The following is a 54,001-nucleotide window of genomic DNA, read 5'->3' on the forward strand; positions in this document are numbered from 1 at the left end:
GTGTTTGTGTGTGCGGAGCTCTGATACAACGAGTTTGGACACTTCCGAAAAGAGCTCACACGGTGCGGACTGGTACTACGAGTCGACAATTTCGCGTGACGCTACTTGACTCGACCAGCCCATCGGCCCCGGGCAGCGGGTTGTCCTCGGGGGTATCGTCGTGCCAGAAGCCCAGCGCCCGGGCCTGCTCGACCGGCACGCGCTGCACCTCGGCCACCTTCTCGATGGCGCGCGCGAGCTGCTCCGGGTCCTGCACATCCAGGTCGATGCGCTCCCAGCGCTCGGGGGCGCTGCGCCACTCCAGCAGCGACTGCGGCTGCAGCCGCGTCTCGATGGGCAACAGGCGCAGGCAAGGCGGCAGTTCGGGGTCGTAGCCCAGCTCGGTGGGGCACATCGTCGTGCGCCCGGCGCTCGCGGGCATGATGCGGCGCCCGTAGCCGGCAAAAAACACGGCATTGATGAGCTCCGACTTGCCGCGCGAAAACTCCGCGACGAAGGCCACCATCACCTTGTCCGTCTGGAGCTGGCACTGCAGGCGCTGCAGCCGCTCGTGCAGCCCGGCATCGAGCAGTTCGCGCGCCGCCAGCGCATCGGCCAGGGTGCGCAAGCGCTGCGCCTGCTCGCGGCGCCAGGCGCTGTGGGCGTCGAAATCGTGGGCAAACGACATGAGCGGTGGCGGCGGATCCGTCGGTCGGGTCACTATACACCCCACCGGCCGCGCCGAGCGTCCCTGGTGCAGGCCCGCCGCTCAACGGGGGCGCTCAACGCGCCTGGCAGCGCGGGCAGTAGTAGGTGGAGCGCTGGCCCTGGCGAACCATGCGGATCGGCGTGCCGCAAACCCGGCACGGCTGGCCGGCGCGGTCATACACCCACATCTCGAGCTGAAAGTAACCGCCCTGCCCATCGACGCGAAAGTCCCGCAGGGTGCTGCCCCCGACGGCCAGCGCGCGCTGCAGCACCTGGCGGATGGCGGCATGCAACCGGGCCACACGCGGCCGGCTCAGGCGCGTGGCGGGCGTGGTGGGCCGAATGCCCGCCAGAAAGAGCGCCTCGCTGGCGTAAATGTTGCCGACCCCGACCACGACGTCGCCCGCCAGCAGCACGGTTTTGATCGGAGCGCGCCGGCCGCGCAGCGCGGCGTGGAAGCGAATCGGGTCAAATGCGGGCTCCAACGGCTCCACCCCCAGACCGCCCAGCAGTCGCTGCGCCACCGCATCGTCCTCGCCGCGCGCATGGACCACGGCGCCAAAGCGGCGCGGATCGTGCAGCCGCAACGTGCCGCGATCGGTGTGCAGGTCCACATGGTCGTGACGCCCCGGTGGCGGCAGCGCGTCGCCCATCGTCAGGCTGCCCGACATGCCCAAGTGCAACAGCAGCAAGCCCTCGTCCAGATCGACCAGCAAATACTTGCCCCGCCGCCGCACCGCCCGCACCTGGCGCCCCACCAGCGCCTGCGGCGCCACCCCCAGCGGCCAGCGCAACGGCTGCCCGAGCCGCACGGCAGCGATGCGCGCGCCGACCAGCCGGTCGGCGATGCGCAGCCGGGTGACTTCGACTTCGGGCAACTCGGGCATAGGGATCGACGCGCCAGGGCATGAACGAACGCGCTGGATTATGATCAATCGGGCATTGCCCGTAACGGAACCTCCATGCCGCGCCTGCGCCCCCTGCTCGTCACCCCCTGGCTGCTCGGTTGCCTTTGGCACACCCCTGCAGCCCTGGGGCAGACGGTTCCCATTCCGTCCAACACGCCCGCGGCGCAGACCCCGCAGCCCTCGGCACTGGACGCCGAGCTGTTTTATCAGCTTCTGCTGGGCGAGCTGCAGCGCCGCACCGACCCCGGCGCGGCGTATTCCCTCATCCTCGATGCGGCCAAGCGCACGCGCCGGCCGGATCTGTTCCAGCGCGCCATCGAAATCGCTCTGCAAGGCCGCGCCCCCCAGGCCGCGCTGGCCGCCGCGCGGGACTGGTCGGCGGCGCTGCCTGGCGACGACGACGCGCGCCGCACCGAGCTGCAACTGCTGATCGGCATGCAGCGGGTGCGCGACATGGGGCCGGCGCTGCGCGATTGGATCCGAGCCGTCCCCGCTGCGCGCCGCCCCGGGCTGATTGCGCTCGTCCCCACGGCGCTCGCCCGTGCCACGGACAAAGCCGAGGCCGTGGCTGCCGCCCGCGTGGCGCTAGAACCCTCCCTGCGCACGCCGGAGACCGCTGCTGCGGCCTGGGCCGCGCTTGGGCGCGTGCAGCGGCAGGCCGGACAAGACGCCGACGCCTTGCAATCCGCGCGCCAGGCCATGCGCGCCGACCCCCGCTCCGCACCCGCGGCACTGCTGGCGCTGGAACTGCTGGACGCCTGGCCGGCCGATGCCGAATCCCTGCTCCAGCGCCATCTGCTCGCCACGCGGGACGCTGCCGCCGACGCCGACCCCGCCCTGCGCATCGCCTACGCCCGAGCACTGGCGGAGCGTGGCCGGCTGCCCGAAGGCCGCGCCCTGCTGCAGGCGGCACCGTCCCTGGATGCCGAAGGCCAGCGCCGCCTGCGCGTGGCCGAAGCCCGCCTGCTGCGCGATCACGACCACGCTCAGGAGGCCTACGACCTGCTGAGCCAAGCGCTGCAGACCGCACCAGCCGACACCGATCTGATGTACGAACAGGCCATGGTCGCGGAACGGCTGGGGCGGCTGGCCGAGATGGAGCGCCTGCTGCGCGAGCTGATTCAGCGCCAGCCGGACGACCCCCACGCCTACAACGCTCTGGGCTACGCGCTGGCCGACCGGGGCGAGCGCCTGCCCGAGGCCAAAGCCCTGATCCAGGAAGCCCTGCGCCGCGCCCCGGACGACGCCTACATCATCGACAGCTTGGGCTGGGTCGAGTTTCGCCTGGGCAACCTCACCGAAGCGCGCCAATTGCTCGCCGACGCGCTGCAACGCCGCCCGGATGCCGAGATCGCAGCCCACCTGGGCGAGGTGCTCTGGGTGCTGGGCGAGTCCGATCTGGCCCGCGCGGTCTGGCGCCAGGGACTCGAGCTCGACCGCCGCAACCGAACGCTCACCGAGACGCTGCGGCGCCTCGGCGTGGAGCCGTGAGGTCACACCGCGGGGCGCGACGGCGGGCGGTGGCGCTCGCGCTGGTCGCCGGGGCCCTGCTCGCCGGATGCGCCACACCGCCCTCGCCGACGCCCGCGGCGTGGAGCGGGCGGCTCGCCCTCGCCCTGGCGACGGAGCCCCCCCAGCGCTGGACCGCCAGCTTCGAACTGGACGGCACGCCTGCCCACGGCGCGCTGCGCCTGTACACCCCTCTGGGGCAAACCGTGGCCACCATCCGCTGGGACGGCGCGGGCGCCTGGCTGGATCGCGGCCATGAGCCCCCTCGCCGTTACGACAGCCTAGAGGTCCTGACCGCCGACCTGACCGGCGCGCCGCTGCCGGTTGCGGCACTGTTTGCCTGGCTCGGCGGCCAGGCCCAGGATGCCCCTGGCTGGGAGGTGGACCTGACGGAGCAGCCGCAAGGCCGCCTGCGCGCGCGCCGCGCCACCCCACCGCCCGCCGCCGATCTGCGGCTGCTCTGGCAACCCTGATCCCATGCAACGACTGCTCGACGTTCCCGCCCCCGCCAAGATCAACTTGTTCCTGCACGTCACGGGCCGCCGCGCCGACGGCTACCACGAGCTGCAATCCGTCTTTCGATTGGTGGATTGGGCCGACACGCTACACCTCGAGACGCGGCGCGATGGCCGTCTGTCGCGCGAAGACCTGCGCCCCGCCGACGACGCCTCGCCCCCCCTGCCCGAAGACGACCTGTGCCTGCGCGCCGCGCGCGCGCTGCAGGCGGCCAGCGGTTGCCCGCTGGGCGCGCACATCGTGCTGGACAAGCGCATCCCCCAGCAGGCCGGCCTGGGCGGTGGCTCCAGCGATGCGGCCAGCACCCTGATGGCCCTCAACCGCCTGTGGGGGCTGGACTGGCCGCGCGCTGCGCTGATCCGCCTTGGCGCCCGACTGGGGGCCGACGTGCCGTTTTTTCTGGGGGGACGCAACGCCTGGGTCGAGGGCATCGGCGACCGACTCACCCCCGTGGACCTGCCGGCGGCCCGCTATGTGATCGTCAAGCCCGCCGCCGGCACCGCGACAGCCGCGATCTACCAGGCCGCCGATCTGGAGCGGGCCACGCCGTTGGCTATAATGCAGGACTTCGTTGCGAGCGTCACCGCCGATCCCGTTCGACTGTGGGGCCGCAACGACCTGCAACCCGTGGCCATGCGCCTGTGCCCCGACGTCGTCACAGCCCTCGAGCGGCTGACCCGTTTGGGATTGCAGCCCCGCATGACCGGCTCGGGCAGCGCCGTGTTTGCGGTCCTGCCGGGCCAAGCCGAGGTCGCTGCCGTGCAAACGGCGGACTGGCCCAGCGGCTGGCAGATTCGGGTCTGCTGCGGTTTGCCGGAACATCCGCTGGTTGGGTGGCAAAAAGACGCTATAATGTGAGTCTTGTTGCTGCAGATGCCAGCAACGCTGCATACGGTGCACCGCGTCAGCGGTGAACCGGTGTAGGGGAGTCGCCAAGTTGGTTAAGGCATCGGATTTTGATTCCGACATGCGAGGGTTCGAATCCTTCCTCCCCTGCCAAATTTCTTTCCCAGTGCCGGTAACACCATGGAACGCTCGACGCCAGCGCACGCCCCGGATTTCATGCTCTTCACCGGCAATGCCAACCCGGCACTGGCCGCGGAAATCGCCCGCCATCTGGGCACCAGCCTGGGGGCGGCCCACGTCGGCCGCTTCTCCGATGGCGAAGTCACGGTCGAAATCGGACAAAACGTCCGCGCCCGCGACATCTTTGTCATCCAGCCCACCTGCGCGCCGACCAACGAGAACCTGATGGAACTCGTCATCATGGTCGACGCGCTCAAGCGCGCATCGGCCGCGCGCATCTCGGCGGTCATCCCGTACTTCGGCTACGCGCGCCAGGACCGCCGCCCGCGCTCCAGCCGCGTGCCCATCAGCGCCAAGGTCGTGGCCAACATGCTGCAGGTGGTCGGCGTCGAGCGCGTGCTGACCATGGACCTGCACGCCGACCAGATCCAGGGCTTTTTCGACATCCCGGTCGACAACATCTACGCCTCGCCGGTGCTGCTGGGCGATCTGCGGCAGAAGAACTACCCCAACCTGCTCGTCGTCTCGCCGGACGTCGGCGGTGTGGTGCGCGCACGCGCGCTGGCCAAACAGCTCGATTGCGACATGGCCATCATCGACAAGCGCCGCCCCAAGCCGAATGTGTCCGAGGTCATGCACGTCATCGGCGACATCGAGGGGCGCCACTGCGTGATCATGGACGACATGGTGGACACCGCGGGCACACTGGTCAAGGCGGCCGAGGTGCTCAAGGAGCGTGGGGCCGAAAAAGTATTTGCCTACGTGACGCACCCCATCCTGTCCGGCCCGGCCGTGGAGCGCGTCGCCAAGGGCGATGCGCTGGACGAACTCGTGGTCACCAACACCATCCCGTTGAGCGAGGCGGCCCGCGCCTGCGGCAAGATCCGCCAGCTCACCGTGGCCCCACTGTTCGCCGAGACCATCGCCCGCATCGCCAATGGCGAGTCGGTGATGAGTCTGTTCGCCGAATCGGAAAACCAGGGCTGAGCAGGGATCGCCCGCGCCAGCCCACAGGGCATGCCGGCGCTCCCACCCGACGGGTGATCGGGGCACCGGATTTCGCGCCACCCGCCCGGGTGGCATTGTCGTGAGAATGGGGCGTGCTGGTCGCGGCCGCCCCCACAATGGAGTGAGAGCATGAAATTCACCGCTTTCGAGCGCCAGACGCAGGGCACGGGTGCGAGCCGCCGCCTGCGCAACACCGGCAAGACGCCCGGTATCGTTTACGGCGGCAATGCTGCGCCGCAAGCCATCGAGCTGGATCACAACGCCCTGTGGCAGGCCATCCAGAAAGAGGCCTTCCACTCCTCCGTGCTGGAGATGGAACTCGGCGGCCAGGTCACCAAGGTCGTGCTGCGCGACGTGCAGTACCACCCGTACAAGCCCCAGGTGCTGCATGTGGACTTCCAGCGCGTCGATGAAACCACTCGCCTGCGCAAGAAGGTGCCGCTGCACTTCGTCAACGCCGACAACAGCCCGGCGGTCAAGGCCGACAAGTGTCTGATCAACCACGTCGTCACCGAGCTGGAGATCGAGTGCCTGGCCACCCAACTGCCCGACTTCATCGAGGTCGACCTGGGCCAGTTGCACAAGGGCCAAAGCCTGCACGCCAATGACCTGAAGCTGGCGGCGGGCGTCAAGATCGTCACTCATGGCAAGCCCAATCCGACCATTGCCACCGTCGTCGAACCGGTGGAAGAAGTCGTGACCGCGCCCACCGCCGCCGCGGCCGACGACAAGAAGGGCAAGAAGGGCAAGAAGTGAGACCCTGGGGCCGCGCTCCGGCCCCACACTCGCCCCCAGCGGCTGCCCAACGCGGCCGCCGTCCTACCGAGGCCCGCATTGCGCGGGCCTTCGGTTTTGGTGCCATGATCGCCACCCCGCACACGAGGGCCCGCAACGATGTTCAAGCTGCTGGTGGGTCTGGGCAACCCCGGACCGGAGTACGAGGACACGCGCCACAACGCCGGCTGGTGGTGGATCGACCGTGTCGCGCAGGACCTGCGGGTGTCCCTGCACCCAGAGCGCACCTATTTCGGCTTGGCCGGCCGTACCACCGTCGACGGCCGCCCGCTGTGGCTGCTCAAGCCCACCACCTACATGAACCGCTCAGGCCAGTCCGTCGCCGGGCTGGCACGCTTTTTCAAAATCGCTCCGGGCGAGATCCTGGTCGCACACGACGAACTGGACCTGCCACCGGGGGACGCCCGGCTCAAACAGGGCGGTGGCCACGCCGGCCACAACGGTCTGCGCGACATCCATGCGCAATTGGGCAGCGCCGACTACTGGCGGCTGCGCCTGGGCATCGGTCACCCGGGCGTGAAAGCCGAAGTCGCCCACTGGGTGCTGCGCAAGCCGACAGCGGATCAGCGCCTGGCCATCGATCAGGCGCTGGAGCGTGCCGCGCGCGCCCTGCCGCTGCTGCTGGCCGGCGAGACCGCAAAGGCGACTGCCGCCATCCACACCAGCCAGCCGCCGCGGCCCAAGCCGCCGCGACCCGATACCGTTTAGGCCGCAGACACCGGGCGGGAGCCCGGCACCGACTTGGCTGCCTGCAGCCGCCGGTATTTTTGCCACAGCGTCTCGCGGTTCTCGGTGTGATCCGGGTTGACCGGGATGCAACTGACCGGGCAGACCTGTACACACTGGGGCTCGTCGAAGTGGCCGACGCACTCCGTGCAGCGCCCGGGATCGATGAGGTAGTGGTCCTCCCCCATCGAGATGGCTTGGTTGGGGCATTCGGGCTCGCAGACGTCGCAGTTGATGCACTCGTCGGTGATCATCAAGGCCATGGTCGGTTCCCCTGGTCAGCCTGTCGGAGTGGGCGGGGTCAGCGCTGGGGCGCGGGCAGCGCGGCAGCCAGCCGCTGCGCCACGCCCGGGTTGACCATCTGCGCCACATCCCCGCCCAGCTTGGCGATTTCGCGCACGAGGGTACTGGAAATGCACTGCACGTGGGGCTGCGGCAACAAAAACACCGTCTGCACCGCGGGCAAAAGCTTGGCATTCATGGCGGCCATCTGCGCCTCGTAATCGAAGTCGGTCACGTTGCGGATGCCGCGCACCACGGCCACCGCCCCGTACTCCCGGCAAAAATCCATGATCAGCCCCTCGAACGGCAGCACCTGCACGCCGGGGCAATCGGCCAGGGCATCGGCCACCATCGCCAGCCGATCCGACAGCGGAAACAAGGTTTTTTTGTGGTGGGCGACCGCCACCGCGACGATCAGCCGGTCGAACAGGCCGGCCGCGCGGCGGATCACATCCTCATGCCCCAGAGTGATGGGGTCAAAGGTGCCGCTGTAGACGGCGGTGCGCAGCACAGGGGTCGGGGCGTTCATGGGGCCGGATTATCCGCCGCCTGCAACAGATGGGCATGCACGGCCCCGGCCCGCAGGTGGCGGTGCAAGCGCCAGCCCAACGCCGCCACCTCATCCGGCGCCCAGGCGCGCGGGGCTTCCAGATACACCAGCCCCCCCGGGCGCAGCAGCCGCGCGGCCGCCTGCAGCGCCGCGGCATACACGCGCTCGCCGCCATGGCGGGCGTCGTCGAAGGGCGGGTCCAAAAACACCACGTCCCAGCCGCCGGCGGGCAAGGCGGCCAGCGCGGCCAGCGCATCACCGCCCACGATGCGCACCCCGTGCGCCCCGAGCCGCGCCGCGTTCGTCCGCAGCGCCTCCAGCAAGGCGGGTGCGCGCTCGATCAGCACCACCTCGGCCGCCCCGCGCGAGGCGGCCTCGAACCCCAGCGCACCGCTGCCGGCAAACGCATCGACACAGCGGCAGCCCGTCAGGTCCTGCCCCAGCCAGTTGAACAGCGTCTCGCGCACGCGGTCGGGGGTGGGTCGCAGCCCCGGCGCCTGTGCGACCGGCAGGCGCGAGCGCCGCCAGCGTCCCCCGATGATGCGCACCTCGCCGCTGGGCGCCAACCCGCGGGAGCGCGCCGTCACGGCTGGCCCCCGACCACGACGGTCACCAGCCGATCGGGCTCGATCACGCGGCGCCATGCGCGCATCAGGGTGTCCCGATCGATCGCAGCCAGCCGCGCGGTCCAAGTGTCCAGTTCGTCCAGCGGCAAGTCCGACCAGGCCAGCGCCGCCACCTGTTCGAGCACCTTGCGGTTGCTGTCGAGCCGCAGGGCAAAGCCCTGGATCAGCGATGTTTTGGCCGCAGCGATTTCGTCGTCCGTCGGCCCCTCGGCGGTGAAGCGGCGCAGCGATTCGCGCACCAGGGAGACGGCCAGATCGGCCTGGTCCGGGCGCGTCTGCAGCGTCACGGTGAAAGCTCCGGCATGCCGGCCCGCCAGAAAGTGGCTGTAGACGCCGTAGGTCAGGCCGCGCTGCTCGCGGATCTCGCGCATCAGGCGGGAGGTGAAGCCGCCCCCGCCAAAGATGTGATTGGCCAGCAGCAGCGGCAGGTAGTCGGGGTCCCGGCGGGCAATCCCCGGACGCCCGATCAGGATCTGAGCCTGCGCCGCCCCGGGAAACGGCAGGCGCAGGTCCTGCGCACGGTCCAGCGGCACGACCTCGGGCACGGCGGGCAGCGGCGCACAGCCATGCGCGGCCCAGCCGGCCAACAGGCGGTTGGCGATCGATTCGGCCTGCTCGCGGCCGATCGGCCCGACCAACGTGACGCGCGCATCGCAGGCGCGGGTGTGGCGACGATAAAAGTCCTGCAGCGCCGCCCGGTCGATGGCGGCCCAGGTGTCGGGGTTGGCTTCCGCCCCGTACGGGTGCCCCCGGTAGACCGCCTCGGCATAGCGCCGGCGCGCCAGGGTATCGGGTTGGGCCTGCGCCTCGCGCCAAGCGGCGATCAGCCGATCGCGCTCCCGCGCCCAGACCGCGGCATCGAAGGTCGGGGCGGCCAGTTGGCGGGCCGCCAGCGCCACGGCCCGCTCCAGCAGATCCGGCCGCGTGAGCGTGCGCAGCGACACGCTGAAGCGGTCGAGCGTCGCCACGGCGCTCCACTGCGCCCCCAGGTCGGCCCAAGCCTCGGTCAGGGCGTTCTCGTCCAGCGCCGGCTGACCGTCGCCGGCTTCGATGCCCCGCCCCAGCATCAGGGCCGTCGCCGCGGCCAAACCGGCTTGGCGGGCCGGATCGCGGCGGCTGCCCCCATCGGCCTCCAGGCGCACATCCAGCATGGGCAGCGCGTCGCTGCGCACCCAGTAGACCCGTGCCCCATTGGGCAGGGTCCAATGCTCGATGGGCAGCGCCGCCAGCGCCGGCAGCGACAGGCACACCGCCGCGCCCACGATCAGCCCCCGCAGGGCGGTCGACACGCGCCTCACGATCCACCCTCCGGCCGCAGCACGCCGACGGTGAGCTGCTCGTCCTGAAAATAGCGTCGGGCCACGCGCTGCACGTCGTCGGCGCTGACGGCCTGCAGCCGCTCCAGCAGCCGGGCGCCCGCGTCCAGCGGCCAGCCCAGCAACCAGTGCATGCCCAGTTCGCGCGCCTGGGCGAAGGTGGAGTCCAGCTTGTACACCTCGCTGGCCATCCACTGATTCTTGATGCGCTGCAGCTCCGCGGGGGTGACGCCCTCGCGGGCGATGCGCCCGATCTCGGCTTTGAGGGCGGCCTCTACCGCCTCCACGGCCACCCCCGCCCGGGGTGTGGCGCTGAGCAGAAACAGCTCCGGCCCGCGCCCGGCCAGCCCGTAGGACGCGCCAACCGAATCGGCCAACCGCTCGCCCCCCTGCCCTTGCACCAGGGCTCGCTCCAACCGCGCGGCGCTGTGTCCGTCCAACGCCCCGGCGAGCAGCACCAAGGCCAGCGCATCGCGCGCTTCGGCATCGTCGGCGTCCGGGTGGATCAGGCGCGGCACTCGCCAGCCCATCAGCACCGTGGGCTGCTGGGTGCGACCGCGCCACTCCAGCCGGCGCGGGCCGCGCTGGGCGGGTTCGGCATCGATCTGCCGCGGCGGCACCGCGCGCGCGGGCAGGCGCCCAAAGGTGTCCTGCGCCCACCGTCGAACCTGCTCGGGGTCCACATCGCCCACGACCACGAGGGCGGCGTTGCCGGGCACATACCAGCGCCGGTAAAAGTCGCGCACCGTCTCGGGCTCCAGGGTCTGCAAGCGGCCCATCCAGCCAATGACGGGGCGGCGGTAGGGGTGAACGGTCCAGGCCATGGCCATGAACTGTTCGTACAGTTGGGACTGCGGCTCGTCTTCGATGCGCTGGCGGCGCTCTTCCTGGACCACTGCCCGCTCGCGCACAAAAGCCTCGTCGCTCCAGGTGTTGTGGGCAAACCGGTCGGCCTCCAGGCGCATCGCCTCGGGCAGCCGCTCCGCGGGCAGCTGCACATGATAGGCCGTCATGTCGCGCGAGGTGAAGGCGTTTTCTTGCCCGCCCAGCGCCGCGATGCGGCGTGAATACTCGCCCTCCGGGACGGACGGCGTCCCCTTGAACATCATGTGCTCGAGCACATGGGCCACGCCCGATTCGCGGTCCGTCTCATCCACGGCCCCAACCCGCAGCCACAGCATCTGCACCGCCGTCGGTGAGCGCCGGTCAGGCTGCACGATGACGGTCATGCCATTGGCCAGTTGAAAGGTCTGCGCACGCGGCGGCGCCGTCGCCGCCGGGGCGGCGGCCTGCACCGCCGACGCCAGCGCGCCCGCCACCCACAGCGTGGCGCAGACAGCCCCCAGCCGCCGCCAGCCATCGCGCACGCAGCGCACGGTGCGCCCCAGACGGGCGCGGTCGAACGAAAGATACGCTTTCATAGAATATCGTCGATTCTAGGCAGCGTCTCTATGTTCAGCTTTCTCAAGAAAAAGTTCTTCGGCAGCCGCGAGGAGGAGCCCGCACCCTCTGCCGCGCCGGAGCCCGCTCCCTCGGCATCGTCCGCAGCGGCAGCCGAACCAGCGGCCGAACCGGCGAGCGTAACGCCCTCCCCCGCCCCTGCGCTCCCGGGCAATTCGGCCCCCAGCCCCACGCGCCAGGGCTGGCTGGGCCGGCTGTCCGCCGGGCTGCGCAAAACGGGCAGCAGCCTCACCGCCGTCTTTGCCGGCGCCCGCATCGACGACGACCTGTACGAAGAGCTGGAAGCCGCGCTGCTGATGGCCGACACCGGCGCCCAGGCCACCGCGCACCTGCTCGACGATCTGCGCCGCCGCGTCAAGGCGGAGCGCGCCACCGACCCGCAGCAGGTGCGTGCGCTGCTCGCGGACGCCATCACCGACTGGTTGCGCCCGCTGCAAAAGCCGCTGGCCGTCGGCGCCCAAGCCGACGGCCCGACCGTGTGGATGGTGGCCGGCGTCAACGGCGCGGGCAAGACCACCACCATCGGCAAGCTGACTTGGCATCTGGCCCACCGCGGCGCGACCGTCCTGCTGGCGGCGGCAGACACCTTTCGTGCCGCGGCGCGCGAGCAGCTGGGCGTGTGGGCCCAGCGCAATGGGGTGGACATCGTCAGCCAGGACGGCGGCGACCCGGCTGCCGTGGCCTTCGACGCCGTCACCGCGGGCCGCGCGCGCGGCAAGGACGTCGTGATCGTCGATACGGCGGGTCGGCTGCCCACCCAGTTGCATCTGATGGAGGAGCTGCGCAAGATCAAGCGGGTGGTGCAAAAGGCCGAGGCCACCGCCCCGCACGAGGTGCTGCTGGTCATCGACGGCAATACCGGTCAAAACGCCTTGGCGCAGGTCAAGGCCTTCGACGCGGCGCTGCAACTCACCGGCCTGATCGTCACCAAACTCGACGGCACCGCCAAGGGCGGCGTGCTGGCCGCCATCGCCATGTGGGCGCGCGAGCAGGGGCGCGAGTTGCCGGTCTACTTCATCGGCATCGGCGAAAAGCTAGAAGATCTGCAACCTTTCGACGCACGCGAGTTCGCCACCGCGCTGCTGGGCTGACCCGGTGCGGTGGCGTTCGGGTTGACCCGGTTTACGCGCCCGGGGGACGCGGTAAGCTTCGCGTTGGGTCCATCCCTAGAATTTCTTCGGATTGCTTATATCAGCACGTCGTGATACACAACGGTTTTGTTACGGCGCAATTGCCGCATCACCTCCAGAGGAGAAGCACAACCATGAAGGCGTATAGACACATCCTGGCAGCCGGGCTGCTGGGCGTAACCACGTTGGCGCAGGCGCAGGTGGATCAGGTCAAGGTCTGGGCAGCGGCATGCGCCAACTGCCACGGCACCAACGGCCACGCCCAGCCCGGCATGGAAGCCTTGGCCGGCAAGGACAAGGACGAGCTGGCGCAGAAGCTGCTGGACTTCAAGGCCGGCCGCAAGCCGGCCACCATCATGCACCAGCTTGCCAAGGGCTACACCGACGACGAGCTGCGCGCCATCGCCGCCTACTTCGCCGCCCAGAAAAAGCAATGAGCCGAGAGGAGGAACGCACCATGCAACGTCGTCAATTCGTCCACAGCGTCGCGGCTGGGTCCGCGCTCGGCTCGCTCGGCCTTCTTAGCGGTTGCGCCACCCCTGGGGGCGGCAGCGGCCCGCACGTCGTCGTCATCGGCGGCGGCTACGGCGGCGCCACCGCGGCCAAGTACATCCGCCTGTTCTCCGAGGGCAAGGTGCAGGTCACGCTGGTCGAGCCCAACGAGGCCTTCGTCTCGTGCCCGATCTCCAACCTGGTGATCGGCGGGATCAAGCAGATGAGCGACATCACGATCCCGTACGACAACCTGGCCAAGCGCCACGGCATCAAGGTGGTGCGCGACCGCGCCACCGCGATCGACCCCGACAAGCGCACCGTCAAGCTGGCCGGGGGGGCCGAGCTGCAGTACGACCGCCTGATCGTCTCGCCTGGCATCGACTTCATGTGGGAGACGCTGCCCGGCATGGCCAAGCCCGGCGCGCAGGACAAGGTGCTGCACGCCTGGAAGGCCGGCCCGCAAACGGTGGCGCTGCGCAAGCAGCTGGAAGCGATGCCCGACGGCGGCGTCTACGCGCTGTCGATCCCGCTGGCGCCGTACCGCTGCCCGCCCGGCCCGTACGAGCGCGCCTGCATGGTGGCGCATTACTTCAAGAAGGCCAAGCCGAAGAGCAAAGTCATCGTCTTCGATGCCAACGACGACGTCATCTCCAAGCCGGCGCTGTTCAAGAAGGCCTGGGCCGAACATTACCAAGGCATCCTGGAATACCGCCCGAAGCACCGCGTGGTCGATGTCGACGCCGCCACCAACACGCTGAAGTTCGAGTTCAACGACGACTTCAAGGCCACCGTGCTCAACGTCGTGCCCAACATGCGCGCCGGTGACATCGCGGTGCGGACGGGGCTGGCCACGGCCAACAAGCGCTGGTGCGAGGTCGACTTCCTGACCTTCGAGTCCAAGGCGGTCAAGAACGTGCACGTGTTGGGCGACGCGATCCAGATCGCGCCGCTCATGCCCAAGTCCGGCCACATGGCCAACCAGCATGGCAAGACCTGCGCCGCCGCGGTGGTCAACCTGCTGATGGGCAAGGAGCCGCCGAAGCAGCCGCTCTACGCCAACACCTGCTACAGCTTCGTCACCGACGAGGACGTGGTGCACGTCGCGAGCGTTCACCGCTACGACCCGGAGAAGAAGACCATGCTGACGGTGCCCGGCTCGGGCGGCGTCTCGGCGCGCGCCAGCGAGCTGGAAGGCCGCTATGCGCTCGCCTGGGCGCGCAACATCTGGGCGGACACGCTGGCCTGATGGCGGATCGGTCGCGCGTGCCGGGGCATGCGTACCCCGGCGCGCGCGGTCGGCTCCGCGGCCACCAGTCGGTCACGTCACGCTCCCCCGCTGCATCCGCATCCACTGGATCGAATCCCCCCCTGCGCCATGACACGTTTCTCCCGCTCGATCGCTCCGATGCGCGCTCTGGCCCTGGCGGCCGGCCTGCTCACCGTCACCACGGGTGCACTCGCCCAGGCCGACGAGGCCCGCGCACGCAAGATTGCCAACGGCGTGTGCGCGATGTGCCACGGCGACCAGGGCGAATCCACCAGCGAAATCTTCCCGCGCCTGGCCGGGCAGCACACCGAATACATCGTCAAGCAGCTCAAGGCTTTCAAAAGCGGTGAGCGCAAGAGCACGGCCATGGCCGAGATGGTGGCCAAGCTGACCGACGACGAGATGGCGGCCCTGGGTCGCTACTACGAAAAGCTGCCCGCCCAGCGCGAAAACGTCAAGGACACGGGCCTGGCGGCGGTGGGGGCTTATCTGTACCAAAACGGCAACAAGTTCAGTGGCGTGCCCGCCTGCGCGAGCTGCCACGGCCCCGATGCCCACGGTGCAACCAACCTGCCGCGGCTGGCGGGCCAGTTCTCCGGCTACCTGTTCACCCAGCTCAAGCAGTTCAACAAACGCCAGCGCACCAACGACAATGTCGTGATGCACACCGTCGCCGAGAAGATGACCGAGCTGGAGATGGCCGCGGTCGCGGAGTACCTCAGTACCAAGTGAGGCCGTCCCAGAAGCGGCCAGCGGGCACGCGCACGGCCACTCGGCGCAGCGCCGCGATCAGTCCGCGCCGTGCAGCCGGGCGTGGATGCGGCGCGTCATGCGCCACACCCCCCACAGCACCACGGGCATGAGCACACCGGCGGTCAGTTCCGGGTGCAGGGGCACGCCCGCCGATTTGAGGGCCTTGGCCCCGTACAGCACCAGACTGATCACGTAGTACGAGATCGCCGCGATGGACAACCCCTCCACCGTGGACTGGAGCTGCAGTTGCAGCGCCTGCCCGCGGGTCAGCTTCTCGAGCAATTGGCGGTTTTGCTCCTCGCGGGCAATGTCGACCTGGGTGCGCAACAAGGCGCTGGTGCGGGCGATGCGCTCGGAGAGCGCGACCAGCCGCTGTTCGGTCGAGGCGACGGTGGCAATCGCCGGCGCCAGCCGGCGCTGCATGAATTCGCTGATGGTCTGAGTGCCCGGGATGGCTCGCTCGCGCAGCTCCGCGATGCGCTGCGACACGATCCGGTCATACGCTCGGGTGGCGGCGAAGCGGTAGCCGTTTTCGGCGATGGCGCGCTCGATGCCCGCAGCCAGCCCCACCAGATCGTCCAGCAGCGCCTGATCGGAACTCGCTTTGGCCTCCATGTCCGCGGTCAAGCGCGCCAGGCGCCGCTCGGCGTCGGCCAGCGGCCCGCCCAGCGCCTTGGCCACGGGCAAGCCCAGCAGCGCCATCATGCGGTAGGTCTCGAACTCCAGCAGCCGGGCCGAGACACGGCCCGCGCGCGTCTCGCTGATGCCGGGCGGGGCCACGACCAGCATGCGCTCGAATCCGGACGGGCGCAAGCGAAAATCCGTCACCACCATCGAATGCCCCTGCTGGCCCAGGAGCGACGCCACCACCGGCTGATCGCCAAACCAGTGGCGCGCGCGCGCAAGCAACGCCGCCGGCTCCGCCAGGTCGGCAGTGACCATCGCCAGCTTGATCGCGCAAATGGTGCGCCCAGGGATCCCCGCCAGCCATTCGGGTGACACCATCAGGTGGGGCAGCAATTCCGGTTCGGAGGCATCCAGCCCCACCTCTGGCGGCAGCGGCTGTACCAGCGAGTACCGGGTGAACTCGGTGTGCCGCTCCCATTTGACGGTGAAACCCGGGGGACAGCGCAGACGCCGAAAATTGCCTTGCAGGTCGGCTTCGCTCAGGCCGTCCTGGCCCGGCAGGCGGCGCAAATGGGCCAGCTCCTGCGCCCGATCCACCCCGTCGTGCACGACAGCGACATAGACCACGAGCGCGGGCAGCCGGATACGTGCGGGCGGCCGGGCGTGTACCTCGTCGTGCAACACGCGGCGGCGCGGATCTTCGGCAGGCAGTGAGACGGGGATACCCCCCGCTGCATCGGCATCCATCATAGGCGTGAACATAGCACAGCGCGATGCCGGTCAAGGTGTGGGTTTTGTGCCAAATGGCGCGCGACGACGCCCGAACGGTATCGCCACACACGGCGATCTGGTGGATACTGCCGCGATCGTCACCCCGTGGTCTGCCCCACGCCGGTTCGCTTTAGGGAATATGCGCTTGCGATCCACGGCTTTGCCGCAGCATGGCTGCGCCGTCGTCGCCCCAGGGAGAGGGCGCCAACCGACGCCGGAACGCTCGACCGCGTTCGGCTGGCGCAGCGCCGCGCTGGCGCTGGTGAGCGTGGTGCTTGCGTGGCTGGGGCAGGTGTGGCCGGTGTCGGCGCAAACCTTGCCGAGCCTGCTGCAACAGCACACCGTGCCCATGTGGCTGATCGACCCGGCGGACGGCACCATCGTCGAGGCCAACGCGGCGGCGGCCGAGTTCTATGGCTACCCGGCGCTGCGTTCCCCCGGCGGCATGAATATTCGCCAGATCAACCAGCTGCCCGAAGCCGACGTGCGCGCCGAGATGGAGCGCGCGCGCAAGGAAGGACGGGGCTACTACCTGTTCCCGCACCGGCTCGCGTCGGGGCAGATCGTCACGGTCGAGGTCCACAGCGCCCCCATGACGATCGACGGCCGCACGCTGCTGCTGTCGGTGCTGTTGCCGGAGAGCCGCAGCGTCACGCTGCAGCAGGAGTTGCAACGCTACCAGAACCGGCTGGAAGCGCTGGTGGCCGAGCGCACCGAAGCCGCGGTGCGTGCGTAACACGACCGCACGTACACACTGGCCTGGGCGCTGGCTGGCGCGGTGGGCGCCATCGTCGCCTTGACCATGGCGCTGGTGCTGCTGCGCCGCAGCGCGCGCCGCGCGCAAGAGCTTGCGGACGAACTGGAAGGCACCCTGCGGGGAGCGCGGCTGGGGCGGCTGCGCTGGGATCTGGTACACGGCACCATCACCCCCTGCCCGCGGCTGCGCCGGCTGATCGGGCTGAACGAGCAGGGCCCGCACAGCATCCCGACCACGACCTGGATGCAGTGGGTGCACCCCAAAGACGCCGTGCAGGCCCAAAGCGCCCTGCAGGCCCACCTCAAGGACCAGAGCGAGGCGGCCGATCTGCGTTTTCGCCTGCAGCACCGCGATGGGCGCTGGATTTGGTTGCAGGCGTGGGGTCGCGTCGTGGCGCGCGACCCCGTCACAGGCCGCGCCACCGTGATGGCCGGCATTCTGCGCGACGTGAGCGACGAGGTCGCGCTGGAGCAGTCGCGCGCCATCGCAGCCAGCGTGTTCAATGACGCCGGCGAAGCGATCATCGTCACCGACGAACGCGGCGTCGTCCTGGACGCCAACGCCGCTATGCTGCAAATGAGCGGCTACAGCCGCGACGAGCTGATCGGCCGCGCCAACCTGCCATGGCGGCCGGCGGACCGGCACGGCATGCCCGACTGGCACCGGCTGCGCCGCCGCCTGCTGCGGGAAGGCCGCTGGCGCGGCGAGGCCTGGTGGCGCCGCAGCGACGGCTCCGAATTTCCGGTGGTGGAGGCCATTTCGGCCGTGCGCGACGATCGCGGACACATCATTCGCTACGTCGCCGTCGCGCAGGACATCACCGAGCTCAAAGCTCAGCAGAACGCCCTGGAGCGGCAGGCCTATTACGACCTCCTCACGAGGCTGCCCAACCGGGTGCTGCTGGCCGACCGACTGGATCTGGCCATCGCCAGCGCCCGGCGTCACCAGCGGCGGGTGGCGGTGGCGTATCTGGATCTGGATGGCTTCAAATACGTCAACGACTCCCACGGCCACCGCGAGGGCGACTGGATCCTGCGCCTGGTGGCGCAGCGGCTGCAGGGGGCGTTGCGCGAGGGGGATACGCTGGCGCGGGTGGGAGGCGACGAATTCGTCGCCGTGCTGTGCGACCTGGACGACAGCGAGCGCTGGACCGCCGTCATCGACCGGCTGCTGGGGGCGACTGCCGAGCCCATCGAATGCAACGGGACACGGGTGCAGTTGAGCACGAGCATCGGCGTGACCCTGTACCCCGACGACGGGGCCGATGCCGAGGTACTGCTGCGCCATGCCGATCAGGCCCTGTACCGCGCCAAGCGCGAAGGCAAAAACCGCTGGTGCCTATTCGACCCTCAGGAGGACCGAGCGGCGGTCGCCCACGCCGAGCACATCGCCGATGTGCGGCGCGCCCTGACCCACGAGGGCGAGTTCCGGCTGTATCTGCAGCCGCGCGTGGGCCTGGTCGATGGCGCCATCGAGGGGGCCGAAGCCCTGTTGCGCTGGCAGCATCCGCAGCGGGGACTGCTGGCGCCGGCGGCCTTCCTGCCCGCCATCGAACAGGACGACACCATGATCGCGCTGGGCGATTGGGTGCTGGACGAGGCGATGCGCCAACTCCAGCGTTGGCACGACGCGGGACACTCGAGCTGGACCCTGTCCGTCAACATCGCCGTGCGCCAGTTGCGTGATCCGGCCTTTGCGGACCGGCTGGCCCAGCGCCTGGCGCGCCATCCGCAGGTGGATCCGAGCCGGTTGGAGCTCGAAATCGTCGAATCCAGCGCGCTGGACGGCATCGCCGAGCTGGAGCGATTGCTCGAGCGCTGCCGTGCGTTGGGAGTCGCCGTGGCGATCGACGACTTCGGCACCGGCTACTCGTCGCTTGCCTACCTCAAGCAGCTACCCGCCAGCGTGGTCAAGATCGATCAATCCTTCGTGCGCGACATGTTCGACGATCCCAGCGATCTGCGCATCATCGAAGGCGTGGTCGCGCTGGGGCAGGCGTTCGGCCTGCGCGTGGTCGCCGAAGGCGTCGAGACGCTGCACCACGGCGAGCTGCTGCTGCGGCTGGGGGCGCAGTCCGCCCAGGGCTACGGCATCGCGCGGCCCATGCCCGCCGATCAATGGACCGACTGGGCCGCGGCCTGGCAACCGCCCGCCTCGTGGATGCGCTGGCGAGCGCTCGTGCATTCGCCCTGGTCGCGGATGCTGGCGCGGCTGGAGGTCGAACACCGCGCCGTGCTCACCGGGCTGGCGACGCGGCGGGTGACGCCGGCAGCCTCCGGCGACTGCCCATTTCAGACCCTGCTGGCCGAGTCGCTGCCGGCCCCTGCGCACCACTGGCCCGAGTACGCGGCGCTGCAGCGGGCGCACGAAACCTTTCACGCGGCTGCGCGGCAGTGGTGGGAGCGTGCGCCGGACACCGATCCGCAAGGGGACCCCGCCATCGTACAAGCCCATGGCGCGCTGCTCGGCGCGCTCCATCGCCTGCTGGACCGGCTGTGCGCGGTGGATTCCGCCGACTCCGCGGGGATCGAGCCGCCCGTCATCGTCCTGGACGATGGCAAGCAGTCCACGCGCGCGGCGACGGTTTGAGCCGATCGCGCTACGATCGGCGCATGAGCGCGTCGATACCCCCCACCCCTGTGCACGCCTGGCTGCCGATGCTGCAGTGGATGCGCCACTACCGGCGTGACCATGCCACGGCGGACGGGGTGGCGGCCGCGGTGGTGACGCTGATGCTGGTGCCGCAGAGCCTGGCCTATGCACAGCTGGCGGGCATGCCGCCCGAGGCCGGGCTGTACGCCAGCATTCTGCCCTTGGTCGTGTATGCGGTGCTCGGCACCAGCTCTGCCCTGGCGGTGGGGCCGGCCGCGGTGACATCCCTCATGACGGCCGCCGCTGCCGGAGCACTGGCCCCCGAGGGCACGGCGGCCTACGGCTGGGCCGTCTGGTGGCTGGCGGCCCTCAGCGGAGGGGTCTCACTGCTGCTCGGTGTGCTGCGGCTGGGTTTTCTGGCCCACTTTATCAGCCATCCGGTGCTGCACGGCTTTGTCTCGGCCTCCGGCATCCTGATCGCTGCCAGCCAACTCAAGCACCTGTTGGGCGTGCCCCTGAACGGCACGACCCTGCCCACGCTGCTGGCGCAGGGCTGGCGCAGCGTGGCTGGGACGCACGGGCCCACCTTGCTCATCGGTGCGGGGACGCTGGCGGTCCTGCTCGCCGCACGGTGGGGCTTGCGGCCGGGCCTGCGCCGCCTCGGATGGTCCGCCGCCGCTGCCGACCTGGCCGCCAAGGCCGCGCCCATCGCGATCCTGGCCGCCGTGACCGCGGTGTGCGCAGCAGCCGACGCGGCCTCCCTTGGCGTGCGGGTGGTCGGCGCCGTCCCGGCGGGACTGCCCACCTTCACCTGGCCCGGCCTGGGAGAGGGCGGCTGGGCAGGGCTGGAGCCGCTGCTGCTGCCCGCGTTTCTGCTGGCCATCGTGGGGTTCGTGGAGTCGGTATCGGTCGGTCAGTCGTTGGCCGCGCGGCGGCGCGAACGCATCGACCCCGACGCGGAGCTGCGCGCGCTGGGTGCCGGCAATTTGGCGGCCGCCGTCAGCGGGGGGTTTCCCGTCACGGGCGGGTTTGCGCGGTCGGTCGTCAACTTCGAAGCCGGGGCCCGCACGCCGGCCGCTGGGCTGTACACCGCGGTCGGGCTGGCGGGCGTGGCGGCCTTTTTGACGCCGATGCTGCACCACCTGCCCCAGGCCGCGCTGGCCGCCACGATCGTGGTCGCCGTGCTGACCCTGGTGGATTTGCCCGCCTTCGCGCGCATCTGGCGCTATTCGCGCAGCGACTTTGCAGCCATGGCCCTGACCGCCGTGCTCACCCTCACCGTCGGAGTCGAAGCTGGGTTGGCGGCCGGTGTGCTGGCGTCGATCACCCTGCTGCTGTACCGCAATAGCCGGCCGCACATCGCGGTGGTGGGGCGCATTCCAGGGACGGAACACTTCCGCAACGTCGAGCGCCACGCGGTCGAGACCGTGCCGCATGTGCTGGGCCTGCGGGTGGACGAGAGCCTGACCTTTGCCAACGCGCGTTTTCTGGAGGACTATGTGGCGGCGCAAGTCGCCGCACGCCCGACGGTCCGCGACGTCGTGCTGCAGTGCTCGGCGATCAACGAAATCGACGCCAGCGCGCTCGAGAGCCTGCAGACCATCCAGGAGCGACTGGCGCAGGCCGGCATTCGGCTGCACCTGTCCGAGGTCAAGGGCCCGGTGATGGACCGGCTGCAGCGCGCCGGGCTGCCCACCCAACTGAGCGGCCAGGTGTTCCTGAGCCACCACCAGGCCATCGAAACGCTCGCCCCCCAAAGCCCCCGCGGCGCCGACCCTGAGTAACCGGCACGAGGGGTCCGGCCAAACGACAACCCCGCCGGGTCGAGCCGACCGGGCGGGGCCAAAAGGAATCGGACACCCGGGCTTGCCCGGGGGCGGGTCGCTTACGCGCCCAGCTTCTCTTTGATGCGGGCGGACTTGCCGGTGCGGCCGCGCAGGTAGTAGAGCTTGGCGCGGCGCACATCGCCGCGGCGCTTGACCTCGATGCTGGCAATCAGCGGGCTGTACAGGGGGAAGGTGCGCTCGACGCCTTCGCCGTTGGAAATCTTGCGCACGATGAAGCTGGAGTTCAGACCCCGGTTGCGCTTGGCGATCACGACGCCTTCGTAGGCCTGGACGCGCTTCTTGTTGCCTTCGATCACGTTGACGTTGACGATCACCGTGTCGCCAGGCGCGAAGGCGGGAACGTTCTTGTTCAGGCGAGCGATTTCTTCCTGCTCGAGGATTTGGATCAGGTTCATGGTCACATCCACGATCATGACCGCGCTGCGATGTTGCACGGAGCCGCGCCCTTGCGCCGCCCCGCCCAGGGCCATGCCCCGAAGCCGGACAGAGGATCAAAGCCCGCTATTGTAGCCTGCTTCGCGCAGCGCATGCTCGTCGGCGGGCCGCAAGCGACCCTCGGCGCGCGCGCGCGCCAGCACGTCCGGGCGCCAGCGCGCCGTCGCCTGCACCCGCTGGGCGCGGCGCCATGCCTCGATCTGGGCATGGTGGCCGGACAGCAGCACGGGCGGCACGGCCATCGGACCCACCGGGCCCTGCCAAACCTCCGGCCGGGTGTAATGCGGGCAATCGAGCAGGCCATCGACACCGGGGTTGAAGCTGTCCTGCTCGGCGCTGGCCTGGTCGCCCAGCACCCCGGGCTGCAGCCGCGCCACCGCATCCAGCAGCGCCACGGCTGCGATCTCGCCGCCCGACAGGACGAAGTCGCCCAGGCTGATCTGCGCGTCCACACACGCATCGACGAAGCGCTGGTCCACCCCCTCGTAGCGGCCGCACAGCAGGATGGCGCCGGGTGTGGCCGGCTGCGCATAGCGGGCCACCACGTCGTGGGACAAGCGCTCGCCCGCGGGCGAGAACAGCACGGTCGGCACATCCACGGCCGCGCCCGCCGGACGACACGCGGGCAGCCCACGGTCGAGGCGGATGGCCTGCCAGCAGCGGTACAGCGGCTCGGCCAGCATGACCATGCCCGGCCCGCCGCCAAACGGGCGGTCGTCCACGCGGCGGTAGTGGCCGTCGGCAAAATCGCGCAAGGGCCACAGCCGCACTTGCACCGCCCCGGCAAAGGCACGGCGCACCACGCCGACCGACAGGTAGGGTTCGATCAGCTCGGGGAACAGGGTGATGATGTCGAAGCGCATGGCGCCCGCGCGGCTGCGGTCAGTAGTCCGGCTGCCAATCCACGGTGATGCGGCGCGCGGCCAGATCCACCGCGTCCACATAGGCGCTCACGAAGGGGATGAGGCGCTCGACCGCCTGCTCGCCGGTGCCGTCGCGCAGGCACAGCACCGCGTGCGGCCCCGTGGGCAGCAGGTCTTCGACGACACCCAGGACGACCCCCTCCCGGTTGACCACCGACAGGCCGATCAGATCGACCCAGTAGAACTCGTCGGGGTCGTCGGTGGGCGGGAAGTCGGCCCGCGCAATGTGGATGCGGGCGCCGCGCAGGCGCTCGGCCAGTCCGCGGTCATCGACCCCGTCGAAATGCGCCACCACGGCATCGCCGTGCCAGCGCGCTTCGGCCACCGCCACCGCGACGGTGCCCTGGAAGGCATCGAACGCGCGCGCACGCGGCGAGCGGCTGGCCAAAGGGGGCTGCAAATACCAGCGGCGCGCATGCAGCAAGGCGTCGCCGCTTTGGCTCAGGCCATGCACACGGACCCAGCCGCGCACACCCCAGGCCTCTTGCACATGGCCAATCTCGACCGCGTCGGCGGGCAGCTCCGCCGCCTGCCAGGGCAAAGGCTCGGCCATGCGACGGGCGGGATCAGGCCGCGGCGGCTTCGGCCGGCACGACCTTGGGGGCCTGCTTGATCAGGCGGGCAACCGTCTCGGACGGCTGGGCGCCGACACCGAGCCAGTAGGTCAGGCGATCCTGGGCGATGTTGAGCGGCACGTCGTTGCCGCGGGCGATGGGGTTGTAAAAGCCGATGCGCTCGATGAAGCGGCCGTCACGGCGGCTGCGCTTGTCGGCAACGACGATGTGGTAGAACGGGCGGGCCTTCGAGCCGCCACGGGCGAGTCGGATCACGACCATGGTTTATCCTTGCGAACTGTTCGACGAGACGGTGGAGGCAACGCCTGAGACACGACGACTGGCCACCCGGCCAGCGAAACGTTGCAAACCTGCCATTATAGCCAGCGACCCGTGAACACCCCCCTGATCCGCCCGAGCCACGAGAACGACCTGCCCGCCATTGCCCGCATCTACGGCCACCATGTGCTGCACGGCACGGGAACGTTCGAGACCGATCCCCCCAGCGCTGCCGACATGGGTGCCCGCCGCGCCGACGTGCTGGCCAAGGGCTTGCCCTGGCTGGTCGCCGAGCTGCAGGGCGAGGTGGTGGGCTTTGCCTATGGCAACTGGTTCAAGCCGCGGCCGGCGTACCGCTTCTCGGTGGAGGACTCCATCTACATCGCGCCCCATGCCGTGGGCCAAGGGCTGGGTCGCGCGCTGCTGGCCGAATTGCTGGCGCAGCTCGAGGCACGGGGCATCCGCAAGGTGATGGCGGTGATCGGTGACTCGGCCAACGCGGGCTCCATCGGGCTGCACACTGTCCTGGGCTTCGAGCGGGTGGGCGTGGTGCGCTCCTGCGGCTGGAAGTTCGGCCGCTGGCTCGACATCGTGCTGATGGAAAAGTCCTTGGGCTGGGGCGATCGCACCCCGCCCACCGAGGGCTGACACCCTGCCCCTGCGGGAACCGGCACCATCCGGTCCGGCTCCCAATCGGCATCGCTTTCCCATACCTACGCCGCCCCATGGCCGACACCCACCGCGCCCACGCCGCCCGCCCCCGCAACAAGACCGTCGCCGCCTGGCTCGCCCTGGTGGGCGGAGGCTTCGGCTGGCACCGGTTTTATCTGCACGGATTCGGCGACGTGTGGGGCTGGGCCCATGCCATCCCGACCGCGCTGGGGCTGTGGGGAGTCGATCGGGTATTGACGTATGGGCAGGACGATCAGCTGTCGTGGGTGCTGCTGCCCTTCCTTGGGCTTGGCCTGGTGGCCGCATGCCTGTCGGCCATCGTGTATGCGCTGCAACCGCCCCAGCGCTGGAATGCGCGCCACAACCCGGCCGGGCCGGCCGACGCCCGCGCCGGCGACACGAACTGGCTGACCGTCATCGCGGTGGTGCTGTCGCTGATGGTGGGCGCCACAGCGTTGATGGCGGGCCTGGCGTTCAGCTTCCAGCGTTACTTCGAGTACCAAATCGAAGAAGGCTTGCGCATCAGCCAGTGAGCTGCGCCATCACCAGCATCCAGCCACTCAGGGTCAGCATCGCCAGCGCGGTGGACAGCCCCGTGGCGGCAGTCACCTCTGTCTGTGCCACGCGGTAGCGCTGCGCGAACAAAAAGACATTGGCACCGATCGGCACGCCAGCGGCGACCACCAACACCGTCAACGGCAGGCCGCGCAGGCCCCACAGCCACGCCGAGGCGCCGACCAGCACCGGCATGACCAGGTTTTTCGCCACGGCGACGGACAGCGCCTCGCGCCAGTGGCCGCGCCACGGTGTGCGGGCCAGGCTCACACCCACCAGCACCAAGGCCAGGGGCCCGAAGGCCTGGCCGAGCAGGTGCAGGGGCTTGTCCACCACGGCGGGCAAGGTCGCCCCCGACAGCCCCCACAGCAACCCACAGGCAATCGGCAAGGGGATGGGGTGGATGACCGATCCGCGCACCGCCGACAGGGCCGTGCGCCACAGCCGTGCGGGCGGCATCGGCCCGTCTTGCGCTCGGCTGCGGGCATCGGCCAGTTCCAGCGCCACCGAGCCGATCGTCAACAAGATCAGGGCGTGCACGGCGATCAGCGTCAGCAGCGTGACCACGCCGGTCTGCCCATAGGCCAGGCCGATGAGGGCGATGCCGATCATGACCAGATTGGAAAACGTCCCGCCCAGCGCCAGAACGATGCCGCGGGGGTGAAAGCCGTGCCACGCGATCTGCAAACCAAACCAGGGCAGCGTGGCGCTGAAATAGGCCGCCACGGGACGCCAGTCCAGCGCCTCGAGCCGCACCTGGGCCATGGTGCGAAACAGCAGCGCCGGGATGAGCAACAGGAAAACCAGATTGGACAAATCCTTGACAGCCGCCGCCCCGACCCAGCCGCGCCGGCCCGCGACCACACCCGCAGCGATGAGCAGGAAGACGGGGGCCAGGGACTGAAAGACGGGATGGTCGGCGACGCTCACACCGTCAGTGTAGTGAGCAAGCGCGCCAGCGGCTGGCGCCTACGCGACCCACGCCGTCACGCCCGCTCGGGCTTGAGGTGCTGCGCAAACGCGCGGCGCAACTTGGCCACCTTGGGTGCGGCCACGGCCAGACAGTAGCCGTGGTACGGATGGCGCGCGAAGAAGTCCTGGTGTTCGGCTTCGGCCGGCCAGTAGTGGCGCAGCGGCTCCACTTCGGTCACGATGGGGGCGCCGAAGGCGCGCTGCGCCTGCAGCTCGGCGATCAGCGCCCGGGCTACATCCGCCTGCTCGGGCGTGGTCCAGTAGATGCCGCTGCGGTATTGCGTGCCGACGTCAGCGCCCTGCCGGTTGGGGGTGGTGGGGTCGTGGGTGGCAAAAAAGATGGTGAGCAGATCGCGCACGCCGACGACCGCCGGGTCGTAAACCAGCTTGACGACCTCTGCGCAGCCGGTGGCGCCGGTGCAGACGTCCTCGTACGTTGGCCGCTCGGCCTGCCCGTTGCTGTAGCCGGATTCCACGTCCAGCACGCCGCGCACCCGCTCGAACACGGCTTCGGTGCACCAAAAACACCCACCGGCCAGGACCAAAGTCTCCGCTGTCATGGCGCAAATTCTGCTACGGTCCCGGATACCATGACCCTATCGCTGGATTTTTTGGCCCTGCCTCTGCTGACGGCCTCGGCCTTGCTGCTGCTGAGCCTGGTGGCCGGGTTGTTTTCGGCGCGGCTGGGCTTTTCGTTCTTGCTGGTGTTTCTGGTCGCGGGCATGCTGCTGGGCGAAGACGGGCCCGGCGGCGTGGCGTTCGAGGATTTTCGGCTGGCATTTTGGGTGGGCAACGTGGCGCTGGCCGTCATCCTGCTGGACGGGGGACTGCGCACGCGCTACGCGACGTTTCGCACCGGGCTGCGCCCATCGCTGCTGCTGGCCACGGCCGGCGTGGCCGTCAGCGCCGCGCTGACCGGGCTGGGGGCCTGGCTGCTGCTCGACCTGGACTGGCGACTCGCGCTGCTGCTGGGTGCCATCGTGGGCTCCACGGACGCGGCAGCCGTGTTTTCGCTGCTGCAGACATCGGGCGTGCGGCTCAATGAGCGCGTGGCCTCGACGCTGGAAATCGAGTCGGGGTTGAACGACCCGATGGCCGTGTTTCTCACCCTGGCGCTGATCGGTCTGGCCGTGACGCCAGGCAGTGGAACCGCCAGCCTGGGCTGGGCGCCGCTGCTGGCACTGGTGCAGCAGTTTGGTTGGGGTCTGGTGCTGGGCGGTGGCCTGGGCTGGGCGCTGGCGGATGGTCTGCGGCTGCTGGCCCGGCTCACCCGGCCGGGCGGCGGGGTGCGCGCCTTGCTGCTGCTGTCGGCGGGGATGGCGGTGTTTGCGTTCACGACCTGGGTCGGCGGCTCGGGGTTCCTCGCGGTTTATATCTTCGGTCTGGTGGTGGGCAACCGGGCCCGCGGCTCGGTGGCACCGGCGCTGCAGGCCATGGATGGCTACGCCTGGATGGCACAGGCGGGCATGTTTCTGCTGCTGGGTCTGCTGGTCACCCCCACCGAGGCGCTGCGCACCCTGTTTCCGGCGCTGGGCGTGGCGGCGGCGCTGATGTTGGTGGCCCGGCCGCTGGCCGTCTGGCTGTGCCTGCTGCCCTTTCGCTTTCCCCCGCGCGAGGTGGCATTCATCGCCTGGGTCGGCCTGCGCGGAGCGGTACCCATCGTGCTGGCGGTGTTCCCGGTGATGGCGGGGGTGGAGGGGGCCAAGACCTTCTTCAACATCGCCTTCGTGGTGGTGCTGGCGTCGCTGCTGCTGCAGGGCACCACCCTGCCTTGGGCGGCACGGCGCACCGGCGTTGCGCTGCCCGACCGCGACGATCCGGTCGCCGCTCGACAGGTGTATGGCGATTTCGAGGTGCCGGCGAACACCCCCATGGCGGCGTTGTGCCGCTTCTACGGCTGGCCGCCGGTCGAGGACGAACAACTCACCGTGGGCGAGTGGTTCGGCCGCGCCTGCGAACATGCGCCGGTCGAGGGCGATCAACGGCGCTGGGGACCGGCCGAGCTGAGCGTGCGCCGCGTCCAGGGCGGCACCATCGAGCGCGTCGGCATCCGCCTGGAGGACACGGGGGACGGGGGCGGTGACGGCGCGGGCGGCATGGGCGAGCGGGACGCGACGCCCTGATGGGCATGTTTTATTTGACACCTGAAATATTTGCCGGCTGTCGCAAAAAACCGACACCACGGCTTTTCGGGCGGTGCTACCTTCGCGCGCATGCCGTTTCCATCGCTCGATTCGACCACCGCGCGCCGCCTGTGGGACATTTCGCCCCCGGTGGATGACGATGCGCCCGTATTTCCCGGCGACACGCCCTACCAGCAGCGGTGGGTGGCCAGGATCGGGCCGGGCTGCCCGGTCAATGTCAGCGCGGTCACGACCACGCCGCACATCGGCGCCCATGCGGATGCGCCGCTGCACTACGCCCCCGACGGCGCGCCGATCGGGGCAGTGGATCTGACCCCGTACCTGGGCCCGTGCCGGGTGGTGCATGCCATCGGCTGCGGGTCGCTGGTGATGTGGGCGCATGTGGCCCATGGCCTGCCGGATGACACGCCCTGCCCGCCCCGGCTGCTGGTGCGCACCTATGCGCGCATGCCACAGAACACCTTCGACGATGCGCTGCCGGGTCTGGACCCGGCGCTGCTGGAACGCCTGGCCGACCGCGGCGTCTGCCTGGTGGGCACGGACAGCGCCAGCGTGGACCCCGCCGCCAGCAAGACGCTGGACGCGCACCAGGTGTTGCGCCGGCGCGGCCTGCGCGTGCTGGAAAACCTGTGCCTGGACGACGTGCCCGAGGGCGACTATGAGCTGATCGCCCTGCCCTTGAAGTGGATGCGCGCCGACGCCAGTCCGGTGCGGGCCGTGCTGCGCGCCCTGGCCTGACCCATCGGACATTCACACGCCGCCCCCAAAGGATTGCCCCATGCCCTGCCCCACCCTCGACGACTGCCGCGCGCTGGATGCGGCCGACCCGCTGCGCCCCTTGCGCGACCTGTTCGATCTGCCACCCGGCATCATCTACTTGGACGGCAATTCCCTCGGCGTCCTGCCGCGGCAGACCGCTGCCCGCGTGCAGGCGGTCGTTGCGGACGAATGGGGCCAGGGGTTGATCCGCAGCTGGAACACCGCCGGCTGGTTCACCTTGCCGCAGCGGGTGGGCGACCTGATCGGCCGTCTGATCGGCGCCGGCCCCGGCGAAACGGTGGCCACGGACAGCACCTCGATCAACCTGTTCAAGGTCTTGAGCCTGGCCATGCATCTGCAACACCGGCGCGGCGACGGCCGGCGCGTGTTGGTCAGCGAACGCAGCAACTTCCCCACCGACCTGTATGTGGCCGAGGCGCTGTGCCGCGATCGGGGCTGGACCCTGCGGCTGATCGATGGCGACCCGCAAGCGGCGCTGCCCGGCGCACTGGGGCCGGATGTTGGCATCGTGATGCTGACGCATGTGAACTACCGCACCGGGGCGATGCACGACATGGCTGCGGTGACGGTCGCCGCACACGCCGCCGGCGCACGGATGGTGTGGGACCTGGCGCACAGCGCGGGCGCGGTACCCGTGGACCTGAATGGGGCGCAGGCCGACTTTGCCGTGGGCTGCGGCTACAAATACCTCAACGGCGGGCCGGGCGCGCCGGCGTTTGCGTGGGTGCATCCGCGCCTGAGCGCGACCTTGGGCCCGGACGACTGGTCGACGCTGGCCGGCTGGTGGGGGCATGCAGCGCCCTTTGCCTTCACGCCCGATTTCCAACCGGCGCCGGGGGTGCAGCGGCTGCTGTGCGGCACGCAGCCCATCATCAGCCTGTCGGCGCTGGAGGTGGGGGTGCGCACTGTGCTTGCCGCCGAACCGCTGGGCGGCATGGCGGCGCTGCGGCGCAAGTCGCTGGCGCTGACCGACCTGTTCATCACACTGGTGGAGTCGCGCTGCGCCGGGCACGGGCTGACCCTGATCACGCCACGCGAGCCGCAGCGGCGCGGCTCGCAGGTGTGCCTCACCCGCGCCGAGGGGGCCTATGCCATCGTGCAGGCGCTGATCGCGCGCGGGGTGATCGGCGACTTCCGCGCCGGGGATGAACGGCAGCCGGACATTCTGCGCTTTGGCTTCACGCCCCTGTACCTGGGGTTCGAGGACGTCTGGCACGCCGTCGAACACCTACGCGATGTGCTGCAGACACAAGCCTGGCGCGACCCGGCCTTCCAGCGCCCCCAGGCCGTGACCTGACCCCGCCCCACGGATACGCCACCATGCCGAGCCCCCCATCCACCCCCGAGTCCATCGTCCACGCCGAACACGCCCGGCTGGATTACCGCGATGCGATGACCTACGGCGACTATCTGCAGCTCGATGCGATCCTGAACGCGCAAAAGCCCTTGTCGCCCGACCACAACGAGATGCTGTTCATCATCCAGCACCAGACCAGCGAGTTGTGGATGAAGCTGATGCTGCACGAGCTGAGCGCGGCCAAGACGGCCATCGCCGCCGACCGGCTGCCGGAGGCGTTCAAGATGCTGGCGCGCGTCAGCCGCATCATGGAGCAGCTCGTGCACGCCTGGGATGTACTGGCGACCATGACCCCACCGGAGTACAGCGCGATCCGCCCCTATCTGGCGCAGTCCAGCGGTTTTCAGAGCTACCAGTACCGCTGCATCGAGTTTGCGCTGGGCAACAAGAATGCCGCGATGCTGCGCCCGCACGAGCACCGGCCGGATCTGCTGGCGCAGGTGCAAGCCGCCTACGAAACGCCGTCGCTATACGACGAGTCGCTGCGCCTGCTGGCGCGGCGCGGCCTGCCCGTGCCCGCCAGCCACTGCGAGCGGGACTGGACCCGGCCCTACGAAGCCAGCGACGCGGTGGAAGCCGCGTGGCTGCAGGTTTACCGCGATCCGTCGCACCACTGGGACCTGTACCAACTGGGCGAGGAGCTGACCGACCTGGAGGACGCCTTCAGACTATGGCGCTTTCGGCACCTGACGACCGTGGAGCGGGTGATCGGCTTCAAGCGCGGCACCGGGGGCACCAGCGGCGTGGGTTACTTGCGCAAGATGCTGGACGTGGTGCTGTTCCCCGAAATCTGGAAGCTGCGCACCGACCTCTGAAGCGCCGGCCCCAGCAGCGGCGCCAGCGGCACCGCGTTGCTGGCGTGCGGCACGCTGTCGGTGCTCCAGACCTCGCCGACGCCGGCGGCCTGCATCGCGGCCAGCGCGTCGCCGACGAACAGCGCGTGCGTCACCGCCACGTCCACCGAGGCGGTGCCGGCCGCGCGCAGGGCGGCCGCGGCGCGCGCCACGGTGCGGCCGGTGCTGGCCATGTCGTCCAGGATCACGACCGCACGGCCGCGCACGTCGAGCGGCGGCAGCGCGACCTCGACGTCGCGGTCGCCGTGGCGTACCTTGCGCGCCACCGCCGTCTCCAGCCCGGCGGCGTGTCCGGCCTGCTGCACCCACTGGGCCGATTCCTCGTCCGGCCCGAGCAGCAGCGCGCCGGGGCGACGCTGCGCGGCCAGCGCGCCGAGCAGCGCCGCGGCGCTGAGCGCGTGCGCCTCCGCCACCGGCACCGCCTCGGCGAGCGTGCCCACCCGGTGCAGGTGCGGATCCACCGTGATCAGCCCGTCGAACGCCGCCGCCAGCCAGCGCCCGACGTGGCGCTGGCTGACCACCTCGCCGGGGGTGAAGGCCGCATCCTGCCGCATGTAGGCCAGGTACGGCGCCACCAGCCACAGCCGCCGCGCGCCCAGCTCGCGCGCGGCCGGGGCGGCCAGCAGCAGCTCGACGAGTTTCTCGTTCGGCTGGTGCAGGCTGCGGTACAGCGCCACCTCGGCCGGCAGCTCGGGCGGCAGGCGCAGCCGCCACTCGCCGTCCGGAAAGCGGTGGCGCGCCACGAACGCCAGCGTCCACGGTTCGGCGGCGGCCGCGTGCAGCGCCGCGAGCAGCCGCTGCGCCGGCGCGGCCTCGTCGTCGAAGGCAAGCAACAGCGGCATCGCCCTCAGAACTCCACGTAGACCTGCGGCACCTCGTGCGGCGCACCGATGGTGTAGCCGCTGGCGCGCGCGCTGGCCGCGCGCGCAAACTCGACGTCGGCCGGGTATTCGGCATAGACGTGGTAGAGCGCGTCGCCGGCGCGCACCGGCTCGCCGAGCTTGCGCATCAGGTCCACGCCGGCGCCGGGCACCTTGGGCGCGCCGGCCAGCCGCGCGATGCGCGCGATCTGCAGGTTGTCGATGCCGGTGACGACGCCGTCGCGCGGCGCGGTGATCTCGAAGCGGTGACGCGCCAGCGGCGGGCGCTCGGGGTCGAAGCCGCGCGCGCCCTGCGCCTCGATCAGCGCCATCATCTTCTCCAGCGCGCGGCCGGAGTCGAGGATGTCGCGCGCGATGCCGTAGCCGTCGCCGCCGCGGATGTCGGGGTCGCACTCCAGCAACCGCCCGGCGAGCCGCAGCGCCTTCTGGCGCAGGTCGATCGGCGCCAGCGGGTGGTTCTGCAGCACGCGCATGACGTCGCGCGCCTCCAGCACCGGGCCGATGCCCTGGCCGATCGGCTGGCGCCCGTCGGTGATGACGACGTCGATCGAGATGCCCAGCCGCCGCGCCACGTACTCGAACAGCCGGCGCAGCCGCTGCGCCTCGGGCATCGAGCGCACCTTGGCGGTGGGGCCGACCGGAATGTCCAGCACGAGGTGGTTGGAGCCGGCCGCCACCTTCTTGCTCAGGATCGAGGCCACCATCTGCGCCGGCGAATCCAGCGACAGCGGCCGCTCCACCGCGATCAGCACGTCGTCGGCCGGCGACAGCTGCGCCGTGCCGCCCCAGGCCAGGCAGGCGCGGTGCGCGCGCACGATCTCCTGCAGCCGCTCGATCGGCAGCTCCACCTCGGCCAGCACCTCCATGGTGTCGGCGGTGCCGGCCGGCGAGGTGATCGCGCGCGAGGACGTCTTGGGGCACACCAGCCCGTGCGCCGCCACGATCGGCACCACCAGCATCGAGGTGCGGTTGCCGGGGATGCCGCCGATGCAGTGCTTGTCCACCACCAGCCGCTCGCGCCAGTCCAGCCGCTGGCCGGCGGCGATCATGCCCTCGGTGAGGAAGTAGACCTCCTCGCGGTCCAGCTCGCTGGCGTGGGTGGCGACGACGAAGGCCGACAGCTCGATCTTGGAGTAGCGGTGCTCGGCGATGTCGCGCGCGATGGCGTGGAACTCCTCGCGCGTCAGGCGCTCCCCGGCGATCTTGCGGTGCAGCGCGGCGATCGAGACCGGCGGCTCGGCCTGCTCGATGGTGGCCGGGTGGCCCGGCTCGACGCCCAGCTGCGCGAACGCCTCCATCGACAGGCCAATTTCGTCGCACTTGACGATGCGCGGATCCAGCGTCACGTTGAGCGTGGCCAGCACCTTGCGGCCATTGGCGCGCACCTCCACCTTGTTGAGCGCCTGAAAGCCCTCGGCGCGGTAGAGGTCGCAGTCGCGGTGCAGGTAGGCGACGTTCTCGCGCCAGGTGTCGATGGCCACGCGGCGCAGCTTCAGCGGCACGCGGCCGTCGGCGCCGTGCTCCACCGGTGGGCAGGGCGAGAGCTTCACGCCCGGCGGCGCCGGGGCGGCGGGGGTGGGGGTCACGGCATCCATGTCACGGGGTCCGGATGTGCTGGCGCTCGATCACCGGGCGCAAGCGGTCGACATCGCGGGCGATGCGCCGCGCCAAGGCCGCAGGGGTCGAAGCCGAGGCCTGCCAGCCCTGCGCGTGCAACCGCTGCTGGATGTGAGTGTCGCGCAAAACCCGGCCCACGGCCTGCGCCAGCCGATCGACGTGTGCGCCGGCCAGGCCGCGCGGGGCGGCGATGGCATACCAATGCTCGAAGTCGAATCCCCGCACGCCCCGCTCGGCCAGCGTCGGCACGCCAGGCAACAACGCGCTGCGCGACGCGGAGGTCAACGCCACGGCCGGCAACTTGGCCGCGCGCCAGTGCGGCACGGTCAGCGACGGGGGCAGCAGCGCCAGTTGCACATCGCCCTGCAACAGCGCGTTGATCACCTGCGGATTGCCGGGATAGGGCACATGCAGCGCCTGCCAGCCCGCCGCGGCCTTGAGCATTTCCATGCCCAGGTGGAACGGCGTGCCCGCGCCCGGGCTGCCGTACTGCCAGGCCATGCCCGCAGTGCGCACGGCGCGCAACACCGCATTCCCTCTGACCTCGAGCTGCGGCGACGTGCACAACACCAGCGGCGCGGTCGCGACCACCGACACCGGCTGCAAATCGGTCGAGGGATCGTAGCCGAGCTCCGGCTGCATCAGCCGCGCCACGGTCAAATGCCCCCCGGGCATCAAGCCCACGGTGTGATCGTCCTCCGCGCGGGCCACGGCGGTGGCCGCGACATGCCCACCGGAGCCAGGGCGATTTTCCACCTCGACCGGCTGGCCCAGCACGACCGACAGCGGCTCGACGATGATGCGCGCGATCTCGTCCGGCGACGACCCCTGCGGAAAACCGACCAGCAAACGCACGGGGCGCACCGGCCACCTGGGCGGAGATGGCGTAGGTGGCATGCTCCAACCGGGCGGCAGCAGCCCCGCCGCCGCCAAAGCCGCCCCCTGCAGCAGGCGGCGGCGCGCCAGCGACGGTCCGGCGGGTGCAGCGCACAGCGCGATCCGGGTGGAGCGGAATAGCGGCTTCATACGAGACCAACGGGATGGACGGCGACCCTCCGGGCAGGGGTGTCAGGGCGCTCGCTGGGATGCAAGCGGATCGGGCGGCCCATCATAGAGCCACGGCTGATCCAGCAGCCGCTCGCCCAGCAAAGCCATGGCCCGGTCGCGCCCCCAGCGCACGAGCCCGCGGGCGTGGAACACGACCCCGTTGCGGCGCGAACGTGCCTGCACGCGGGCATTGCGGGCCCAGCGCCCCTGGGCCCATTGCGCCAGCCATCCCGACCAATCCACCGGCCCAGTTGGCTGCGCGCGCAGCAGCCGCCCGAGCGCCCAGGCATCCTCCAGAGCCATCGCCGCCCCCTGCGCCAGATAGGGGCGCATCGGATGCGCCGCATCGCCGAGCAGCGCCACGCGGCCACGGGCATGCTCATGGGGCCCGCGCATCGGCTCGCGCGCATGCAGCGGCCACAGGCGCCAGTGGAGGACGGCGCGCAGCACCGCCTCCAGATCGGCGTGCACCGGCCCCAGCGCGGCGCGCAAGTGCACGGCGTGGGCCTCGTGGTCCCAGCCCTCGGCATCCGTTGGGGGCAGCGGCCCCTCGACTACCATCACCACATTGAGCCACTGCCCCGCACGCACCGGGTAATGCACACCGTGCAGACGCGGCCCCAGCCAGGCGACGACCTCGGACGCGCGCAGATGCGCAGGCAAATCCGCCATGCGCACCAGCCCGCGGTAGGCCAAATGGCCGCTGAAGAGCGGCCGGCCATCTCCCAGCAGCCGCTGGCGGGTCGGGCTCCAGACCCCATCGGCCGCGAGCAACACGTCCGCCGTCCAGCGACGTTCGGCGGCGGTGCGCACCTCCACGCCGTCGGCCTGCTCGGCGTGAGCCACCACCGCCTCACCGTTGTGCAGGGCGACGCCCGTCGTGTCCTGCAGCGTCGCCAGCAGCAGGCCGTGCAGATCGGCGCGGTGGATGGTGGCATAGGGCTCGCCATACCTTTGGCGGGCGCGCTCGCCCAGCGCCAGCTCGCCCAGCCCTTCGCCACCGTGCGCCGCGCGCACGCGCAGCCGCTGCGGGAAGGCGGCCACGGCCGCCAGCGGCTCGCGCAGGCCCCAGTCGTGCAGCACCCGCACCGCATTGGGGCCGAGCTGAATGCCCGCCCCCACCTCCGAAAAGGTCGGCGCCCGCTCCAGCAGGACAATGTCGCTGTCGGGCCGCGCCTGCGCACAGGCCAGCGCCGCCCCCAGCCCGGCCATACCGCCGCCGACGACGAGGATGCGGCCCGGTGCTGCTCCCGGCCTCATCGCCACGCCGGCCACGCCCCGCGCGCCGCGCGCCACGCGCTCTCGGCCGCGCCGGCGCCAAACCGCCGCGCCAGCCGCTCCGCCACGCTCTCGCGCTGGGTGTAGTCCACGATGTCCTCGGCCTTGACGACCTCGCGCGCCACGTAATCCAGGTTGCCCAAGTCGTCGGCCAACCCCATTTCGACCGCGCGCTGGCCGGTCCAGACCAGACCGCTGAAGGTGTCCTGCGTCTCTTTCAGGTGCTCGCCCCGGCCCTTGCGCACCACGTCGATGAACTGCCGGTGGATGTCGTCGAGCATCTCCTGGGCGTGGGCCCGGTGGCGCGCCGTCTGCGGGCTGAATGGGTCCAGAAAACCCTTGTTCTCGCCCGCGGTAAGCAGCCGCCGCTCCACCCCCAGGCGCTCCATCAGGCCGGTGAAACCAAAGCCATCCATCAGCACGCCGATGCTGCCCACCAGGCTGGCCTTGTCCACATAGATGCGGTCCGCCGCCACAGCCACATAGTAGGCGGCCGAGGCGCACGTCTCCTCGACCACCGCATAGACGGGCTTGTCGTGCTGCGCCTTCAGGCGCCAAATCTCGTCATTGATGATGCCGGCCTGCACCGGGCTGCCACCTGGCGAGTCGATCAACAGCACGACGGCCTGTGCGCCCGGGTCCTCGAAAGCGGAACGCAGCGCCGACACGATGTTGCTGGCGCTGGCCTCGGTGTCGGCCCCGATCTCGCCGCGCAGCTCGATCAACGCCGTGTGCGGGGTGGCGGTGGGCGTCGGTGGCACGACATCGCGGTACAGCAGCCACGCCACGGCCCCGAACGCCAGCAGCCAGACCAGCCGCCAGACGTTGCGCCAGCGCCGGGCGGCCCTTTGTTCCTGCAGGGCCGCGAAGGCGAGCTTCTCCAACAGCGCCCGTTCCCACCCGGGGCCGACGGGATCGGCCTGCGGGACAGACGACGGCGGGGCGTCGGAGGCGCCCGCTTGGACGGGCGGCGGGGATTCGGATGGCATCATGGCGGTCAAAAAACAACGGGTTGCAAGTCGTATTGTGACTGCCAAAAGACCACCCCGTCGTGCTCACGCGCGGCGATGGCGACCAGAGGCCCGCGGCCCGGGCCGCCCACGCAACGCCCGGTGTGCGGCTCGAACAACGCCCCATGGGCGCCACAGACCAGAAACTGCCCCGTCAGATCGAAAAAACGGTTGGGCATCCAGTCCATCTCCATCGCCACATGGCTGCAACGGTTGAGGTACGCATGGACGGCGCCCCGATAGCGAATCGCGAAGGCCCGGCACGTTTGACCCCGGTAGCGCACGTCGAAAGGCACCGCCTCGCCGCCCTCGGCCAAGTCCACGCTGCGGCACAGCGCATGCCACGACGCCCCTGCGGCGCCGACGTGTGCCCCGCTGCCGTCCCGCATCGACTCGTCCATACCGTCCCTCCACCGTGACGATGGGGCCCGTCCGGGCGCCCGCTTCATCCCACCTGATTCAGCCAAGCATAGCGCGGCGGCAGCGACAATACCGCCATGGAGACCTTTGCCCCTGCCCTGCCCCGCCCCATCGTCCTGGGCTCTACCTCGCCGTACCGGCGTGAACTGCTGGCACGGCTGCGCCTGCCCTTCGAGACCGTCGCCCCCCAGGTGGACGAAACCCCCCGGCCGGGCGAGCCCCCGGCCCGCCTGGCGCAGCGCCTGGCCCGCGCCAAAGCCGACGCCGTCGCCCAACGGCACCCGCAGGCCATCGTGATCGGCAGCGACCAGGTGGCGGACCTGGATGGCGCCGCCCTGGGCAAACCCGGCACGCACGAGCGCGCCGTGGCGCAGTTGCGCGCGATGCGCGGGCGGACGGTGCGCTTTCAGACCGCGCTGGCCGTCGTCTGCCACGCCAGCGGCTATGCGGCGGAGGATCTGGCGGTGGTGGAGGTGCGCTTTCGCGACCTCAGCGACGCCGAAATCGAGCGCTATCTGTGCGCCGAGCGCCCTTACGACTGTGCCGGCAGCGCCAAGAGCGAGGGGTTGGGCATCGTGCTGCTGGAGGCCATCGTCAGCGACGACCCCACTGCCCTCGTGGGCTTGCCGCTGATCCGCACGGCACGGCTGCTGCGCGGGGCCGGGGTGACGTTGCCATGAACACGGCTACCCCTGATGCCTCCATGCCCGACGTGGCCGTGCCCGGCACACTCTACCTGGTGCCAACGCCATTGGACTTCGGCTGCACGCCGCAGCCGGACGTGCGTGACGCCCTGCCCGCCTCGACCCTGGCGACGGCGGCCCGCCTGACGCACTGGATCACCGAAAACGCCAAGAGCACGCGCGCCTTCCTCAAGCGCGTTCAGGCGGTGCAGCCCCTGGCGGCCCCGCTGCAACAGCACACGATCGCCGAGCTGCCGCGCGATTGGCACAAACACGGCGACCGCCACCGCGGGGCGGATGCCCAGGCGCGCGAATGGCTGACACCGGCGTTGCAGGGCCACGCCATGGGTTTGGTGAGCGAAGCCGGCATGCCCGCGATCGCAGACCCCGGGGCCGCCGTGGTCCGTGCCGCCCACGCCCTGGGTCTGCGCGTGGTGCCGCTGACGGGGCCGGTGTCGCTGATGCTGGCGCTGGCCGCCAGCGGCTGCCACGGCCAGCACTTCGCCTTCGTCGGCTACCTGCCGCAGAGCGCGGGGGAACGCGCCGCGCGCCTGCGCGAACTGGAGGCCACCGCGCGCCGACTGGGCCAGACCCAGATCTTCATCGAAACGCCCTACCGCAACGCCGCCTTGCTGCAAACCGCGCTGCAGGTGCTGCCACCCGACACGCGGCTGGCGCTGGCCTGCGGCCTGGGCCTGCCGGCGCAGGTCGTGCACAGCGCGCGCGTCGCCGACTGGCGCCGCCAGCCGCCGACCCTGCCCCTCGATCTGCCGGCCGTGTTCGTCCTCGGCCACTGACTCGGGCCCGCCCGCCGTCAGTGGCGGAAGTGGCGCACGCCGGTGAAGACCATCGCCACGCCGCGCTCGTCGGCGGCGGCGATCACCTCGGCGTCGCGCACCGAGCCGCCCGGCTGGATGACGCAGGTGGCGCCAGCGTCCACCACGACGTCCAGCCCGTCACGGAACGGGAAGAAGGCGTCGCTGGCCACCGCCGTGCCCTTGAGGCTCAGGCCCGCCGCCTGCGCCTTGATGCTGGCGATGCGCGCGGAGTCCAGCCGGCTCATCTGCCCGGCGCCCACGCCCATCGTCATGCCGTCCTTGCAGAAGACGATCGCGTTGCTCTTGACGTACTGCGCCACCGCCCAGGCGAACAGCAGATCCTGCAGCTCCTGCGCGGTGGGCTGGCGGCGCGTGACGACGCGCAGATCCTGCGGCCGCAGCACATGGTGGTCGGCGGTCTGCACCAGCACGCCGCCGCCGACGCGCTGCAGGTGCAGCCGGTTGCGCGTCGCGGCCACATCGGTCGGCAGCGCGATGCGCAGCAGGCGCACGTTGGCCTTGGCCTTGAACACCGCCAGCGCCTCGGGCGTGAAGTCCGGCGCGATCAGCACCTCGACGAACTGCTGCGCCACCGCCTGCGCGGCCTGGCCGTCCAGCGCCCGGTTGAACGCGATGATGCCACCGAAGGCACTGGTCGGGTCGGTCTGGAACGCCTTGCGGTAGGCCTCCAGCGCCGTGGCGCCGATGGCCACGCCGCACGGGTTGGCGTGCTTGATGATGACGCAGGCCGGCGCCTCGAAGCCCTTGACGCACTCCCACGCCGCATCGGCGTCGGCGATGTTGTTGTACGAGAGCTCCTTGCCCTGCAGCTGCTGCGCGGTGGCCAGCGACCCGACCGGGGCGTCCGGGTCGCGGTAGAAGGCGGCCTGCTGATGCGGGTTCTCGCCATAGCGCAGATCCTGCACCTTGGTCCAGCAGGCGTTGAACTGGGCCGGGAAGGGCAGCCGCGCCGGTTCGGCCTGCGCCGCCGGCACGCCGGCCGACAGGTCCAGCGCCGACAGATACTGGCTGATCGCGGCGTCGTACTGCGCGATGCGGTTGAACGCCGCCACCGCCAGCTGCAGGCGCGTGGCGTCGCTGATGCGCCCGCCGTCCTTGAGCTCCGCCAGCACCGGGGCATACTGCGCCGGGTCGGTCAGCACGGCCACGTCGCGCCAGTTCTTGGCCGCCGAGCGCACCATCGCCGGCCCGCCGATGTCGATGTTCTCGATCGCCTCGGCCAGCGTGCAGCCCGGACGCGCCACCGTGGCCTCGAACGGGTAGAGGTTGACCACCAGCAGGTCGATCGGCGCAATCCCGTGCTGCGCCAGCGCCGCCATGTGCGCCGGCACGTCGCGCCGCGCCAGCAGCCCGCCGTGGATCTTGGGATGCAGCGTCTTGACGCGGCCATCCAGCATTTCCGGAAAGCCGGTCACGTCGGCCACCTCGGTCACCGGCAGGCCGGCCTCGGCCAGCAGGCGGGCGGTGCCGCCGGTGGAGATCAGCTGCACGCCCAGCGCGTGCAGCTCGCGCGCCAGCTCCAGCACGCCGGTCTTGTCGGAGACGGAAATCAGGGCTCTCATCGTCGGGGATCCTCGGGGACGGTTACGGTGAATCTCTCGGGGGCGCGCCGTCAGCCGTCGAGCAGGCCGTGCTCGAGCAGCTTCTTGCGCAGCGTGTTGCGGTTGAGGCCCAGCCACAGGGCGGCGCGCGACTGGTTGCCGCGCGCGCGCGCCATCACGACCTCCAGCAGCGGCCCTTCCACCGCGCGGATCAGCATCTCGTGCAGGTTGGCCGGCTCGGTGTCGCCCAGGGTGGCGAAATAGGCCTCGAGACTGGCGCGCACGCAGTCGGGCAGGTGGGGGGTCGGGTCAGCCATCGTCGGGTGAGCGGGGACGTCGTCAGGCCGCCAGCAGCGCGGCTTCGGGTTCAGGGGTGGCGCACGGCTCGCCGGGCGGCGCGGTGTCGCGCTCGTCGAGAAAATCCTCCAGCGCCCGCAGCTGCTGCTCGGCCCGCGCGGCGGCGATCACCGCCGCGCGCAAGCGCTGCTGCGCCGCCGGCGGGCCGCCCAGCGCGCGCAGGTACCACAGCAGGTGCTTGCGCGCGCTGCGCACGCCAGCGGTCTCGCCGTAGAGCGCGTAGTGATCCAGCAGGTGCTCGCGCAGCCACTCGCGCAGCTCGGCGGTGGTGGGCGGCGGCGCCGGCCGGCCGGTGCGCAGCTCGTGCAGGATGTCGCGGAACAGCCACGGTCGCCCCTGCGCCGCGCGGCCGATCATCACCGCGTCAGCCCCGGTGTGCGCCAGCACCCCGCGCACCGCGGCGGCGCCGTCCAGATCGCCATTGGCCACCACCGGGATGCGCACCAGCGTCTTGACGAGCGCCGTGGTGTCGTGCTCGGCCACGCCGCCGTAGCCCTGTTCGCGCGTGCGGCCGTGGATGACGAGCATCTGCACGCCGGCATCCTCGGCGATGCGCGCCAGCCGCGGCGCGTTGCGCACCGCGGCGCACCAGCCGGTGCGCATCTTCAGCGTCACCGGCACGCCGTGCGGCGCGCACGCCGCCACCACCGCCTCGATGATCGCGGCGGCCAGCGCCTCGTCCTGCATCAAGGCGGAGCCGGCCCAACGGTTGCAGACCTTCTTGGCCGGGCAGCCCATGTTGATGTCGATGATCTGCGCGCCGCGGTCGATGTTGTGGCGCGCCGCCTCGGCCATCATCGCCGGGTCGGTGCCGGCGATCTGCACCGCGATCGGCCCCGGCTCGCCGTCGTGGTTGGCGCGCCGCGCGGTCTTGAGGCTGTCGCGCAGCTCCGGGCGCGAGGTGATCATCTCGCTGACCGCATAGCCCGCCCCGAGCCGCTTGCACAGGCGCCGGAACGGCCGATCCGTCACGCCGGCCATCGGCGCAACGAACAGGCGGTTGGGCAGCCGGTAGGGGCCGATCGCGGGGCCGGCGGTCATGTTACGCGGGCGGGAGGAAGAAGGAAAGAGATGCTGAAAAATTGGGCAGCATTGTACCCCCACCCGCACCCCACAGCCCTGGGCCCGCCGTCCGCACCTTCAGCGCCTATACTGCGCGCCGGTCGACCGATACCGCCATGGATGTCTGGATCCCGTCCCTGCTGCACACCCTCAGCCTGCCCGAGGTGGGCCTGACCACGGTGTTCGTGGTGGCGTTCGTCTCGGCGACGCTGCTGCCCATGGGGTCGGAGCCGGCCGTGTTCGCGCTGATCAAGCTCAACCCCGAATTGTTCTGGCCGGCCATCCTGGTGGCCACCGTGGGCAACACCCTCGGTGGTGCGGTGAGCTGGGCCATGGGCTACGGCGCACACGCCGCCATCGACCGCGCGCGCGGATCGTCCACCCATCTGCGGGCGCTGGACTGGCTGGAGCGCTTCGGCCCCAAAGCCTGCCTGCTGAGCTGGCTGCCCGCCGTGGGCGACCCCCTGTGCGCGGTGGCGGGGTGGCTCAAGTTTCCGTTCTGGCCCTGCGTGGTCTACATGGCCGCAGGCAAATTCGCGCGCTATGTGGTCATGACCGCCGGGCTGCTGTGGCTGGTGCCCGGCGACTGGTCTGCGCTGGGGCGCTGAGAGGAGCCTTGCCCGCCGCGGCGGCCGCAGGGGGAGCGGTCTCGCGCAACCGCTCGCCCAGGGCCCGTTCGATCAACGGCGGCAAATCGCGCACGAGGTCGGGCTTGTGCACCACGGCCACGTCCTCCAGCGCGTGCGCATAATCGCGACGCGCTTCCTCATCCAGCGTGGTGAGCACGATCAGCCCGAAACCGCCGAACAGTTCGTGGCGGCGCAGGCCCATGACCATCGATGCGCCGTCGATGCCCGGCAGCAAAATGTCCACGATCAGCAGATCGGGTTGCAACTGACCAAAGGACACCAGGCCCGAGATCCCGTCGCCCGCCACATGCAACTCGGCGCGGGGGAAACGCTGGCGCACCAGCAACTGCACCAGGTGCTGGAAATGCGAAGAATCTTCGATGAGCAGAATGCGCGGCGGCCGGCCGCTGCGCGCCGCCCCCCGGCGCGGCCGCGCCGCGCGCGAGGCCGCAGGGGGCGCCACCCCGGCGCGGCTGCGGGCCAGCCAGCGCTGCAGGGACGAGGCGGTGATGCGCCGATGGCCCCCCGGGGTTTTCCACGCCTGCAAATCGCCCCGATCGACCATCAACTGGACGGAGCGCACGGCCATGCCCAGGATGCGGGCGACCTCCAGGGTCGTGTAGTACGACTCGGCGGCGGATGGCAAATCGGAATCGGTATCGTCCGGTTTCATTCCCGCCATTTTGACCTAAACCTGACAAGAATGCAGATTTTTACTCATTCGTCCGCGCCAAACAAACGCTGCCAACCCTGCGTCCCGAGCCGGCGCAGGGTGTCCACGTTGCGCTCGACGATCGCCTCGACCGGGTCGCCCGAGGCCACGGCGCGCGCCACGCTGTCCTCGCGCAGCAGGTGCAAGGTCGCGTAGGGCGCGCGGTTGGTGGCGTTGGTGATGTCGTCCGGATCGACGCCGTCGAACACGAAGTCCGGGTGGAAGGGCGCCACCTGGATCACGCCTTCCAGCCCGTGCTCTTCGATCACCCGGTCCACCACATCCAGAAAGTCGTTGAACACGAAGAAGTCCGGAAACAGCGTCGGATGCACGAGCAGGGTCGTGTCGAGCACCTCGGGCGGTGTATCGCGCAGCCGCAGCAGTTCGGCATCCAGATCGTCCAGAAAGGCGTCCAGGTGCCGCGCCTGGCTGACCGCGATGCGCACCTGCTCCTTCACCCAGACCGCCTTGGCGAAGGGGCACAGATTCAGGCCGATGACGGCGCGCTCGATCCAGCGGCGCATCGCTGCCTCGACCGTGGGCACGTCGGGCGGGGCGGGCGGGGCGGCCGGAGCACCGGGGGCGGGGACGGTCGTGGCCGCCATGGTCAGGCCAGCGACTTGAAGCGCACGCGCTTCGGGCGTGCCCCCTCTTCACCCAGCCGGCGCACCTTGTCGGCCTCGTACTCGGTGAAGTTGCCGTCGTAGAAATACCACTGGCTGTCGCCCTCGTACGCCAGAATGTGCGTGCAAATGCGGTCGAGGAACCAGCGGTCGTGGCTGATGACCAGCGCGCTGCCGGCGAACTCCAGCAGCGCATCCTCGAGCGCGCGCAGGGTTTCCACGTCCAGGTCGTTGGAAGGTTCGTCCAGCAACAGCACGTTGCCGCCCTTGGCCAGCGTCTTGGCCAGGTGCAGCCGGCCGCGTTCGCCGCCCGACAGATCGGCGACGCGCTTTTGCTGATCGTTGCCCTTGAAGTTGAAGCGGCCCAGATACGCCCGGCTGGGCATGACGAACTTGCCGACGGTGATGTTGTCCAACCCGCCGGAGACGTCCTCCCACACGGTCTTGCTGCCGTCCAGGCTGTCACGGCTCTGATCCACGAAGGCCAGCTTGGCGGTCTGGCCGATGATGATCTCGCCACTGTCCGGCTTTTCCACACCCTGGATCATGCGAAACAGGGTCGATTTACCGGCACCGTTGGGGCCGATGATGCCGACGATGGCACCCGCCGGCACGCTGAACGACAAGTTGTCGATCAGCAGCCGGTCACCGAACGATTTGCTGACGTTCTTGAACTCGATGACCTGCGAGCCCAGCCGCTCGGCGACGGGGATGAAGATCTCGTTGGTCTCGTTGCGCTTTTGGTATTCGTAGTCGCTCAGTTCCTCGAAGCGCTGCAGACGCGCCTTGCTCTTGGCCTGACGCCCCTTGGCGTTGGAGCGCACCCACTTGAGCTCCTCCTTCATGGCCTTGCGGCGCGCGTCCTCGGACTTTTGCTCCTGCTCCAACCGGCGCTCCTTCTGCTCCAGCCATTCGGAGTAGTTGCCCTTGTACGGGATGCCCATGCCGCGGTCGAGTTCCAGAATCCACTCGGCGGCGTTGTCGAGGAAGTAGCGGTCGTGCGTGATCGCCACCACGGTGCCGGGGAAGCGCTGCAGGTACTGCTCCAGCCAATGGACGCTTTCGGCGTCGAGGTGGTTGGTCGGCTCGTCGAGCAGCAGCATGTCGGGCTTGGACAGCAACAGCCGGCACAGCGCGACACGGCGTTTCTCGCCACCCGAGAGGTTTTTGATCTGGGCGTCCCACGGCGGCAGGTTCAGCGCATCGGCGGCCAGCTCCAGTTGCAGGTCGGTGTTTTCGCTGCCCGCGGCGGCGATGATGGCCTCCAGCTCCGCCTGCTCGGCGGCCAGCGCGTCGAAGTCGGCGTCCGGCTCGGCGTACGCGGCATAAACCTCCTCGAGCCGCTTCTTGGCCGCCAGCGCACCGCCGATGCCCTCTTCCACCGCTTGGCGCACGGTCTGGTCGGGGTTGAGCTGCGGCTCCTGCGGCAGGTAGCCGATCTTGATGCCGGGCATCGGCACGGCCTCGCCCTCGAAATCCTTGTCCACCCCGGCCATGATCTTGAGCAGCGTGGACTTGCCCGCGCCGTTGAGCCCCAGCACACCGATCTTGGCGCCGGGGAAGAAGCTCAGCGAAATGTCCTTCAAGATCTGTCGCTTGGGCGGCACGGTCTTGGAGACGCGGTTCATCGTGAAAACGTACTGGGCCATCGGGGGCTACCTTCAGAAAAACAACGGATCGTGAAAAAAATGTCCCGGGATCGCGGCCCGGGTTCCCTCGAATTATCCCAGTTATGCAACAATTCGGGTTGGCCGGGCCCTGCAGTCGCGCCCCGGCTCATCCCCTGACCCCATCTGCCCCTGACTGAGCCGTTCGACCGGTGCACGGGATCGACCGATCCGGCACCCGGCGGCGTGGGCCGATGCCGCGCGCCCCGGCATGGGCGCTCGACCTCCACATGACATTCGAAGAACTTCAACTGCTGCCGGCCCTTGTCGAGGCCGTGCGCGAGCAGGGCTACGAGACGCCCACCCCCATCCAGGCCGAGGCCATCCCCGCCGTGCTGGCCGGACACGACCTGCTGGCCGGCGCCCAAACCGGAACCGGCAAGACGGCCGCCTTCACGCTGCCGATGCTGCATCTGCTGGCCACGCGCGGCGAGACGCCCAAGCGCGGTCAGCCGCGCCCCGTCCGCGCCCTGGTGCTGGCCCCCACCCGCGAACTGGCCGCCCAGGTCGAGGACTCGGTCAAAGCCTACGGCAAGCACCTCAAACTCAAATCGGCGGTGGTGTTTGGCGGCGTGGGCCTCAATCCCCAGATCGAAAAACTGGCCAAGGGTGTGGACATCCTGGTGGCGACGCCTGGCCGGCTGTTGGATCTGGTCGATCAGGGCCACCTGGACCTGTCCAAGGTCGAAATCCTGGTGCTGGACGAAGCCGACCGCATGCTCGACATGGGCTTCATCCACGACGTGCGCAAGGTGCTGGCGCTGCTGCCGCCCCACAAGCAGAGCCTGCTGTTCTCGGCCACCTTCAGCGACGAAATCAAGGCGCTGGCCGCCGGCCTGCTGCGCGAGCCGCGGCACATTCAAGTGACGCCGCCCAACACCACGGTGCAGCGCATCCGACAGACCATCCACCCCGTGGGCCGCACCAAGAAGATGGCGCTGCTCAAGCACCTGCTGGACGGCAACGGCTGGAACCAGGTGCTGGTGTTCACGCGCACCAAATTTGGGGCCAACCAGGTGGCGCAGTTCCTCAACGAGCACGGCATCAGTGCCATGGCGCTGCACGGCAACAAAAGCCAGACCGCGCGCACGCAGGCGCTGGACGGCTTCAAGAGCGGGCAACTGCGCGTACTGGTGGCCACCGACATCGCCGCGCGCGGCATCGACATCGAGGACCTGCCGCATGTCATCAACTACGACATCCCCAACGTGCCGGAGGACTACGTGCACCGCATCGGCCGCACCGGCCGCGCCGGGGCCGAGGGCGAGGCGCTGAGCTTCGTCAGCCTCGACGAAGAAGGCTGGATGATGGCCATCGAGCGCTTCACCGGGCAACAGATTCCGGTGCAGGTTCTGCCGGAGTTCATGCCCGAGCCCGGGGAGAAGGCCGAACCCATCGCCATGGGCCGCCAGGTGCTGTGGGGCGGTGCTGGCAAGCCGCCCAGCCGCGAAGTCATGGCCGCCGCAGCCAAGGCCGCCCGGCGCGAGATGTTGGACCGCATGCGTGCCCGCAAGGCCGGCCCCGCGCCGAAGGCGTCCGCGGCCGCCGAGGCGGCGGAGCGGGCCGAGCGCGATGACGACGATGGGGCCGACTCGGAAGACGGCGACAGAGGCGCGGATGGCGAGGCGCGCACCCGCATCGATCCCGAAGGCCGGCGCAACCGCAACCGGCGCCGCCGCGGAAAGGCCAAAGGCGCCGGCGGCGGCACCGGCAACCCCGCGGGTGGCGGGCAACCGCCCCGCGCGGATGCCGGCCCGGCCGCCCAGCAGCCGCGCCCACCGCGCGAGGGCGCGGGGCGGGACGGCCGCCCCGGCCCCCAGTCACCCGGTGCGCGCAAACCCCAGCAAGCGGGGCCGGCAGCACGCCAACCCGATCCGCTGCGCACCGGCATCGACGCCCTGAACGACCGCGGACGCCGCAACCGCAACAAAAACCGGGGCGGCGGGGGCGGCGGCATCGATCCGCTGCGCACCAGCTTCGGCCGCATTCAATGACGCCACCGGAGGTTCACCATGCGCATCCTGCACACCATGCTGCGGGTCGGCGACTTGCAGCGCTCCATCGCGTTCTACACCCAGGTGCTGGGCATGCAGTTGCTGCGCACCTCCGAAAACCCGGAGTACAAGTACTCGCTCGCCTTCCTGGGCTTTGACGGGGGCAATCCCGGTCAGGCCGAGATCGAGCTGACCTACAACTGGGGCGTGGACAAGTACGAGATGGGCACCGCCTACGGCCACATCGCCATCGGCGTGCCCGACGTCTACGCGGCGTGCGAGCGCATCCGCGCCGCCGGCGGCACCATCACGCGCGAACCGGGCCCGGTCAAGGGCGGCACGACGGTGATCGCCTTCGTCACCGACCCCGACGGCTACAAGATCGAGCTGATCCAGCGCGACTTCGACGCGGCCGGGGCGGGGCTGCGCTGAACCGCTTTTACAGCCGATCGGCGCCGCCCAGGTACGGCCGCAATGCCTCGGGCACGGTGATGGTGCCGTCGGCGTTCTGGTAGTTCTCCAGCACCGCCACCAGCGCGCGCCCCACCGCCAAGCCCGAGCCGTTGAGCGTGTGCACCAGCTCCGGCTTGCCCTGGGCGTTGCGAAAGCGCGCCTGCAGCCGCCGGGCCTGGAAGTCGCCGCAGTTGCTCACCGAGCTGATCTCGCGGTACGTGCCCTGCGCCGGCAGCCACACCTCCAGGTCGTGCGTGCGCGCGGCGCCAAACCCCATGTCGCCGGTGCACAGCAGCACCACGCGGTACGGCAGCCCCAGCCGCTGCAGGATCGCCTCGGCGTGGCCGGTCATCTCCTCCAGCGCCGCCTGGCTGTGCTGCGGGTGCACGATCTGCACCATCTCCACCTTGTCGAACTGGTGCTGGCGGATCAGGCCGCGCGTGTCGCGCCCGGCCGCCCCGGCCTCGGAGCGGAAGCACGGCGTGTGCGCGGTGAGCTTGATCGGCAGGTCGGCCTCGGCGAGGATGGTGTCGCGCACGAAGTTGGTCAGCGTCACCTCGCTGGTGGGGATCAGATACATCGCGCCGTCGTCGCCCTCGGCGCCCCCCTTCTTCGCGGCAAACAAGTCGGCCTCGAATTTGGGGAGCTGCCCCGTACCGCGCAAGGTCTGCGCATTCACGACGTACGGGGTGTAGCACTCGGTGTAACCGTGCTCGCCGGTCTGCACATCCAGCATGAACTGCGCGAGCGCCCGGTGCAGCCGTGCGATCGGCCCGCGCAACACGGCAAAGCGCGCACCGCTGAGCTTGGCTGCGGTCTCGAAATCCAGCCCCAGCCGTTCACCCAGAGTCACATGGTCCCGTGGCTCAAACGGCAGCGCCCCCGGCGACCCACCCAGGCCGGCGTCCGGGCTCCAGCGGCGCAGCTCCACATTGGCGCTTTCGTCCGGGCCCACCGGCACCTCCGGTTGCGGCAGGTTGGGCACGGCCAGCAACAGCGTCTGCAGTTCCGTCTGGATCTGCTCCAGCCGCGCGGCGGAGGCCTCCAGTGTCCCTTTGATCTGGACGACCTCGGCCATGGCGGCCTCGGCTTCGGCATGCTGGCCCTTGCCTTTGAGCGCGCCGATCTGCTTGGACAGGCTGTTGCGGCGGGCTTGCAGCTCCTCGGTGCGGACCTGCAGGGCCTTACGCTCGTTTTCGAGTGCGGTGAAAGCCGCGACGTCGAGGTAGGGTTGGGGATTCTTTCGGGTCTCAAGCCGCGCGACGACGGCGTCGAGGTCGCGGCGCAGGGTGGCGATATCGAGCATGGTGGCGCAATTGTAGGCGGGCGCTGCGCAGCGATGCGCCCCCACCGGGCGAGCGGCTGGACGGCAAAAAGCCCGCCGAAGCGGGCTTGGTCACAACCGTCCGGGATGGCCGGCTCAGGCCGCCAGGCCCGGGTTGCCACCGACGTTGATGACCTTGGGCTGGTTGATCTGCACCGGCTTGATGACCTTTTTGTCGCGCAGATAACCCGCGACCACGTCCCAGATCGGGGTACCGGTCACGCCCTCCTGCACCGACGCCCAGCCCGCCACCTTGTAGGTCTTGTCCGCCGCCAGCGGTTTGCCTTTGAGGGTCAGGTTCTGGATGCGCTGGCCCATGGGCGCGGTGGGATCGATGGTGTACTGGATGCCACCGACGCGCACCATGTCGCCGCCCTGCTGGTAGTACGGATCGGGGTTGAACAGGTTGTCGGCCACGTCCTCCATGATCTCTTTGATCTGGGCGCCCGTGAATTCGTTGAGCGTGGTGGCCGGATAGGTCATGGCCATCTGGTCCATCATGCGCTCGTAGGTGATCACATCGCCCGGCAGCAGGCTGGTGCCCCAGCGCACGCCCGGCGAGAAGGCCGCGTCCGCGCCCTTGACCTCCATCAGCGCGTCCAGGATGAGCTGGTCCCACGAGCCGTTGAAGTTGCCGCGGCGATACAGCAGGCCTTCGGTGACGGCGAGCTTCTCTTCCAGCTTGGCCTTGTACGGCGCGCGCACCTTCTCGATGTAGGCCGCCATCTCGGCATCGGCCGGCAGCAGGTTGGCAAACACCGGCAGCAGGCGGTACTGGTAACCGCGCACCTGACCATCCCGCACGTCGAAGTCCAGCACGCCCAGGAACTTGCTGTTGGAGCCGGCGTTGGTCACCAGCGTCTGGCCGCCGGCGTTCTTGACGATGACCGGCGCGGGCATGCCATCGTGCGTGTGGCCGCCGAGGATGGCGTCGATGCCGCGCACGCGCGAGGCCATCTTGATGTCCACATCCATGCCGTTGTGCGACAGCACCACGACCACCTGGGCGCCCTTGGCACGCACCTCGTCGACCATCTTCTGCATGTGGTCGTCGCGGATGCCGAAGGTCCAGTCCGGCACCATCCAGCGCGGGTTGGCGATCGGGGTGTAGGGGAACGCCTGGCCGATGACGGCCACCGACACGCCGTTTTGCTCTTTGATCACATACGGCGGGAAGACCAGCTCCTCGAAATCCGCCGTCTTGACGTTCTGGGCCACGAAGTCGATGTGGCCCTTGAAGTCCTTCTCGACGATCTCCTGCACGCGCTTGGCGCCAAAGGTGAACTCCCAGTGCGGGGTCATGATGTTGACGCCGAGCAGCTTGCAGGCATCGACCATGTCCTGGGCGTTGGTCCACAGCGAAGTGGCCGAGCCCTGCCAAGTGTCACCGCCGTCGCACAGCAGCGCGTGCGGGCGGCTGGCCTTGAGCATTTTGACCAGCGTCGCCAGGTGCGCAAAGCCGCCCACCTTGCCGTAGGTCTTGGCCGCGCGGGCAAAGTCCAGATAGGTGAAGGCGTGGGCCTGGTGCGTGCCCGGTCGGATGCCGAAGTGCTTGAGCAGGTGTTCGCCGACCAGGTGCGGCGGCCGACCGCGCGCCTCGCCGACGCCCAGGTTGACGCTCGGTTCGCGGAAATAGACCGGGGTGAGCTGCGCGTGGCAGTCGGTGAAATGCAAGAAGCTGACGTTGCCGAACTTGGGCACGTCGTACAGGCGGCTGACGGCGCCAGGCTTGGCGGCCAGGACGTCCTCGTGGGCAATGGTCATGCCAGAGGCGCTGGCGACGGCCAGTACCTGAAGAAACTCGCGGCGGCTGAAACTCATGGTGACGGTTCCTGTGGAAGCTGGAAGGGCGTCTGGAAAGCAAAGGCCAGCGGGCCGTCGGGTCCGCTGGCCCTGGGTGGGCCGCCGTGGTGCGGCCCGGGGCGCCCGGCGTGCGGGATCAGGCGATCACGGCCTCGTCGGTGCGAGACTCGCCCTTGTTGTCGGTCCACTTGACCACGATCTTGTCGCCCTTGTTGGCGCCCTTGAACTTGAAGCTCAGAAACGGGTTTTGCGACACCGCCCCGCTCCACAGCGCCTTGAGCACTTCCTTGCCGTTGTGCGTGGCCACCACGTCCGTGATGTGGTGCGCCGGCACCAGGTTGCCCGACGCGTCTTTGCGCGTACCAGGCTCCATGGGGTGGCTCATGAGCACCCGCACCGTCGTCACCCCACCGGCCTCGTTGGCCCGGATGCGCATCGGATCTGCCATCTTCGTCTCTCCTTCGCGTTCGTTACCCTGTGTCGCTTCAGCCGCCGCAGCCGCCCAGCGTCACCTTCGTTTCCTTGACCGCCGAGTACAGCTTGCCGTCGGCCTTGACCACCGCCAGCACGTTGGTGCTCTGCCCCATCTTCAGGCGCGTCTGCACGTCCGCCTCGGTGCCCGCCGGAATCATGAACATCGCCGACAGCGGCGTCGGGTTCTTCTCCACCAGCAGGTAAATCTCGGTCGTGTTGGGCAGCTTGCTCACCGCCCCCACCGGCACCACCGCGCCGTTTTCCGCGATGTCCGGCGAGACGATCTGCACCTGGTCGCTCGTCGCGGGCTGGCCGCCCACCGCCTTGAGCGCGTCCGCCAGCGTCTTGGCCGCAAAGCCGTCGCGGCCCGCCGCCTGCGCCTGCTCGGCCGTCACCACGCCCAGCGACACCAGCGTCGCCAGCGCCCCGCCGGCCTTCAGCACGGCACGTCGGTTCTGTTTCATATGCAACTCCTTGTCGAAAACGTCATTCGGACGACGGGCACACCCGCCATCACTTGTCGGGCGCCCCCGCCAGCACCCACTCCGCCAGCAGCTTGGCGTCATTGTCGCCGAGCGCCGCCTGGGCGGGCATCGGCACCGGCCCCCACTTGCCTGCGCCACCTTTCTTGATCGAGGCCGCCAATTCGGCCGGATTCATGCCCTTGTACTTGGCGGCCACATCCTTGTAAGCCGGTCCCACCAACTTCTTGTCCACGGCGTGGCAGCCCATGCAGGCGTTCTTCTGGGCCAGGGCCTTGGCGGCCGCGGCGTCCAGCGCATGCGCCGGACCGACCAGGGCGGCAGCCCCGGCCGCAGCCGTCAACATCGTCTTCAGGTTCATCATTGTGCTCCTCGGCGGTGGTAAGGCCTGCCCAGCAGGCCCCTGGTTAGAGTCGTGGCAATCGGTCTCGGTTCACTTGGCGCCGGCGGCGATCCAGGCGGCGATCGCCTTGGCATCCGCGTCGCTGACCTGGGGTTGCGGCGGCATGGGGATGGCGCCGTAGACGCCCTGCCCGCCTGCCTTGATCTTTCCGACCAGGTAGTTCTCGAGATCGGGCTTGCCCTTGTGCTTGGCGGCCACTTCGTTGAAGCCCGGGCCGACGATCTTGTTGGCCACGCCGTGACAGGCCGTGCAGGCATTCTTGGCCAGCAGGCCCTTGGCGTCGGCGCCACCGGCCGCCGTGGCGGCGGCGACGGGCGCTGCCATCGACACCTTGCGGGTCAGCGGTTCCTTGCGCGGGGGCTGGGTGGTGTCCCAGCCACGCGCCGGCCCGATGATGCGGTTTTGCTCGATCAGGTTGCCGTGCGCGTCGCGCATGTTCTCGGGCAACATGGACTTGATATCGCCCTCGATGGGGCAATTCTTCATGCAGCGCGTGTTTTGCACATCGCCTTTGCCGTTGACCTTCCACAGCGGCTCGTAGAACACCATGCCGTTGCGGTTGGGCATGCGCTTTTGCACGTCGGCGATGTTCTGATCGCTCAACACGAAGTCCGCCGGCACGATGTTGCCCAGGTGCAGGATGTACGCCACCACGCCATACACCTCGTCGGTGGAGAGCGACTTCGGCGCGTTCCAGGGCATGGCGCGGTTGATGTAGTCCCACAGCGTGGAGACGGTGGCGACCTTCATCAGCGTGGTGCGCTGGGGGTAGTGCGCCTCCAGCCGCAGGTTGGCCACGCGGCCGGTTTCGATGTCCTTGGCCGTGGTGCCGCCGACGATCGGGGTGAAGACCTCATTGGACTCACCGAAGTCGCCGTGGCACGAGGCGCACCGGTTCACCCAAACTTCTTCGCCCTTGCTGACCGAGCCCGAGCCCTTGGGCAGGCCGACGAAGTCGGGGCGAACATCGATGTCCCAGGCCTTGATCTCGGCCGGCTTGGCGTCGCGGCCGATGTCGTGCCAGGGCTTGCTGGCGTGCGCGACGCCCACACCCGCACCCAGCAGCGCGACGCCCAGGGCCGCCGCACGGACGGTGGATTGGATCTTGCTCTTCATCAGTACACCTGCACGTTGGAGACTTCGCCGTTCTCGGACACCAGCCAGCTCTGGATCGCGTTGTTGTGGTAGATCGACCGCGTGCCGCGCACCGCGCGCAGTTGGTTGATCTTGGGCTGCACATAGCCGGTCGAATCGATGGCACGGCTTTGCAGGATGGCGGGCTTGCCGTCCCACACCCAATCGATGTTGAAGCGCGTGAATGCCTTGGGCAGGATCGGCCCTTCCAGACGCGCGGGGCGCCAGTTGCGGCCGCCGTCGAAGGAGACGTCGACCGCCTTGATGCTGCCGCGGCCGGACCACGCCAGACCGGTGACGTTGTAGTAGCCGCGATCGAGCAGGGTCTGGCCGCCCGAGGGCGACGTGATCACGCTCTTGCACTCCTGAATGCCGGTGTATTGGCGGTGCGTGC

At 69.9% G+C, this 54,001-nt stretch carries 56 protein-coding genes, 1 tRNA gene and 1 pseudogene (1 of these 58 cut by a window edge); 25 read left to right on the plus strand and 33 right to left on the minus strand.

Going from position 1 to position 54,001, the window contains the following annotated elements; translation table 11 throughout:
* Positions 1-109: 109 nt before the first annotated feature.
* Positions 110-667 (minus strand): annotated as a pseudogene (locus ACK4TH_RS02330) (dynamin family protein); the annotation flags it as partial.
* Between the two features lie 94 nt (positions 668-761).
* Positions 762-1,574: a bifunctional DNA-formamidopyrimidine glycosylase/DNA-(apurinic or apyrimidinic site) lyase gene (gene mutM / locus ACK4TH_RS02335; RefSeq protein WP_409622122.1), complete on the minus strand. Its 813-nt coding sequence runs from the start codon at positions 1,572-1,574 to the stop codon at positions 762-764.
* A 75-nt stretch (positions 1,575-1,649) separates the two neighbouring features.
* On the opposite strand from mutM, the gene ACK4TH_RS02340 reads away from it, so the two are divergent.
* The 7 genes from ACK4TH_RS02340 to pth all read left to right on the plus strand — a co-directional run bounded on the left by ACK4TH_RS02340 (position 1,650) and on the right by pth (position 7,157).
* Positions 1,650-3,086: a tetratricopeptide repeat protein gene (locus ACK4TH_RS02340; protein ID WP_409622125.1), complete on the plus strand. Its 1,437-nt coding sequence runs from the start codon at positions 1,650-1,652 to the stop codon at positions 3,084-3,086.
* Positions 3,083-3,577, plus strand: coding sequence for a lipoprotein insertase outer membrane protein LolB (locus ACK4TH_RS02345; protein ID WP_409622128.1), 495 nt, complete (start codon positions 3,083-3,085; stop codon positions 3,575-3,577). Before ACK4TH_RS02340 ends, ACK4TH_RS02345 begins: the two co-directional genes overlap by 4 nt.
* A 4-nt stretch (positions 3,578-3,581) precedes the next feature.
* The gene (locus ACK4TH_RS02350; protein WP_409622131.1) at positions 3,582-4,478 is read left to right on the plus strand and encodes a 4-(cytidine 5'-diphospho)-2-C-methyl-D-erythritol kinase; all 897 of its coding nucleotides are present in this window, start codon (positions 3,582-3,584) and stop codon (positions 4,476-4,478) included.
* Between the two features lie 64 nt (positions 4,479-4,542).
* Positions 4,543-4,619 (plus strand) — tRNA-Gln (locus tag ACK4TH_RS02355).
* A gap of 27 nt (positions 4,620-4,646) precedes the next feature.
* Positions 4,647-5,633: a ribose-phosphate pyrophosphokinase gene (locus tag ACK4TH_RS02360; RefSeq protein ID WP_068610373.1), complete on the plus strand. Its 987-nt coding sequence runs from the start codon at positions 4,647-4,649 to the stop codon at positions 5,631-5,633.
* A gap of 150 nt (positions 5,634-5,783) precedes the next feature.
* The gene (locus tag ACK4TH_RS02365) at positions 5,784-6,410 is read left to right on the plus strand and encodes a 50S ribosomal protein L25/general stress protein Ctc (protein WP_409622135.1); all 627 of its coding nucleotides are present in this window, start codon (positions 5,784-5,786) and stop codon (positions 6,408-6,410) included.
* Between the two features lie 138 nt (positions 6,411-6,548).
* Positions 6,549-7,157 (plus strand): aminoacyl-tRNA hydrolase, encoded by a 609-nt coding sequence (gene pth / locus ACK4TH_RS02370; protein ID WP_409622138.1) that lies wholly within the window; start codon positions 6,549-6,551, stop codon positions 7,155-7,157.
* On the opposite strand, the gene ACK4TH_RS02375 is transcribed toward pth, so the two are convergent.
* The 5 genes from ACK4TH_RS02375 to ACK4TH_RS02395 are packed head-to-tail and all read right to left on the minus strand — an operon-like array spanning position 7,154 to position 11,370.
* Positions 7,154-7,438, minus strand: coding sequence for a YfhL family 4Fe-4S dicluster ferredoxin (locus ACK4TH_RS02375; RefSeq protein WP_409622141.1), 285 nt, complete (start codon positions 7,436-7,438; stop codon positions 7,154-7,156). The two genes, pth and ACK4TH_RS02375, sit on opposite strands and share 4 nt — an antisense overlap.
* A 38-nt stretch (positions 7,439-7,476) precedes the next feature.
* Entirely contained in the window at positions 7,477-7,986 is a 510-nt protein-coding gene (gene coaD, locus ACK4TH_RS02380; protein WP_409622144.1) for a pantetheine-phosphate adenylyltransferase, read from the minus strand.
* A complete protein-coding gene (gene rsmD, locus ACK4TH_RS02385; RefSeq protein WP_409622147.1) occupies positions 7,983-8,651 on the minus strand; it encodes a 16S rRNA (guanine(966)-N(2))-methyltransferase RsmD in 669 nt (222 codons plus the stop codon). Before rsmD ends, coaD begins: the two co-directional genes overlap by 4 nt.
* Positions 8,591-9,931, minus strand: a complete 1,341-nt coding sequence (locus tag ACK4TH_RS02390) for a M16 family metallopeptidase (protein ID WP_409622150.1) — start codon at positions 9,929-9,931, stop codon at positions 8,591-8,593. The genes rsmD and ACK4TH_RS02390 overlap by 61 nt, the downstream gene beginning before the upstream one ends.
* Complete coding sequence (locus tag ACK4TH_RS02395; RefSeq protein WP_409622153.1) at positions 9,928-11,370, minus strand: M16 family metallopeptidase; 1,443 nt, start codon at positions 11,368-11,370, stop codon at positions 9,928-9,930. The genes ACK4TH_RS02390 and ACK4TH_RS02395 overlap by 4 nt, the downstream gene beginning before the upstream one ends.
* Before the next feature lie 30 nt (positions 11,371-11,400).
* Here ACK4TH_RS02395 and ftsY point away from each other — a divergent pair, with 30 nt between their 5' ends.
* The 4 genes from ftsY (at position 11,401) to ACK4TH_RS02415 (ending at position 15,034) form a co-directional block, all read left to right on the plus strand.
* A complete protein-coding gene (gene ftsY / locus ACK4TH_RS02400) occupies positions 11,401-12,501 on the plus strand; it encodes a signal recognition particle-docking protein FtsY (protein ID WP_409622156.1) in 1,101 nt (366 codons plus the stop codon).
* A gap of 173 nt (positions 12,502-12,674) precedes the next feature.
* Entirely contained in the window at positions 12,675-12,977 is a 303-nt protein-coding gene (locus ACK4TH_RS02405) for a c-type cytochrome (RefSeq protein ID WP_409622159.1), read from the plus strand.
* 20 nt (positions 12,978-12,997) lie between these two features.
* Entirely contained in the window at positions 12,998-14,281 is a 1,284-nt protein-coding gene (locus ACK4TH_RS02410) for an FCSD flavin-binding domain-containing protein (RefSeq protein WP_409622162.1), read from the plus strand.
* A 129-nt stretch (positions 14,282-14,410) separates the two neighbouring features.
* On the plus strand, positions 14,411-15,034 hold the full coding sequence (locus ACK4TH_RS02415) for a c-type cytochrome (RefSeq protein WP_409622165.1): 624 nt from the start codon (positions 14,411-14,413) through the stop codon (positions 15,032-15,034).
* Positions 15,035-15,091: 57 nt separating this feature from the next.
* On the opposite strand, the gene ACK4TH_RS02420 is transcribed toward ACK4TH_RS02415, so the two are convergent.
* Positions 15,092-16,432: a DUF3422 family protein gene (locus ACK4TH_RS02420; RefSeq protein ID WP_409622168.1), complete on the minus strand. Its 1,341-nt coding sequence runs from the start codon at positions 16,430-16,432 to the stop codon at positions 15,092-15,094.
* A 166-nt stretch (positions 16,433-16,598) separates the two neighbouring features.
* On the opposite strand from ACK4TH_RS02420, the gene ACK4TH_RS02425 reads away from it, so the two are divergent.
* The 3 genes from ACK4TH_RS02425 to ACK4TH_RS02435 are packed head-to-tail and all read left to right on the plus strand — an operon-like array spanning position 16,599 to position 21,586.
* On the plus strand, positions 16,599-17,189 hold the full coding sequence (locus ACK4TH_RS02425; RefSeq protein WP_409622171.1) for a PAS domain S-box protein: 591 nt from the start codon (positions 16,599-16,601) through the stop codon (positions 17,187-17,189).
* A gap of 42 nt (positions 17,190-17,231) precedes the next feature.
* The gene (locus ACK4TH_RS02430) at positions 17,232-19,799 is read left to right on the plus strand and encodes a putative bifunctional diguanylate cyclase/phosphodiesterase (RefSeq protein WP_409622174.1); all 2,568 of its coding nucleotides are present in this window, start codon (positions 17,232-17,234) and stop codon (positions 19,797-19,799) included.
* A 23-nt stretch (positions 19,800-19,822) separates the two neighbouring features.
* Positions 19,823-21,586, plus strand: a complete 1,764-nt coding sequence (locus tag ACK4TH_RS02435; protein ID WP_409622177.1) for a SulP family inorganic anion transporter — start codon at positions 19,823-19,825, stop codon at positions 21,584-21,586.
* A gap of 101 nt (positions 21,587-21,687) precedes the next feature.
* Here the strand turns inward: ACK4TH_RS02435 and rplS are convergent, their stop codons facing one another.
* From rplS to rpsP, 4 genes are all read right to left on the minus strand, one after another.
* The gene (gene rplS, locus ACK4TH_RS02440) at positions 21,688-22,044 is read right to left on the minus strand and encodes a 50S ribosomal protein L19 (protein WP_409622180.1); all 357 of its coding nucleotides are present in this window, start codon (positions 22,042-22,044) and stop codon (positions 21,688-21,690) included.
* Between the two features lie 96 nt (positions 22,045-22,140).
* A complete protein-coding gene (trmD, locus tag ACK4TH_RS02445; RefSeq protein WP_409622183.1) occupies positions 22,141-22,947 on the minus strand; it encodes a tRNA (guanosine(37)-N1)-methyltransferase TrmD in 807 nt (268 codons plus the stop codon).
* A gap of 19 nt (positions 22,948-22,966) precedes the next feature.
* The gene (gene rimM / locus ACK4TH_RS02450) at positions 22,967-23,560 is read right to left on the minus strand and encodes a ribosome maturation factor RimM (RefSeq protein WP_409622186.1); all 594 of its coding nucleotides are present in this window, start codon (positions 23,558-23,560) and stop codon (positions 22,967-22,969) included.
* 13 nt (positions 23,561-23,573) lie between these two features.
* Complete coding sequence (gene rpsP / locus ACK4TH_RS02455; RefSeq protein ID WP_068610404.1) at positions 23,574-23,843, minus strand: 30S ribosomal protein S16; 270 nt, start codon at positions 23,841-23,843, stop codon at positions 23,574-23,576.
* A 111-nt stretch (positions 23,844-23,954) separates the two neighbouring features.
* Here rpsP and ACK4TH_RS02460 point away from each other — a divergent pair, with 111 nt between their 5' ends.
* Complete coding sequence (locus ACK4TH_RS02460; RefSeq protein ID WP_409622190.1) at positions 23,955-24,488, plus strand: N-acetyltransferase family protein; 534 nt, start codon at positions 23,955-23,957, stop codon at positions 24,486-24,488.
* A 77-nt stretch (positions 24,489-24,565) separates the two neighbouring features.
* Positions 24,566-25,045 (plus strand): hypothetical protein, encoded by a 480-nt coding sequence (locus ACK4TH_RS02465; RefSeq protein ID WP_409622192.1) that lies wholly within the window; start codon positions 24,566-24,568, stop codon positions 25,043-25,045.
* Here the strand turns inward: ACK4TH_RS02465 and ACK4TH_RS02470 are convergent.
* Together ACK4TH_RS02470 and msrA are read right to left on the minus strand one after the other, a co-directional pair.
* On the minus strand, positions 25,035-25,997 hold the full coding sequence (locus ACK4TH_RS02470; protein WP_409622195.1) for an AEC family transporter: 963 nt from the start codon (positions 25,995-25,997) through the stop codon (positions 25,035-25,037). The genes ACK4TH_RS02465 and ACK4TH_RS02470 overlap by 11 nt on opposite strands.
* Positions 25,998-26,053: 56 nt before the next feature.
* Complete coding sequence (gene msrA / locus ACK4TH_RS02475; RefSeq protein WP_409622198.1) at positions 26,054-26,599, minus strand: peptide-methionine (S)-S-oxide reductase MsrA; 546 nt, start codon at positions 26,597-26,599, stop codon at positions 26,054-26,056.
* A 30-nt stretch (positions 26,600-26,629) separates the two neighbouring features.
* Between msrA and ACK4TH_RS02480 the strand changes: the two genes are divergently transcribed.
* The 4 genes from ACK4TH_RS02480 (at position 26,630) to kynA (ending at position 31,135) form a co-directional block, all read left to right on the plus strand.
* The gene (locus ACK4TH_RS02480) at positions 26,630-28,162 is read left to right on the plus strand and encodes a potassium/proton antiporter (RefSeq protein ID WP_409622201.1); all 1,533 of its coding nucleotides are present in this window, start codon (positions 26,630-26,632) and stop codon (positions 28,160-28,162) included.
* 90 nt (positions 28,163-28,252) lie between these two features.
* Positions 28,253-28,921, plus strand: a complete 669-nt coding sequence (gene kynB / locus ACK4TH_RS02485) for an arylformamidase (RefSeq protein ID WP_409622204.1) — start codon at positions 28,253-28,255, stop codon at positions 28,919-28,921.
* A 40-nt stretch (positions 28,922-28,961) separates the two neighbouring features.
* Positions 28,962-30,260, plus strand: coding sequence for a kynureninase (kynU, locus tag ACK4TH_RS02490; RefSeq protein WP_409622207.1), 1,299 nt, complete (start codon positions 28,962-28,964; stop codon positions 30,258-30,260).
* A 23-nt stretch (positions 30,261-30,283) separates the two neighbouring features.
* Positions 30,284-31,135 carry a tryptophan 2,3-dioxygenase gene (kynA, locus tag ACK4TH_RS02495; protein WP_409622210.1) on the plus strand — a complete coding sequence of 284 codons (852 nt, stop codon included), beginning with the start codon at positions 30,284-30,286 and terminating at the stop codon, positions 31,133-31,135.
* Here the strand turns inward: kynA and ACK4TH_RS02500 are convergent.
* From ACK4TH_RS02500 to ACK4TH_RS02525, 6 genes are read right to left on the minus strand one after another with little or no spacing between them, the layout of a single operon-like run.
* Complete coding sequence (locus ACK4TH_RS02500; protein WP_409622213.1) at positions 31,069-32,016, minus strand: ribose-phosphate diphosphokinase; 948 nt, start codon at positions 32,014-32,016, stop codon at positions 31,069-31,071. The two genes, kynA and ACK4TH_RS02500, sit on opposite strands and share 67 nt — an antisense overlap.
* A gap of 5 nt (positions 32,017-32,021) precedes the next feature.
* Positions 32,022-33,650, minus strand: a complete 1,629-nt coding sequence (locus ACK4TH_RS02505; protein ID WP_409622216.1) for a thymidine phosphorylase family protein — start codon at positions 33,648-33,650, stop codon at positions 32,022-32,024.
* Between the two features lies 1 nt (position 33,651).
* On the minus strand, positions 33,652-34,698 hold the full coding sequence (locus ACK4TH_RS02510; RefSeq protein ID WP_409622219.1) for a Bug family tripartite tricarboxylate transporter substrate binding protein: 1,047 nt from the start codon (positions 34,696-34,698) through the stop codon (positions 33,652-33,654).
* Between the two features lie 42 nt (positions 34,699-34,740).
* On the minus strand, positions 34,741-35,979 hold the full coding sequence (locus ACK4TH_RS02515; RefSeq protein WP_409622222.1) for an FAD-dependent monooxygenase: 1,239 nt from the start codon (positions 35,977-35,979) through the stop codon (positions 34,741-34,743).
* Positions 35,976-36,989, minus strand: a complete 1,014-nt coding sequence (locus ACK4TH_RS02520; RefSeq protein ID WP_409622225.1) for a S49 family peptidase — start codon at positions 36,987-36,989, stop codon at positions 35,976-35,978. The genes ACK4TH_RS02515 and ACK4TH_RS02520 overlap by 4 nt, the downstream gene beginning before the upstream one ends.
* A 5-nt stretch (positions 36,990-36,994) precedes the next feature.
* The gene (locus ACK4TH_RS02525; protein ID WP_409622537.1) at positions 36,995-37,396 is read right to left on the minus strand and encodes a Rieske (2Fe-2S) protein; all 402 of its coding nucleotides are present in this window, start codon (positions 37,394-37,396) and stop codon (positions 36,995-36,997) included.
* 108 nt (positions 37,397-37,504) lie between these two features.
* Between ACK4TH_RS02525 and ACK4TH_RS02530 the strand changes: the two genes are divergently transcribed.
* Positions 37,505-38,107 (plus strand): Maf family protein, encoded by a 603-nt coding sequence (locus ACK4TH_RS02530; protein WP_409622228.1) that lies wholly within the window; start codon positions 37,505-37,507, stop codon positions 38,105-38,107.
* Entirely contained in the window at positions 38,104-38,907 is an 804-nt protein-coding gene (locus ACK4TH_RS02535; protein ID WP_409622231.1) for an SAM-dependent methyltransferase, read from the plus strand. Before ACK4TH_RS02530 ends, ACK4TH_RS02535 begins: the two co-directional genes overlap by 4 nt.
* 17 nt (positions 38,908-38,924) lie before the next feature.
* Here the strand turns inward: ACK4TH_RS02535 and purH are convergent, their stop codons facing one another.
* From purH to dusB, 3 genes are read right to left on the minus strand one after another with little or no spacing between them, the layout of a single operon-like run.
* Complete coding sequence (gene purH, locus ACK4TH_RS02540; RefSeq protein ID WP_409622234.1) at positions 38,925-40,511, minus strand: bifunctional phosphoribosylaminoimidazolecarboxamide formyltransferase/IMP cyclohydrolase; 1,587 nt, start codon at positions 40,509-40,511, stop codon at positions 38,925-38,927.
* Between the two features lie 50 nt (positions 40,512-40,561).
* Positions 40,562-40,807 carry a helix-turn-helix domain-containing protein gene (locus ACK4TH_RS02545; RefSeq protein WP_409622237.1) on the minus strand — a complete coding sequence of 82 codons (246 nt, stop codon included), beginning with the start codon at positions 40,805-40,807 and terminating at the stop codon, positions 40,562-40,564.
* Positions 40,808-40,829: 22 nt separating this feature from the next.
* Complete coding sequence (gene dusB, locus ACK4TH_RS02550; RefSeq protein WP_409622240.1) at positions 40,830-41,888, minus strand: tRNA dihydrouridine synthase DusB; 1,059 nt, start codon at positions 41,886-41,888, stop codon at positions 40,830-40,832.
* Between the two features lie 137 nt (positions 41,889-42,025).
* On the opposite strand from dusB, the gene ACK4TH_RS02555 reads away from it, so the two are divergent.
* A complete protein-coding gene (locus ACK4TH_RS02555) occupies positions 42,026-42,517 on the plus strand; it encodes a YqaA family protein (protein WP_409622243.1) in 492 nt (163 codons plus the stop codon).
* Here ACK4TH_RS02555 and ACK4TH_RS02560 read toward each other — a convergent pair.
* Genes ACK4TH_RS02560 through ettA form a run of 3 tightly spaced genes read right to left on the minus strand, consistent with a single transcriptional unit; the run spans position 42,459 to position 45,522 of the window.
* Positions 42,459-43,211 carry a helix-turn-helix domain-containing protein gene (locus ACK4TH_RS02560; RefSeq protein ID WP_409622246.1) on the minus strand — a complete coding sequence of 251 codons (753 nt, stop codon included), beginning with the start codon at positions 43,209-43,211 and terminating at the stop codon, positions 42,459-42,461. The two genes, ACK4TH_RS02555 and ACK4TH_RS02560, sit on opposite strands and share 59 nt — an antisense overlap.
* A gap of 44 nt (positions 43,212-43,255) precedes the next feature.
* Positions 43,256-43,855 carry a DUF1415 domain-containing protein gene (locus ACK4TH_RS02565; RefSeq protein ID WP_409622249.1) on the minus strand — a complete coding sequence of 200 codons (600 nt, stop codon included), beginning with the start codon at positions 43,853-43,855 and terminating at the stop codon, positions 43,256-43,258.
* Positions 43,856-43,857: 2 nt separating this feature from the next.
* Positions 43,858-45,522: an energy-dependent translational throttle protein EttA gene (ettA, locus tag ACK4TH_RS02570; RefSeq protein ID WP_409622252.1), complete on the minus strand. Its 1,665-nt coding sequence runs from the start codon at positions 45,520-45,522 to the stop codon at positions 43,858-43,860.
* Positions 45,523-45,770: 248 nt separating this feature from the next.
* Between ettA and ACK4TH_RS02575 the strand changes: the two genes are divergently transcribed.
* Both ACK4TH_RS02575 and gloA read left to right on the plus strand, forming a co-directional pair.
* Entirely contained in the window at positions 45,771-47,534 is a 1,764-nt protein-coding gene (locus ACK4TH_RS02575) for a DEAD/DEAH box helicase (RefSeq protein WP_409622255.1), read from the plus strand.
* Positions 47,535-47,552: 18 nt separating this feature from the next.
* Positions 47,553-47,966 (plus strand): lactoylglutathione lyase, encoded by a 414-nt coding sequence (gene gloA / locus ACK4TH_RS02580; RefSeq protein WP_409622258.1) that lies wholly within the window; start codon positions 47,553-47,555, stop codon positions 47,964-47,966.
* A gap of 7 nt (positions 47,967-47,973) precedes the next feature.
* Here gloA and serS read toward each other — a convergent pair whose 3' ends face one another.
* The 7 genes from serS to soxC form a co-directional block, all read right to left on the minus strand.
* A complete protein-coding gene (serS, locus tag ACK4TH_RS02585; protein WP_409622261.1) occupies positions 47,974-49,293 on the minus strand; it encodes a serine--tRNA ligase in 1,320 nt (439 codons plus the stop codon).
* Between the two features lie 114 nt (positions 49,294-49,407).
* Complete coding sequence (gene soxB / locus ACK4TH_RS02590) at positions 49,408-51,132, minus strand: thiosulfohydrolase SoxB (RefSeq protein ID WP_409622264.1); 1,725 nt, start codon at positions 51,130-51,132, stop codon at positions 49,408-49,410.
* A 118-nt stretch (positions 51,133-51,250) separates the two neighbouring features.
* Positions 51,251-51,562, minus strand: a complete 312-nt coding sequence (gene soxZ, locus ACK4TH_RS02595) for a thiosulfate oxidation carrier complex protein SoxZ (RefSeq protein ID WP_409622267.1) — start codon at positions 51,560-51,562, stop codon at positions 51,251-51,253.
* 37 nt (positions 51,563-51,599) lie between these two features.
* A complete protein-coding gene (gene soxY, locus ACK4TH_RS02600) occupies positions 51,600-52,052 on the minus strand; it encodes a thiosulfate oxidation carrier protein SoxY (protein ID WP_409622270.1) in 453 nt (150 codons plus the stop codon).
* Between the two features lie 49 nt (positions 52,053-52,101).
* The gene (locus ACK4TH_RS02605) at positions 52,102-52,425 is read right to left on the minus strand and encodes a c-type cytochrome (RefSeq protein WP_409622540.1); all 324 of its coding nucleotides are present in this window, start codon (positions 52,423-52,425) and stop codon (positions 52,102-52,104) included.
* 78 nt (positions 52,426-52,503) lie between these two features.
* Entirely contained in the window at positions 52,504-53,589 is a 1,086-nt protein-coding gene (locus ACK4TH_RS02610; RefSeq protein WP_409622273.1) for a c-type cytochrome, read from the minus strand.
* On the minus strand, positions 53,589-54,001 hold the final stretch of the coding sequence (soxC, locus tag ACK4TH_RS02615; protein ID WP_409622275.1) for a sulfite dehydrogenase. The gene runs 931 nt beyond the window's last position; 413 of the gene's 1,344 nt are visible here — the last part of the coding sequence; its start codon lies off the right edge, out of view; the stop codon is at positions 53,589-53,591. Before soxC ends, ACK4TH_RS02610 begins: the two co-directional genes overlap by 1 nt.

The organism is Tepidimonas sp., assembly GCF_046292505.1.
Taxonomy (GTDB): Bacteria; Pseudomonadota; Gammaproteobacteria; order Burkholderiales; family Burkholderiaceae_C; genus Tepidimonas.

What these genes read in the sequence shown, in the direction of transcription:
- mutM (WP_409622122.1), bottom strand. Translation starts at nt 1,574, where the DNA reads ATGCCCGAGTTGCCCGAAGTCGAAGTCACCCGGCTGCGCATCGCCGAC.
- ACK4TH_RS02340 (WP_409622125.1), top strand. Translation starts at nt 1,650, where the DNA reads ATGCCGCGCCTGCGCCCCCTGCTCGTCACCCCCTGGCTGCTCGGTTGC.
- ACK4TH_RS02350 (WP_409622131.1), top strand. Translation starts at nt 3,582, where the DNA reads ATGCAACGACTGCTCGACGTTCCCGCCCCCGCCAAGATCAACTTGTTC.
- ACK4TH_RS02360 (WP_068610373.1), top strand. Translation starts at nt 4,647, where the DNA reads ATGGAACGCTCGACGCCAGCGCACGCCCCGGATTTCATGCTCTTCACC.
- ACK4TH_RS02365 (WP_409622135.1), top strand. Translation starts at nt 5,784, where the DNA reads ATGAAATTCACCGCTTTCGAGCGCCAGACGCAGGGCACGGGTGCGAGC.
- pth (WP_409622138.1), top strand. Translation starts at nt 6,549, where the DNA reads ATGTTCAAGCTGCTGGTGGGTCTGGGCAACCCCGGACCGGAGTACGAG.
- ACK4TH_RS02375 (WP_409622141.1), bottom strand. Translation starts at nt 7,438, where the DNA reads ATGGCCTTGATGATCACCGACGAGTGCATCAACTGCGACGTCTGCGAG.
- coaD (WP_409622144.1), bottom strand. Translation starts at nt 7,986, where the DNA reads ATGAACGCCCCGACCCCTGTGCTGCGCACCGCCGTCTACAGCGGCACC.
- rsmD (WP_409622147.1), bottom strand. Translation starts at nt 8,651, where the DNA reads ATGGCGCCGCGTGATCGAGCCCGATCGGCTGGTGACCGTCGTGGTCGG.
- ACK4TH_RS02395 (WP_409622153.1), bottom strand. Translation starts at nt 11,370, where the DNA reads ATGAAAGCGTATCTTTCGTTCGACCGCGCCCGTCTGGGGCGCACCGTG.
- ftsY (WP_409622156.1), top strand. Translation starts at nt 11,401, where the DNA reads ATGTTCAGCTTTCTCAAGAAAAAGTTCTTCGGCAGCCGCGAGGAGGAG.
- ACK4TH_RS02405 (WP_409622159.1), top strand. Translation starts at nt 12,675, where the DNA reads ATGAAGGCGTATAGACACATCCTGGCAGCCGGGCTGCTGGGCGTAACC.
- ACK4TH_RS02410 (WP_409622162.1), top strand. Translation starts at nt 12,998, where the DNA reads ATGCAACGTCGTCAATTCGTCCACAGCGTCGCGGCTGGGTCCGCGCTC.
- ACK4TH_RS02415 (WP_409622165.1), top strand. Translation starts at nt 14,411, where the DNA reads ATGACACGTTTCTCCCGCTCGATCGCTCCGATGCGCGCTCTGGCCCTG.
- ACK4TH_RS02420 (WP_409622168.1), bottom strand. Translation starts at nt 16,432, where the DNA reads ATGATGGATGCCGATGCAGCGGGGGGTATCCCCGTCTCACTGCCTGCC.
- ACK4TH_RS02435 (WP_409622177.1), top strand. Translation starts at nt 19,823, where the DNA reads ATGAGCGCGTCGATACCCCCCACCCCTGTGCACGCCTGGCTGCCGATG.
- rplS (WP_409622180.1), bottom strand. Translation starts at nt 22,044, where the DNA reads ATGAACCTGATCCAAATCCTCGAGCAGGAAGAAATCGCTCGCCTGAAC.
- trmD (WP_409622183.1), bottom strand. Translation starts at nt 22,947, where the DNA reads ATGCGCTTCGACATCATCACCCTGTTCCCCGAGCTGATCGAACCCTAC.
- rimM (WP_409622186.1), bottom strand. Translation starts at nt 23,560, where the DNA reads ATGGCCGAGCCTTTGCCCTGGCAGGCGGCGGAGCTGCCCGCCGACGCG.
- rpsP (WP_068610404.1), bottom strand. Translation starts at nt 23,843, where the DNA reads ATGGTCGTGATCCGACTCGCCCGTGGCGGCTCGAAGGCCCGCCCGTTC.
- ACK4TH_RS02465 (WP_409622192.1), top strand. Translation starts at nt 24,566, where the DNA reads ATGGCCGACACCCACCGCGCCCACGCCGCCCGCCCCCGCAACAAGACC.
- msrA (WP_409622198.1), bottom strand. Translation starts at nt 26,599, where the DNA reads ATGACAGCGGAGACTTTGGTCCTGGCCGGTGGGTGTTTTTGGTGCACC.
- ACK4TH_RS02480 (WP_409622201.1), top strand. Translation starts at nt 26,630, where the DNA reads ATGACCCTATCGCTGGATTTTTTGGCCCTGCCTCTGCTGACGGCCTCG.
- kynB (WP_409622204.1), top strand. Translation starts at nt 28,253, where the DNA reads ATGCCGTTTCCATCGCTCGATTCGACCACCGCGCGCCGCCTGTGGGAC.
- kynU (WP_409622207.1), top strand. Translation starts at nt 28,962, where the DNA reads ATGCCCTGCCCCACCCTCGACGACTGCCGCGCGCTGGATGCGGCCGAC.
- kynA (WP_409622210.1), top strand. Translation starts at nt 30,284, where the DNA reads ATGCCGAGCCCCCCATCCACCCCCGAGTCCATCGTCCACGCCGAACAC.
- ACK4TH_RS02500 (WP_409622213.1), bottom strand. Translation starts at nt 32,016, where the DNA reads ATGCCGCTGTTGCTTGCCTTCGACGACGAGGCCGCGCCGGCGCAGCGG.
- ACK4TH_RS02505 (WP_409622216.1), bottom strand. Translation starts at nt 33,650, where the DNA reads ATGGATGCCGTGACCCCCACCCCCGCCGCCCCGGCGCCGCCGGGCGTG.
- ACK4TH_RS02510 (WP_409622219.1), bottom strand. Translation starts at nt 34,698, where the DNA reads ATGAAGCCGCTATTCCGCTCCACCCGGATCGCGCTGTGCGCTGCACCC.
- ACK4TH_RS02515 (WP_409622222.1), bottom strand. Translation starts at nt 35,979, where the DNA reads ATGAGGCCGGGAGCAGCACCGGGCCGCATCCTCGTCGTCGGCGGCGGT.
- ACK4TH_RS02520 (WP_409622225.1), bottom strand. Translation starts at nt 36,989, where the DNA reads ATGATGCCATCCGAATCCCCGCCGCCCGTCCAAGCGGGCGCCTCCGAC.
- ACK4TH_RS02525 (WP_409622537.1), bottom strand. Translation starts at nt 37,396, where the DNA reads ATGCGGGACGGCAGCGGGGCACACGTCGGCGCCGCAGGGGCGTCGTGG.
- ACK4TH_RS02530 (WP_409622228.1), top strand. Translation starts at nt 37,505, where the DNA reads ATGGAGACCTTTGCCCCTGCCCTGCCCCGCCCCATCGTCCTGGGCTCT.
- ACK4TH_RS02535 (WP_409622231.1), top strand. Translation starts at nt 38,104, where the DNA reads ATGAACACGGCTACCCCTGATGCCTCCATGCCCGACGTGGCCGTGCCC.
- purH (WP_409622234.1), bottom strand. Translation starts at nt 40,511, where the DNA reads ATGAGAGCCCTGATTTCCGTCTCCGACAAGACCGGCGTGCTGGAGCTG.
- ACK4TH_RS02545 (WP_409622237.1), bottom strand. Translation starts at nt 40,807, where the DNA reads ATGGCTGACCCGACCCCCCACCTGCCCGACTGCGTGCGCGCCAGTCTC.
- dusB (WP_409622240.1), bottom strand. Translation starts at nt 41,888, where the DNA reads ATGACCGCCGGCCCCGCGATCGGCCCCTACCGGCTGCCCAACCGCCTG.
- ACK4TH_RS02555 (WP_409622243.1), top strand. Translation starts at nt 42,026, where the DNA reads ATGGATGTCTGGATCCCGTCCCTGCTGCACACCCTCAGCCTGCCCGAG.
- ACK4TH_RS02560 (WP_409622246.1), bottom strand. Translation starts at nt 43,211, where the DNA reads ATGAAACCGGACGATACCGATTCCGATTTGCCATCCGCCGCCGAGTCG.
- ACK4TH_RS02565 (WP_409622249.1), bottom strand. Translation starts at nt 43,855, where the DNA reads ATGGCGGCCACGACCGTCCCCGCCCCCGGTGCTCCGGCCGCCCCGCCC.
- ettA (WP_409622252.1), bottom strand. Translation starts at nt 45,522, where the DNA reads ATGGCCCAGTACGTTTTCACGATGAACCGCGTCTCCAAGACCGTGCCG.
- ACK4TH_RS02575 (WP_409622255.1), top strand. Translation starts at nt 45,771, where the DNA reads ATGACATTCGAAGAACTTCAACTGCTGCCGGCCCTTGTCGAGGCCGTG.
- gloA (WP_409622258.1), top strand. Translation starts at nt 47,553, where the DNA reads ATGCGCATCCTGCACACCATGCTGCGGGTCGGCGACTTGCAGCGCTCC.
- serS (WP_409622261.1), bottom strand. Translation starts at nt 49,293, where the DNA reads ATGCTCGATATCGCCACCCTGCGCCGCGACCTCGACGCCGTCGTCGCG.
- soxB (WP_409622264.1), bottom strand. Translation starts at nt 51,132, where the DNA reads ATGAGTTTCAGCCGCCGCGAGTTTCTTCAGGTACTGGCCGTCGCCAGC.
- soxZ (WP_409622267.1), bottom strand. Translation starts at nt 51,562, where the DNA reads ATGGCAGATCCGATGCGCATCCGGGCCAACGAGGCCGGTGGGGTGACG.
- soxY (WP_409622270.1), bottom strand. Translation starts at nt 52,052, where the DNA reads ATGAAACAGAACCGACGTGCCGTGCTGAAGGCCGGCGGGGCGCTGGCG.
- ACK4TH_RS02610 (WP_409622273.1), bottom strand. Translation starts at nt 53,589, where the DNA reads ATGAAGAGCAAGATCCAATCCACCGTCCGTGCGGCGGCCCTGGGCGTC.